51 protein-coding genes and 1 pseudogene (2 of these 52 only partly in view) are annotated in these 55,886 nt (G+C 66.1%); 28 read left to right on the top strand and 24 right to left on the bottom strand.

The window, feature by feature from the left end:
* Nucleotides 1–584 carry the 5' portion of an IclR family transcriptional regulator gene (locus tag B047_RS16865; protein WP_018467504.1) on the bottom strand. The gene continues 202 nt to the left of window position 1, outside the view, so 584 of the gene's 786 nt are visible here — the first part of the coding sequence; it begins with the start codon at nt 582–584; the stop codon falls past the left edge of the window.
* Nucleotides 585–982: 398 nt separating this feature from the next.
* Between B047_RS16865 and B047_RS17285 the strand changes: the two genes are divergently transcribed.
* From B047_RS17285 to B047_RS16840, 10 genes and pseudogenes are all read left to right on the top strand, one after another.
* Nucleotides 983–1,732, top strand: a complete 750-nt coding sequence (locus tag B047_RS17285; protein ID WP_245533748.1) for a c-type cytochrome — start codon at nt 983–985, stop codon at nt 1,730–1,732.
* 81 nt (nt 1,733–1,813) lie between these two features.
* The gene (locus tag B047_RS0113495) at nt 1,814–2,602 is read left to right on the top strand and encodes a c-type cytochrome (protein WP_245533747.1); all 789 of its coding nucleotides are present in this window, start codon (nt 1,814–1,816) and stop codon (nt 2,600–2,602) included.
* A 63-nt stretch (nt 2,603–2,665) separates the two neighbouring features.
* Nucleotides 2,666–4,447, top strand: a complete 1,782-nt coding sequence (locus B047_RS16855) for a PQQ-dependent dehydrogenase, methanol/ethanol family (RefSeq protein ID WP_211209158.1) — start codon at nt 2,666–2,668, stop codon at nt 4,445–4,447.
* 149 nt (nt 4,448–4,596) lie between these two features.
* Nucleotides 4,597–6,576, top strand: a complete 1,980-nt coding sequence (locus B047_RS17280) for a quinoprotein dehydrogenase-associated putative ABC transporter substrate-binding protein (protein ID WP_018467500.1) — start codon at nt 4,597–4,599, stop codon at nt 6,574–6,576.
* Nucleotides 6,576–7,604: a beta-propeller fold lactonase family protein gene (locus tag B047_RS0113480; protein WP_018467499.1), complete on the top strand. Its 1,029-nt coding sequence runs from the start codon at nt 6,576–6,578 to the stop codon at nt 7,602–7,604. The genes B047_RS17280 and B047_RS0113480 overlap by 1 nt, the downstream gene beginning before the upstream one ends.
* Nucleotides 7,604–8,593 (top strand): hypothetical protein, encoded by a 990-nt coding sequence (locus tag B047_RS0113475; RefSeq protein WP_157205933.1) that lies wholly within the window; start codon nt 7,604–7,606, stop codon nt 8,591–8,593. Before B047_RS0113480 ends, B047_RS0113475 begins: the two co-directional genes overlap by 1 nt.
* A gap of 2 nt (nt 8,594–8,595) precedes the next feature.
* Complete coding sequence (locus B047_RS0113470) at nt 8,596–9,399, top strand: ABC transporter ATP-binding protein (RefSeq protein ID WP_018467497.1); 804 nt, start codon at nt 8,596–8,598, stop codon at nt 9,397–9,399.
* Entirely contained in the window at nt 9,396–10,283 is an 888-nt protein-coding gene (locus tag B047_RS16845) for an ABC transporter permease (RefSeq protein WP_018467496.1), read from the top strand. The genes B047_RS0113470 and B047_RS16845 overlap by 4 nt, the downstream gene beginning before the upstream one ends.
* A 138-nt stretch (nt 10,284–10,421) precedes the next feature.
* Nucleotides 10,422–11,231 (top strand): [LysW]-aminoadipate kinase, encoded by an 810-nt coding sequence (locus B047_RS0113460; RefSeq protein ID WP_018467495.1) that lies wholly within the window; start codon nt 10,422–10,424, stop codon nt 11,229–11,231.
* Between the two features lie 88 nt (nt 11,232–11,319).
* A pseudogene (locus B047_RS16840) lies at nt 11,320–12,906 on the top strand (1,4-alpha-glucan branching protein); the annotation flags it as partial.
* 617 nt (nt 12,907–13,523) lie between these two features.
* Here B047_RS16840 and B047_RS0113450 read toward each other — a convergent pair.
* The 12 genes from B047_RS0113450 to B047_RS0113395 form a co-directional block, all read right to left on the bottom strand.
* Nucleotides 13,524–14,069 (bottom strand): inorganic diphosphatase, encoded by a 546-nt coding sequence (locus B047_RS0113450; protein WP_018467493.1) that lies wholly within the window; start codon nt 14,067–14,069, stop codon nt 13,524–13,526.
* A 109-nt stretch (nt 14,070–14,178) separates the two neighbouring features.
* Nucleotides 14,179–15,624, bottom strand: a complete 1,446-nt coding sequence (locus B047_RS0113445) for an NAD-dependent succinate-semialdehyde dehydrogenase (protein WP_026234886.1) — start codon at nt 15,622–15,624, stop codon at nt 14,179–14,181.
* Nucleotides 15,625–15,714: 90 nt separating this feature from the next.
* Complete coding sequence (locus B047_RS0113440) at nt 15,715–17,283, bottom strand: amidohydrolase (protein ID WP_018467491.1); 1,569 nt, start codon at nt 17,281–17,283, stop codon at nt 15,715–15,717.
* A gap of 16 nt (nt 17,284–17,299) precedes the next feature.
* Nucleotides 17,300–17,959, bottom strand: a complete 660-nt coding sequence (locus tag B047_RS0113435; RefSeq protein ID WP_018467490.1) for a GNAT family N-acetyltransferase — start codon at nt 17,957–17,959, stop codon at nt 17,300–17,302.
* A 6-nt stretch (nt 17,960–17,965) separates the two neighbouring features.
* A complete protein-coding gene (locus B047_RS0113430) occupies nt 17,966–18,994 on the bottom strand; it encodes an ABC transporter substrate-binding protein (protein ID WP_018467489.1) in 1,029 nt (342 codons plus the stop codon).
* Between the two features lie 112 nt (nt 18,995–19,106).
* Entirely contained in the window at nt 19,107–20,459 is a 1,353-nt protein-coding gene (locus B047_RS0113425) for an aspartate aminotransferase family protein (protein WP_026234885.1), read from the bottom strand.
* A 137-nt stretch (nt 20,460–20,596) separates the two neighbouring features.
* Nucleotides 20,597–21,622 (bottom strand): ABC transporter substrate-binding protein, encoded by a 1,026-nt coding sequence (locus B047_RS0113420; protein ID WP_018467487.1) that lies wholly within the window; start codon nt 21,620–21,622, stop codon nt 20,597–20,599.
* Complete coding sequence (locus B047_RS0113415) at nt 21,619–22,443, bottom strand: ABC transporter permease (protein ID WP_018467486.1); 825 nt, start codon at nt 22,441–22,443, stop codon at nt 21,619–21,621. The genes B047_RS0113420 and B047_RS0113415 overlap by 4 nt, the downstream gene beginning before the upstream one ends.
* Before the next feature lie 127 nt (nt 22,444–22,570).
* A complete protein-coding gene (locus B047_RS0113410; RefSeq protein ID WP_018467485.1) occupies nt 22,571–23,476 on the bottom strand; it encodes an ABC transporter permease in 906 nt (301 codons plus the stop codon).
* Between the two features lie 63 nt (nt 23,477–23,539).
* Complete coding sequence (locus B047_RS0113405; protein WP_040779893.1) at nt 23,540–24,610, bottom strand: ABC transporter ATP-binding protein; 1,071 nt, start codon at nt 24,608–24,610, stop codon at nt 23,540–23,542.
* Nucleotides 24,611–24,621: 11 nt separating this feature from the next.
* Entirely contained in the window at nt 24,622–25,920 is a 1,299-nt protein-coding gene (gene gabT, locus B047_RS0113400) for a 4-aminobutyrate--2-oxoglutarate transaminase (protein ID WP_018467483.1), read from the bottom strand.
* 76 nt (nt 25,921–25,996) lie between these two features.
* Nucleotides 25,997–27,595 (bottom strand): PucR family transcriptional regulator, encoded by a 1,599-nt coding sequence (locus tag B047_RS0113395; RefSeq protein ID WP_018467482.1) that lies wholly within the window; start codon nt 27,593–27,595, stop codon nt 25,997–25,999.
* Nucleotides 27,596–28,116: 521 nt separating this feature from the next.
* Between B047_RS0113395 and B047_RS0113390 the strand changes: the two genes are divergently transcribed.
* Nucleotides 28,117–29,358, top strand: a complete 1,242-nt coding sequence (locus tag B047_RS0113390; RefSeq protein WP_018467481.1) for a LeuA family protein — start codon at nt 28,117–28,119, stop codon at nt 29,356–29,358.
* A 9-nt stretch (nt 29,359–29,367) separates the two neighbouring features.
* Here the strand turns inward: B047_RS0113390 and B047_RS16835 are convergent, their stop codons facing one another.
* On the bottom strand, nt 29,368–29,535 hold the full coding sequence (locus tag B047_RS16835; RefSeq protein ID WP_018467480.1) for a type II toxin-antitoxin system HicA family toxin: 168 nt from the start codon (nt 29,533–29,535) through the stop codon (nt 29,368–29,370).
* A 122-nt stretch (nt 29,536–29,657) separates the two neighbouring features.
* On the opposite strand from B047_RS16835, the gene B047_RS0113375 reads away from it, so the two are divergent.
* The 5 genes from B047_RS0113375 to lysX all read left to right on the top strand — a co-directional run bounded on the left by B047_RS0113375 (nt 29,658) and on the right by lysX (nt 32,897).
* Complete coding sequence (locus B047_RS0113375) at nt 29,658–30,914, top strand: 3-isopropylmalate dehydratase large subunit (protein ID WP_018467478.1); 1,257 nt, start codon at nt 29,658–29,660, stop codon at nt 30,912–30,914.
* A complete protein-coding gene (locus B047_RS0113370; protein ID WP_018467477.1) occupies nt 30,907–31,407 on the top strand; it encodes a LeuD/DmdB family oxidoreductase small subunit in 501 nt (166 codons plus the stop codon). Before B047_RS0113375 ends, B047_RS0113370 begins: the two co-directional genes overlap by 8 nt.
* Nucleotides 31,408–31,430: 23 nt before the next feature.
* The gene (locus B047_RS0113365) at nt 31,431–31,739 is read left to right on the top strand and encodes a hypothetical protein (RefSeq protein WP_018467476.1); all 309 of its coding nucleotides are present in this window, start codon (nt 31,431–31,433) and stop codon (nt 31,737–31,739) included.
* Nucleotides 31,740–31,809: 70 nt separating this feature from the next.
* Entirely contained in the window at nt 31,810–31,974 is a 165-nt protein-coding gene (gene lysW / locus B047_RS0113360) for a lysine biosynthesis protein LysW (RefSeq protein WP_018467475.1), read from the top strand.
* A 77-nt stretch (nt 31,975–32,051) separates the two neighbouring features.
* A complete protein-coding gene (gene lysX / locus B047_RS0113355) occupies nt 32,052–32,897 on the top strand; it encodes a lysine biosynthesis protein LysX (RefSeq protein ID WP_018467474.1) in 846 nt (281 codons plus the stop codon).
* A 1-nt stretch (nt 32,898) separates the two neighbouring features.
* Here lysX and B047_RS0113350 read toward each other — a convergent pair whose 3' ends face one another.
* The gene (locus B047_RS0113350; RefSeq protein ID WP_018467473.1) at nt 32,899–33,468 is read right to left on the bottom strand and encodes an endonuclease dU; all 570 of its coding nucleotides are present in this window, start codon (nt 33,466–33,468) and stop codon (nt 32,899–32,901) included.
* 109 nt (nt 33,469–33,577) lie between these two features.
* Between B047_RS0113350 and argC the strand changes: the two genes are divergently transcribed.
* From argC to coaBC, 5 genes are all read left to right on the top strand, one after another.
* On the top strand, nt 33,578–34,618 hold the full coding sequence (argC, locus tag B047_RS0113345) for an N-acetyl-gamma-glutamyl-phosphate reductase (protein ID WP_018467472.1): 1,041 nt from the start codon (nt 33,578–33,580) through the stop codon (nt 34,616–34,618).
* A gap of 113 nt (nt 34,619–34,731) precedes the next feature.
* Nucleotides 34,732–35,571, top strand: coding sequence for a 3-methyl-2-oxobutanoate hydroxymethyltransferase (gene panB, locus B047_RS0113340; protein ID WP_018467471.1), 840 nt, complete (start codon nt 34,732–34,734; stop codon nt 35,569–35,571).
* Nucleotides 35,572–36,417 carry a pantoate--beta-alanine ligase gene (gene panC / locus B047_RS0113335; RefSeq protein ID WP_018467470.1) on the top strand — a complete coding sequence of 282 codons (846 nt, stop codon included), beginning with the start codon at nt 35,572–35,574 and terminating at the stop codon, nt 36,415–36,417. It begins immediately after the preceding gene.
* Between the two features lie 9 nt (nt 36,418–36,426).
* Nucleotides 36,427–37,191 (top strand): type III pantothenate kinase, encoded by a 765-nt coding sequence (locus B047_RS0113330; protein WP_018467469.1) that lies wholly within the window; start codon nt 36,427–36,429, stop codon nt 37,189–37,191.
* Nucleotides 37,188–38,411 (top strand): bifunctional phosphopantothenoylcysteine decarboxylase/phosphopantothenate--cysteine ligase CoaBC, encoded by a 1,224-nt coding sequence (gene coaBC, locus B047_RS0113325; protein ID WP_026234884.1) that lies wholly within the window; start codon nt 37,188–37,190, stop codon nt 38,409–38,411. Before B047_RS0113330 ends, coaBC begins: the two co-directional genes overlap by 4 nt.
* 361 nt (nt 38,412–38,772) lie before the next feature.
* On the opposite strand, the gene B047_RS0113320 is transcribed toward coaBC, so the two are convergent.
* From B047_RS0113320 to B047_RS0113305, 4 genes are all read right to left on the bottom strand, one after another.
* On the bottom strand, nt 38,773–39,681 hold the full coding sequence (locus tag B047_RS0113320) for a hypothetical protein (protein WP_018467466.1): 909 nt from the start codon (nt 39,679–39,681) through the stop codon (nt 38,773–38,775).
* 193 nt (nt 39,682–39,874) lie between these two features.
* Entirely contained in the window at nt 39,875–40,825 is a 951-nt protein-coding gene (locus tag B047_RS0113315) for an L-threonylcarbamoyladenylate synthase (protein WP_018467465.1), read from the bottom strand.
* A gap of 381 nt (nt 40,826–41,206) precedes the next feature.
* Nucleotides 41,207–42,166: a branched-chain amino acid transaminase gene (locus B047_RS0113310; RefSeq protein ID WP_018467464.1), complete on the bottom strand. Its 960-nt coding sequence runs from the start codon at nt 42,164–42,166 to the stop codon at nt 41,207–41,209.
* A gap of 105 nt (nt 42,167–42,271) precedes the next feature.
* Nucleotides 42,272–43,075, bottom strand: a complete 804-nt coding sequence (locus B047_RS0113305) for a DciA family protein (protein WP_018467463.1) — start codon at nt 43,073–43,075, stop codon at nt 42,272–42,274.
* Nucleotides 43,076–43,160: 85 nt separating this feature from the next.
* Between B047_RS0113305 and B047_RS0113300 the strand changes: the two genes are divergently transcribed.
* Entirely contained in the window at nt 43,161–43,910 is a 750-nt protein-coding gene (locus B047_RS0113300) for a sulfite exporter TauE/SafE family protein (protein WP_018467462.1), read from the top strand.
* Nucleotides 43,911–43,912: 2 nt separating this feature from the next.
* Here the strand turns inward: B047_RS0113300 and recF are convergent, their stop codons facing one another.
* The gene (gene recF / locus B047_RS0113295) at nt 43,913–44,935 is read right to left on the bottom strand and encodes a DNA replication/repair protein RecF (protein ID WP_026234883.1); all 1,023 of its coding nucleotides are present in this window, start codon (nt 44,933–44,935) and stop codon (nt 43,913–43,915) included.
* Between the two features lie 67 nt (nt 44,936–45,002).
* Nucleotides 45,003–47,420 (bottom strand): DNA gyrase subunit A, encoded by a 2,418-nt coding sequence (gene gyrA / locus B047_RS0113290; RefSeq protein ID WP_018467460.1) that lies wholly within the window; start codon nt 47,418–47,420, stop codon nt 45,003–45,005.
* A 283-nt stretch (nt 47,421–47,703) separates the two neighbouring features.
* On the opposite strand from gyrA, the gene fabF reads away from it, so the two are divergent.
* Complete coding sequence (gene fabF, locus B047_RS0113285; protein ID WP_018467459.1) at nt 47,704–48,933, top strand: beta-ketoacyl-ACP synthase II; 1,230 nt, start codon at nt 47,704–47,706, stop codon at nt 48,931–48,933.
* A gap of 34 nt (nt 48,934–48,967) precedes the next feature.
* Here fabF and B047_RS0113280 read toward each other — a convergent pair whose 3' ends face one another.
* Nucleotides 48,968–49,405 (bottom strand): DUF420 domain-containing protein, encoded by a 438-nt coding sequence (locus B047_RS0113280; protein ID WP_018467458.1) that lies wholly within the window; start codon nt 49,403–49,405, stop codon nt 48,968–48,970.
* Nucleotides 49,402–49,719 carry a hypothetical protein gene (locus B047_RS0113275; protein ID WP_018467457.1) on the bottom strand — a complete coding sequence of 106 codons (318 nt, stop codon included), beginning with the start codon at nt 49,717–49,719 and terminating at the stop codon, nt 49,402–49,404. The genes B047_RS0113280 and B047_RS0113275 overlap by 4 nt, the downstream gene beginning before the upstream one ends.
* A gap of 88 nt (nt 49,720–49,807) precedes the next feature.
* On the opposite strand from B047_RS0113275, the gene B047_RS0113270 reads away from it, so the two are divergent.
* Nucleotides 49,808–50,137: a tRNA-binding protein gene (locus B047_RS0113270; protein ID WP_018467456.1), complete on the top strand. Its 330-nt coding sequence runs from the start codon at nt 49,808–49,810 to the stop codon at nt 50,135–50,137.
* Here B047_RS0113270 and B047_RS0113265 read toward each other — a convergent pair.
* Nucleotides 50,134–51,135, bottom strand: coding sequence for a polyprenyl synthetase family protein (locus B047_RS0113265; RefSeq protein WP_018467455.1), 1,002 nt, complete (start codon nt 51,133–51,135; stop codon nt 50,134–50,136). The two genes, B047_RS0113270 and B047_RS0113265, sit on opposite strands and share 4 nt — an antisense overlap.
* Before the next feature lie 308 nt (nt 51,136–51,443).
* Here B047_RS0113265 and B047_RS0113260 point away from each other — a divergent pair, with 308 nt between their 5' ends.
* The 4 genes from B047_RS0113260 to B047_RS0113245 all read left to right on the top strand — a co-directional run.
* Nucleotides 51,444–53,312, top strand: coding sequence for a peptide ABC transporter substrate-binding protein (locus tag B047_RS0113260; RefSeq protein WP_018467454.1), 1,869 nt, complete (start codon nt 51,444–51,446; stop codon nt 53,310–53,312).
* A 103-nt stretch (nt 53,313–53,415) separates the two neighbouring features.
* Nucleotides 53,416–54,426 carry an ABC transporter permease gene (locus tag B047_RS0113255; protein WP_018467453.1) on the top strand — a complete coding sequence of 337 codons (1,011 nt, stop codon included), beginning with the start codon at nt 53,416–53,418 and terminating at the stop codon, nt 54,424–54,426.
* 8 nt (nt 54,427–54,434) lie between these two features.
* On the top strand, nt 54,435–55,640 hold the full coding sequence (locus tag B047_RS0113250) for an ABC transporter permease (protein ID WP_018467452.1): 1,206 nt from the start codon (nt 54,435–54,437) through the stop codon (nt 55,638–55,640).
* A gap of 16 nt (nt 55,641–55,656) precedes the next feature.
* Nucleotides 55,657–55,886 carry the start of a DUF6812 domain-containing protein gene (locus B047_RS0113245; RefSeq protein WP_018467451.1) on the top strand. The gene runs 340 nt beyond the window's last position, so only the first 230 of its 570 coding nucleotides appear in the window; the start codon lies at nt 55,657–55,659; its stop codon lies beyond the right edge, outside the window.

The raw sequence follows: 55,886 nt of genomic DNA, 5'->3' as shown, positions 1-55,886 counted from the left end.
TCGCTGATGGCGTAGCCGCGCTCGCGGGTGCGCTCGATCTCACGGCGCATCTGCTCGGGATCGGTGATGGTGCGCGGGGTGTGCTTGGGAAGGGTGGGCAGTTTTCCTAAGAAGGCCTGCTGGGACTTGGAATCCAGGTAGGCCAGTATGACCTTGGCCCCCGCCCCCGCGTGCAGCTCGAAGTGCTTGCCGACAATCGAGGACCAGCGAATGGCCTTCGTGCTCTCGATAAGGTCGATGCACACCGCCCGCTCCCCATCGTAGGCATAAAGCCCCACGGTCTCCCCGGTCTGCTCGAACAATCGGTACATGTAGCTTGCGGCGGCTCGAGGCAAGGAGAGCGCCGCCGTGCGATGGTTGCTCGCGGCCAGTGCGTTGACCAAGGAGGTCAGGGCCAGTTTGCCGTCGGGTTCGCTGCTCAAGAACCCGGCGTACTCGAGGGTTTTGACGACCCGGAAGACCTGGTTCTTGTCCATCTGGGTCAGCACGCTCAGTTCGTGCAGCGAGAAACGATGAGGGGCATGGGCAAAAGCCAGCAGGACCTGCAGCGTCTTATAGGCCGCTTGAATCACGTAGCGCTCCACGATGATTTGATTAGACCAAATCAACTTGATTCCGTCAAATGCGCCTCGCTGGGATGACGGCTTGATGGAATCAAATATATTTGATTCCATCAAATACTGGTCGCGCCCTGTCGTTTGGAGGGGAGGGCTCGAGGACGAAGGCCCCAGCTGAGCCGCAGGCGGAGGAATTTTCGCGGCACAGAGGCATTTGAGGCCAGCCTGACCGCGTGGGTTTCCGGGTGGCCCTCCCTCGGTTGAGGGTTGTGGCTCTTGCCCGCGAGTGGTGATGTGGCTTATCTTAATGGAAGCCAAAGTATAGGGTTGGGTATCAAGGGTACTGTTGCCAGCAGGTTTGGCAACGCGTTCCAAACTGCGAGGAGGCCAAGATGCGGATAGTGCTGTGGAGAAGGTGGCTTGCCGTGCTCGGTGTCGTCTGTATGGGTTTTCTTCCCGGCGCTGTGGCCTATGACCCGGAAGAACCCGATGTGCTGGTGGCGCAGAGCCCGGTTTACGGACAGTACCTCACCGATCTCAAGGGGCGTTCGCTGTACCTCTTCACCAGAGACAGCAAAGACACCGTTACCTGTTACGACGCGTGCGCCCAGAACTGGCCGCCCCTTCTCCTGGAGAAAAACAACAAACCCCTGGGCGACAAGGGGGTAGATGCAAAGCTGCTGGGCACGGCCAAACGCAATGATCGCAGCTCCTTGCAGATCACCTACAACGGCTGGCCGCTGTACTATTTCGCCCGCGATCAGAAGCCGGGAGACACCAACGGTCAGGGGGTGGGCGGGGTGTGGTTTTTGGTCTCGCCTAAAGGTGAAGCCATCAAGACCACGGCGACTCAACAACCGGGGGGAGCGGCGACCCAAACCGACGCGTTGCTGGCCCAGCTCAAGGCCGAGGGGCAGGCCATCTATGCCCGTATCTGCGTCGCCTGTCACGGCGCCGAAGGCCAGGGAGGAGTCGGTGTGCGGCTAGCGGGCAACTCCCAGCTGCGAAATGCACGTTATATAGCCGGTCTGATCATTGGCGGGGGCCAGCAGATGCCCGCCTTCGGCAGGCTGCTCTCCGACCGGGAGATCGCAGCGGTGGCCACGTATGTTCGGAATTCCTGGGGTAATCAGTTCGGCTTGATCACCGAGGAGGAAGTAAAGGCCACCAGGTAGCAGGCCCCGAGCACAGGCCTCAAAGGCAGGGAGCAGCGATTAAGGAATTACGGTTGCGCCTTTACGGCAATGGGGGTTGATGTGAGGAAAACCTCTGCGTGGATTAGCCTGAGTGGGTTTCTGCTGCTGCTTCTCCAAGCCATTGCCCAACAACCGGCAGCTCAGGCTGAGGACGTGGTCGTAAAGGTCGTTCACCATAAGATTGGCGACTACCTGGCCGATGCTAAGGGGCGCAGCCTCTACCTCTTCACCAGGGACACCAAAAACACCCCCACCTGTTACGGCGCATGCGCCCAGAACTGGCCGCCTTTGCTGGTCAAGGGCAAACCCGTAGCCGGCGAAGGCTTTGGTGTGATGGACGACTTCTACGATGGCCGTCTTCTGGGTACCGCACAGCGCACGGATGGCAGCACCCAGGTCACCTTTAACGGCTGGCCGCTGTACTACTTCTCAGGCGATAAAGACCCCGGAGACATGAAGGGCCAGGGAGTGAGCGGGGTGTGGTTCCTGATAACCCCTAGAGGCGAGCCCATCAAAGAAGGTGTGGCGGCCCAGCAACCCACAGGGGCCCAAACCGACGCGTTGCTGGCCCAGCTCAAGGCCGAGGGGCAGGCCATCTATGCCCGTATCTGCGTCGCCTGTCACGGCGCCGAAGGCCAGGGAGGAGTCGGTGTGCGGCTAGCGGGCAACTCCCAGCTAGGAAACGTTCGCAACGTGGTCGGCCAGATTGTCGGTGGAGGGCAGGAGATGCCCGCTTTTGGCAGGTTGCTCTCCGACCGGGAGATCGCAGCAGTGGCGACCTACATCCGAAATTCCTGGGGTAACCAATTTGGCGTGATCACTGAGGAGGAGGTGAAAGCAGCGAGGTAAAAAAACGAGCATGCTCGCATACTTTGGCCTCGGCACACACAAACACTAAGGGAGGTAAGTTGAATGCTTAAAAGTCGGCTTTTGATGAAGTTGGCCGTAATCCTGGCAGTAGTCCCGATCGGTGGAGTTCTGGCCAACCAGGAGCTGCAGTTCCTTCAGCAGGATGCCGCCCAGTGGGCCATGAGCAGCAAGACCTACAACGGTTGGCGCTACAGCCCCTTGAACCAGATCAACACCAACAACGTGCGCAACCTGCGGGTAGCCTGGAGCTTTGCCCTAGGCATCCAGGATGATGGGGTGGAGGGTGAGCCGTTGGTGGTCGGCAACACCATGTACATCGTCTCTCCCTGGCCCCACCAGGTCTACGCCCTGGATTTGACCCAGGACGGCACCATCAAGTGGATGTACGAACCCAAGGTGGACGAGAAGTACAAGGCGGTGACCTGCTGTGGGCTGATGGAGCGCGGCTGGGCCTATGCCGATGGCAAATTGATTTTCAACACCGTCGACGGCCAGACCATTGCCCTAGATGCTCAGACCGGCAAAGAGGTCTGGAAGACCCAAGTTGGCGAGCTCGCCAAGCAGGAAGCCATGACCGCCCCTCCACTGGTGGCCGGTAACAACGTAATTGTGGGCATGGCCGGGGGTGAGTTCGGCAACCGGGGCTGGGTTACGGCTTTGGACCTCAAGACCGGGCAGCGCAGGTGGCGGGCTTACAGCACCGGCCCCAACGAGGACATGCTGATCGGCTCTCGCTTCAAGCCCTTCTACGATCAGGACAAAGTGCCCAACCCTGGGGTCTCCACCTGGTTCGGTGACTCTTGGCAGCGCGGTACCGCCACCACCTGGGGCTACATGACCTACGACCCCGAGCTCAACCTGTTCTACTACGGCACCAGCAACGGCGGCCCCTGGAACCCCAAGTACCGCCGTGACCCCAACGACCCGAGCCCCACCAAGTGGCCCAACAAGTACGTGGCCTCGGTGCTGGCTCGAGACGCCACCACCGGGGAGCTGGTCTGGGCCTTCCAGTTCACCCCCCAGGAGCAGTGGGATTACGACGAAATCGCCGAGAACATCCTGGTAGACCTCAGGATTGGAGGCCAGGTGCGCAAGGCGCTGGTACACGTAGGACGCAACGGCTTCTTCTACGTTCTGGATCGGACCACCGGCGAACTCCTCTCGGCTACCCCCTACACCCTCGTCAACTGGGCCACCGGTTACGACCTCAAGACCGGTTTCCCCATCTACAACCCTGACAAGCTCCACAAGGAAGGACAGATCACCCGGGATATCTGCCCCAACCTGATCGGTGGCAAGAACTTCCAGCCAGCCTCCTACTCCCCTCGCACGGGCCTCTTCTACTTCACCGCCACGAACCTGTGCATGGATCAGGAGCTCCTGGACGTGGAGTACAAGCCTGGCGAGCGCTACGTAGGCATCCGCAGCACCCATAAGCCCAGCCCAGCGGGGAGCCACCGCTCTGAGCTGATCGCCTGGGATCCCATCAATGGGCGTCGGGCCTTCACCATCAAAGAGCCCTTCAACAACCGTTCGGGTACCATGGTCACCGCCGGCGACCTGGTCTTCTACGGTACCGTGGATGGCTGGTTCAAGGCGCTCAACGCCCGCACAGGCGAAGTGCTCTGGCAGTTCCGCACCGGGGCGGGCACCTTTGCCAACCCCATGACCTACCTGGGGCCCGATGGCAAGCAGTACGTGGCTCTGTTGGTGGGCGCCAAAGGCCAAGGGAACCGCCCGGTAGATCAGGACGACGTCTTCAACGGCCTGATTGGCAAGTACTCGAGGCGCGGCAACGTGCTGTTTGTCTTCAGCCTGCCGTGAGGGCCAGGAAGCAAGGGTGGGGTAGTACCTCACCCTTGCCTTTACCTACAAGGCGTAGAGGTGACCCTTTGAGAAGAAGGTGTGGGAGAGGCCACCACCGTGCGACATACTGGCTTCTGTCGTGGATTATCGGCCTGGCCTGCTTCTCGATGGGGAAAGCTCAGGACTGGGAGTTACGGGCGTGTGCCGATTCCAATGGCCTCCCCTATTCCAACCAGCAGCAGCAGGGCTTTGATAATCGCATTGCCGAGGTGCTGGCCCAGGACCTGGGGGCCAGGCTGAGCTATGAGTGGTGGCCCCAGGGGGCTAGCACGGTCCAGCTCAAGCTGCGTGAGGGAAGCTGTGATGTGGTGATGAGCGTGGGAGAGGGCTACCAGGGAGTGCTCTCCACAATCCCCTACTACCAAAGCAGCTTTGTGCTCGTATACCGGGAAGATAGCCCTTATCAAATCGAGACCCTCGACGACGAAGTGTTGCGCCAGCTCCGCATCGCCATCGAGACCGCCGGTATTCCACCGTTCCAGGCGCTGGCCAACCGGGGCCTGTCGGAGAAAGCAGCGATCCTCGAGGCCGTAGACCCCGACGACCGCACCCGCTCTCCCATCGTCGAAGCCGTGGCCAGGGGAGAGGTAGACGTGGCCATCCTGTGGGGACCAGTAGCCGGTTACTTCGCCCGGCGACAACCGGTGAAGCTCAGGGTAGTGCCCATCTCCCCGGAGTTTGAACCCCCGGCGCTTTCGATGGTCTACCCCGTGACCATCGGCGTCAGAGCGGGGGACGAAGCCTTGCGGGATCGCCTCAACCTCACCATAGCCCGCCGATGGGAGCAAATTCAAGGCATCCTGGAAGAATATGGCGTACCGCAGATTCCCCTGCCAAAGCCGCTGGCCCAGACCGAGGAGCCGGCCCAGGCTTCCAAAACCCTCCGTATTGGCCTGGTGGTCCCTACCCAAACCGGGAGCACTCCAGTCAGCTCCTCGATCTACGAGGACACTGGTGAGGCTGCGCGCCGGGGGGCCGTCCTGGCGGGGGATGAGCTGAATCAGCAAGCAGAGGGCGTGGGCATGCAGCTAAAGGTGCTCGTGGCAAGTGCCCCCAACGCCGAGGCCGCTTTTCGCGCCGCCGCGCGGCTGGTGGCAACTGAGGGCATCTCTGCCCTCATCGGCGGGGTAGGTCAGGGCCAAGCCGAGGCCCTGAGCCGGCTGGCCGAGCAGCGCCGGGTGCTCTTCTTCAACATCGGCTCGCCCGACGACCGGCTGCGCCAGGAGGCTTGCAGCCGCTACACCTTCCACATCGAAGCCAGCGCGGCCATGTACCTCGACGCCCTGGCCGCCTGGTTCATTCAGGCAGGTTTTAGAAGCTGGTTTTTGATCTATGAGGAGGGCCCGGAAGGCCAGACCCTATACCAGAGGGCGCGGAAGTCCCTCCTGGAGCGGCACTTTGGCGCCAGGGAGGCGGGGCGGGCTTCGGTTTCGCCAAGCCGGCCCGACTTCCGCCCGGCCCTCGAGGCCATCCGGCGCGCCCAGCCCCAGGTGCTCCTCCTGCTGCTGGGTGCCGAGACGCAGCTAAGCTTCCTGGGCCAGTACGAGGCTGCGAGGCTTGGCGCCGCCGTGACCGGCTTCCCCCATCCCGAGACCCAGACCCGCGCCTTTTTCGCCGCCTCGCGCAGCAGGGCCAAAGCAGGCGCCGGGCACCGGGCGGTACTGTGGGAGGCTAAGCTGGACGCTTATGGAGCCCGCGAGCTCAACGCCCGCTTCCGGGAGCGCTTCAAGAAGCCCATGGATCCCTCGGCTTGGGCCAGCTACCAGTCGGTCAAGCTGCTCTTCGAGGCGGCGTCCTTCGGGGGAAGCCTCGAAGGCCCCAAGCTGGTGAGCTACCTGGAGAATCCCAGAACCGTCTTCGACGTGCACAAGGGCATTGGGGTCTCCTTCCGCCCCTGGGACCACCAGCTCAGGCAAAGCCTCTACCTCGTCAAGATCAGCCCCGAGGCCAAGGACGACTGGAACCTGGCCGGCCTGGTAGGTGAGTTGCCGGCCATCTACCGTCCCGGCACCGACCCCATCGAGCGGCTGGACCAGTTGGGCGACCTGCGGCGCGACTCGCGCTGCCGTTTTGAAGGAGGACGCTGATGCGACTACCCTTGCGCTTTCTGATCTTCGCCGGCTGCCTTGGCTGCGTGGCCCTCCTGCCGACTTCCCTCGTGCAGCAGCAGGCAGTCACCTACCGTGCCTACGTCTCCAACGAGTACGGGGCCAACGTCACCGTCATCGACGTGGCCACCGACGCCGTCATCGGCACCATCACCGTGGCGGGCCGACCCGGCGAGGTGCGCCCCCGCGGCATGGCGGTGAGTCCGGATGGGCGCACCATCTACGTGGCCCTGAGTGACTTCCAGCCTATCCTCGAGGTCCCCGAGGACAAGATCGTGGCCATCGACGTGGCCACCAACCGCATCAAGGCCGAGTACCGGGTTGGCTCCAACCCCGAGCGGCTGGCGCTCAACCCGGAGGGTAGCCAGCTTTGGGCCGCAAACGAGAACGCCGCGCGGGCCACGGGCTTCGACCTGGAGACCGGCAAGATCTTGGGTGAGTTCCAGACTGGAGTGGAGCCCGAGGGGGTGGCGGTGAGTCCGGATGGGCGCTTCGTCTACGTCACCGGCGAGACCAGCCACACCATCACGGTCATCGATGCCAAGGAGCTCAAGCTGGTCAGGCACTTCCTGGTGGGCAACCGCCCGCGCTTTGTGCTCTTCTCGCCGGACGGCTCTAAAGCCTACGTCTCCGCCGAGATCGCCGGCACAGTCTCGGTCATCGACGCCAGGGCGCATCGAGTCATCCAAACCATCTCACTGGGGCTCGACTCTCGTTTGGTGGAGATGGCCCTCTCCCCCGACGGCAAGCGTCTCTACGTGGCCGGGGGCGGGACCAGCGCAGTCTACGTCATCGACACCGAGAACAACCGGGTGGTGCGCACCATCCGCGAGCGCATGGGTCGCCGTCCCTGGGGGATCACCATCACCCCGGACGGAAAGAAGATCTACACCGCCAACGGCCTCTCCGACAGCGTCTCGGTCATCGACCCCGTCAGCCTGAGCGTGGTGAAGAGCATCCCTGCCGGGCGCGGGCCGCACTCGGTGGTCATCGGGGTGGTGCGGTGATGTGGGGTAGGGTTGTAGCGGGGGTCGTGGTGGGCCTGGCCTATGCCGCGCCGGTCTTCCTCGAGCGCGCGGAGGAGTTGCGCTTCTTGTGGGCCAGCGAAGTCCTGGGCATTCGGCTGCAAGCCCTGGCCCTGGAGCCAAACGAGGAGCAGGCCGAGAAGGCACTCCGCGGCGACCTTCCCCTCTTCGCCGGCAGCCTCGAGGCCCAGGATTCCGCCTTGCTGAGGGAACTGGAAGAGGCCCTGGAGGAACTCGAGGCGCAGGTAGAGGCCAAAGACAGCGCCAGGCTCGAGGCGACCTCCCGGCGAACCCAGGGGCTTCTGGAGCGGGCCCGGCAGCGGCTGGTGCCCGAGAGCGACCCCACCCTCCAGGCCGCTCTGATCGCCCAGCTGGTGCTGCTGGACGACGGGGTGGCCGAGAGCTACGAGGACGCGGCTCGAGGGGAGGAAGGGGCTTACCAGGTGGGCCGGGTTGCCCTGCAGCGGGTCAGGATGCTGTGGCAGGGCTTGAGGCCTGCGCTGGCTGGGCGAGCCGCGGAGGCAGCAGCCAGGGTGGAAGAGGGCCTCAATACCCTCGGACGGCTCTTCTCCTCCCCTACCCCTCCAGCCCGCTTCCAGGACCCAGAGGACGCCGAGCAAGCCGCGCTGGACATCACCTTCGCCCTGGCCGCGGCCACCGGGGCCGAGCTGCTGCCCCAGGAACTCCCGCCAGCGCTGGCCCTGGTCGAGCGCCAGGCCGATCAGGCCTGCCGGGCCTACCCGGAGGGCAAGCGGCGGCTGGCCCTGGAGGGTATCGCCGCGGCCCGCCTGTACTACCGGACCTACCTCGGCGATACCCTCCAGACCCTGTCCCCCGGGCTCAACGAGCGGCTAAACCCTCTCCTGGAGGGGCTTTCCGAGGCAATCCAGGCAAGGGAGAGCGCCAAGGTAGGCGCGGACTGTAAAACGCTCGCAGACGTCCTGACCCAGGCCAGGGATACACTAAGGTAAGCATGCTCGCTGTCGAATGCCATGAGCTGGGACGCCGCTTTGGCGCAGTGGTGGCGGTGGGGGGGCTGAGCTTCGGCGTGGCCGAGGGGGAGCTCTTCGCCTTCTTGGGCCCCAACGGGGCGGGCAAGACCACCACGCTCCACATGCTCATCACCATGCTCGAGCCCACCTCGGGCTGGGCCAAGGTGGTGGGGTTTGACGTGGTGCGCCAGGCCCCCGCGGTGCGGGAGAGCATCGGGGTGGTCTTCCAGGAGCCCGCACTCGACGAGCGCCTTAGCGCACGGGAGAACCTCGAGGTCCATGGGGTGCTCTACGGCCTCCGGGGCCCCGGGCTGAAGGAGGCCATCGCCCAGGCGTTGGAGTGGGCCAGCCTGGCCGAGGTGGCTCGCCGCCCGGTGCGCACCTTCTCCGGAGGGATGAAGCGGCGCCTCGAGTTGGCCCGGGCCCTCATGCACACACCGAAGGTCCTCTTCCTCGACGAACCCACCCTCGGGCTCGACCCCCAGGGCCGCCGGCACCTGTGGGAGCGCATCGCCACCCTGCGGGGGCAGGGCCTGACGGTGTTCATGACCACCCACTACCTGCAAGAAGCCGAGGCCTGCGACCGGGTGGGGATCATCGACCAGGGCCACCTGATCGCCCTGGACACCCCCGCCGCGCTCAAGCTGAAGGTGCTGGGCAAGGCCGAGGGCAGCCTCGAGGACGTGTTCCTCGAGCTCACCGGCCGCAAGCTGCGCGACGAAGAGGCGAGGCCCAGAGATCGCCTGCTGGGCTTCGCCCGCAGGGGAGGGGAGCACACCCGATGAAGGCCCTCACCTCCCCCACCCGTACCTTCCCCCTCGAGCCGGCCGTGGTATGGGTGATGTGGCGGCGCGAGTTGCTGCGCTACGCCCGCGACCGCTCGCAGGTCTTCGGCGGCTTCTCCCGCACGGTGTTGTGGCTAATCATCCTGGGCTTCGGCCTGGGGGCCTCTTTCCGCGACATCGAGGGCTACACCTACGCCCAGTACATCTTCCCCGGCGTCATCACCCTCAATATCCTCTTCGCCGCGCTGCAATCGGCGGTGGCGCTGGTATGGGACCGCGAGGTAGGGCTCCTACGCGAGGTACTGGTCTCCCCCGCCCCCATGCTCTCGGTGGCGCTGGGCAAGCTGTTGGGGGGGGCCAGCGTCGCGGTGGTCCAGGGCTCCATCCCCCTGCTCTTCGCTCCCCTCATCGGGGTCAGCTTCAGCCTTGGCAGCCTGCTGCTGGCCTGGGGGGTGATGGCCCTGCTGGGCCTCAGTGTCACCGGCTTCGGGGTGGTCCTGGCCTCGCGCATGGCAACCTTCGAGGGCTTCGGCAGCATCTCCAACGGCGTGATCCAACCGCTGTACTTCCTGTCGGGCTCGATCTTCCCTCTCAAGGGCATCATCGGGGGGGTGGGCTTCTTGGACCTCCCCGACACCCTGCGCCAGGAGCTGGAGCGGCTGGGCATCCACACCATCGGCGGGGGCTGGGTGGTGCAGCTTCCGGTGTGGTTGCAGGTGCTGGTCTATGCCAACCCGGTGACCTACTTCCTGGACCTGCTGCGCGCGGTGAGCCTGCGCTACCAGCAGTTGCCCATGGCCGCCGACCTGGCCGTGGTGGTCGTCGTCCCCCTGCTGACTACCCTGCTGGCCACGCTGGCCATGAGCCGGATGCACCGGCGGTAACGCTCAGCTCAGGAGCCTGAATGGTGGAGCCGCCACTTTGGCTATATGCGCTGCGCTTTCGAGCGATCCCTCCCCGGCATGGCTCGCCTCGAGCCGAAGGCGCGTGAAATCGGTATGATGGGCGGCTAGGGGTTGTGCATGATCGTCGTCAAGGTGGGAGGTTCAGAAGGCATCGACTACGCAGCGGTCGCCAAGGACGCGGCGGCGCTGTGGAAATCGGGTCAGAAGCTCATCCTCGTGCACGGAGGTAGCAGCGAGACCAACAAGATCGCCGAGGCTTTGGGCCACCCGCCGCAGTTCCTGACCCACCCCGGCGGTATGACCAGCCGCCTCACCGACCGGCGCACGCTCGAGATCTTCGAGATGGTCTACTGTGGCCTGGTGAACAAGCGCATCGTCGAGCTGTTGCAGCGCGAAGGGGTCAATGCGGTGGGCCTCTCCGGGCTGGACGGACGCATCTTCGAGGGCAGGCGCAAGGAGGCGGTGAAGTACGTGGAGAACGGCAAGATCAAGATTCACCGCGGGGACTTCACCGGTTCGGTCGAACGGGTCAACACCGCCTTGCTCACGCTGCTGCTCGAGGCGGGCTACCTACCCGTGCTCACCCCTCCCGCCGTGAGCTACGAGGGCGAGGCCATCAACACCGACGGCGACACCGCGGCCTCGATGCTGGCGACGAGCCTCAAGGCCGAGGCGCTGCTGCTTTTGTCCAACGTCCCCGGCCTGCTCGCCAACTTCCCCGACGAGTCCAGCCTGATCCGCGAGATCCCGGCGGCAAAGGTCGATGATCCGGCGTATATGGCCGTGGCGCAGGGGCGCATGAAGAAGAAGGTGCTGGGCGCGGTGGAGGCGGTGCAGGGCGGGGTGGGCCGGGTGATCTTCGGGGATGCGAGGGTCGAGCAGCCCATCCAAAAGGCCCTAGCGGGGGCAGGTACAGTAGTGCGCTGAGCTTCTTCCCGTCCGTGCGGGTCCGCGTTCTGTGCGACAGTTGTAGAAAGGTTTCCATGAGAAGTCTTAGGGGTAGAATGCAGGGGCTATGACGCGGTTCGTGTTGGTCCTGCACTCCCACCTCCCGTATGTGCGCGCCCACGGGATGTGGCCTTTTGGCGAGGAGACCCTTTACGAAGCCATCGCCGAGGTGTACCTGCCGCTGGCCCGCTTGTTGGAGCGCCTCGAGGCCGACCGCGTTCCGGCCCCCATGACCATCGGCATCACCCCCATCCTCACCGAGCAACTCACCGACGCCAGGGTCAAGGAGGGCTTCCTCAAATACTGCGAAGACCGGCTGATACGGGCCGAGGACGACCTGGCGCGCTACCAGGCCACCGAGCTCGCGGCCTCGGCGGCCCATCAGCTAAGCCACTGGCAGGAGACCGCTAGCCACTACCAGCGCCTCGGCGGCGACGTGGTGGGCTTCTTCGCCAGGGCCCAGGAGAAGGGGCAGATCGAGGTCATCACCTCCTCGGCCACCCACGGCTACTCACCGCTGCTGGGCTCGGATACCGCGCTGTGGGGCCAGATCAAGACCGGCACCGATGCCTACCGCCGTCATTACCGCCGCGAAGCCACCGGCTATTGGATGCCCGAGATGGCCTACCGCCCCAGAGGCTACTGGGAACCCCCGGTGGATGGGGCCACGCCGGGAATGCGGGCCGGGGTGGACGAATTGCTGTATAAAGCCGGCATTCGCTACACCTTTGTAGACGCGCATCTGGTGCAGGGCGGCCAGAGCCTTCCGCCCCAGCTTGGCCCTTATGGCCAGGTGGAATCTCTCCAGCTCGCCGAGTCGGGCGAGGCGGTCTACCAGGTGCACGAACTCGAGTCGGGCCTGCGGGTGATGGCCCGCAACCAGGAGACCGCGCTGCAGGTTTGGAGCGCCGACTACGGCTACCCCGGCGACGGGGCCTACCGCGAATTCCACCGCAAGGACCCCGTCTCGGGCCTGCGCCACCACCGCGTCACCCACCGCAAGGCTGGTTTGGGGGACAAGCAGCCTTACTATCCCGAAGAAGCCTTCAACCGCGCCAAGGAGCATGCCCGCCACTTCGTGGGCGTGGTGGAAGGGTTGGCCCAGAAGCACCCCGACGGGGTGATCTGCGCGGCCTACGACACCGAGCTGTTTGGGCACTGGTGGTACGAGGGTCCGGCCTGGCTCGAGGCGGTGTTCCGCGAGCTGGCCCAGTCCAAATCCGTCAAGGCCATGACCGCCCGCGAGGCCGTGCGCGGCAAGACGGTGCGCACGGCGCTGCCCGAGGGAAGCTGGGGGCGAGGCGGCCACCACGACGTGTGGCTCAACCGCGAGACCCTCGACTTCTGGCGGCTGGTCTACCGCGCCGAGGGCCAGATGATCGCCGCCGCGCAGCGCTTTGGCCGCGACCACAACGGCAAGCGTCGCGCCCTGCGCCAGCTCATGCGCGAGCTGCTGCTGCTGGAGTCCTCCGACTGGCCCTTCCTCATCGACACCGGCCAGGCGGTGGAATACGCCCGCGAGCGCTACGAGGACCACGCCGCCCGCTTCGCCGAGATCTACCAGATGCTCAGCGACGACCGCATCGACCTGGGCCGCCTGAGCGAGCTCGAGGCCCTCGACAACCCCTTCCCCGAGGCTGACCCCAGCCTCTACGCCACCGGCGAGCCGCAGGTGAGCGCGAAGAACCTGGTGGCTGAGCTGCTCGAGGCCACCCGCCCTGCCCGCATGGCCCGCCGCGACGCCCACAAGGCCGCCTACGGCAAGCTGCCCGACTACCAGAGCCTGCGCGCGAGCACCAAGGAGGAAGAGCCCCCGCCCGTGGTCTATGAAGCCGAGGGACCCGAGGGCGGCTCGGATGAAAAAAAAATGACCCAGCCGGCTGAGGCCGCTTCACCCTCCCCGAGCAGCGGGGCCAAGCCCGTTACCACGGCGGCCAGCAAGCCCAAGGCCAAGGCCCCGGCGAACAGGACCAAAACGGCCGGCCCCGAAGCCAGAGCGCGTGACCCCCTCGTCGAGATCAAGGGCATCGGCCCGACTTACCAGAAGCGCCTTTATGAAGCGGGCGTGTACACCTTTGCCCAGCTCGCCAAGCTCAAGCCCGCCAGGCTGCTGGAAATCGTGCGGGCTCGAGTCAGGGTGGATGTGGAGAGCTGGATCGCCGAAGCCAAGGTGTTGGCCAGGAAAAAGAAATAGGACAACCCGACGCTCGTGCAGGGGCGAACACAGGGTTCGCCCCTTTCTATGCCTGGCGTTTGAGGCTTGGCTACGAACTACCCACCTTCGACCGCCGACGCCGCCTTATAGCGCTCGATGCAGGCCCTGACCTCGGCGATGGCCCGCTCGCGACCCTCCCAGCCCGTCACCTTGACCCACTTGCCCTTGTGGGCCTCGAGGGCCTTGTAGGTCTCGAAGAAGTTCTGGATTTCGGCCTTGGTGGCCTCGGGCACGTCGGAGAGGTCTTTGATGTGGTCCCAGCGGGGGTCCTCGGCGACCACGCCCAGGATTTTAGCGTCCCCGCCCTTTTCGTCTTGCATGTCCACCATGCCGATGATGCGCACGTCCACCACCACGCCAGGGAGCAGCGGGTGGGTGGCGAGGATGACGCCATCGAGGGGATCGCCGTCTTCGGCCAGGGTGGAGGGGATGAAGCCGTAGTCGCCGGGGTAGAACTGCGCGGTGGGCAGCACACGGTCGAGTTTGATTGCTCCGAGTTCGGGATCGTACTCGTACTTGTTGGTCGAGCCGCGGGGGATCTCGATGACCATGTGCACGATTTCAGGGGCCTTCTTGCCAACGGGCAATTCCTTGAGGTTCATAGCGAGGCCATTCTATCAGCCGCCTCGGGAAGTTTCCCGTGAGGGCCCCAGATGAAGGGCGCTTCGCAGTGGGGATATCCGCGAACCACCAGCCCTCGAGCTTCCCGGTTCATCGGCCGTCGGCTATCGACATCGAGATGAACTTGGCCTCGAGGTACTCCTCCAGCCCCCACCAGCCCCCCTCGCGGCCCAGGCCGGAGTTCTTCATACCGCCGAAGGGAGCCTGGGGAGCCATGGCGGTGGGGATGGGGTCATTGATGCCGACGATGCCGTAGTGCAGGCCCTCGGCGACGCGCCAGGCGCGGGAGAGGTCGTTGGTCCAGGCGTAGGCGGCAAGGCCGTAGGGGGTGTCGTTGGCCAGGCGCAGGGCTTCCTCCTCGGTGGTGAAGGGGATGACGGGGGCCACGGGGCCGAAGGTCTCCTCGGTCATGATCTTCATGCCGGGGCGCACGCCGCTGAGGACGGTGGGCTCGAAGTAGAGGCCTTCGCGCACCTTGCCCCCCACCACGGCCTTCGCGCCCTTGGCGAGCGCGTCCTCGATGTGTTCCTTCACCTTGGCGAGGCCCTGGGCGTCCACCACCGGCCCCACCTGGGTCTCGGGGAGCAGGGGGTCGCCCAGGCGCAAGGCAGCGGTGGCGGCGGCGAAAGCCTGGGTGAAGGGCTCCAGGACGCTCTGCTGCACGAAGACCCGGTTGGTGCAGATGCAGGTCTGGCCGGCGTTGCGGAACTTGGAGAGCACCACGTCGCGGGCGGCTTTGTCGAGGTCGGCGTCCTCGAAGACCAGGAAGGGGGCGTGGCCGCCGAGCTCGAGCGAGACGCGCTTGAGGGTCTTGGCGGCCTGGGCGTAGAGGAGGCGCCCGACCTCGGTGGAGCCGGTGAAGGTGAGCTTGCGCACGCGCTCGTCTTCGAAGAAGGGCTGGCTGAAGGCCACGGGGTCGGAGGTGGGCAGCACCTGCAGCGTGCCCTTGGGGCCGCCGGCCTCCTCCCACAGCCGCGCCAGGTACAGAGCGCTCATGGGGCTCTGCTCGGCGGGCTTGATGACGATGGCGCAGCCCGCCGCCAGCGCGGGGGCGGCCTTGCGGGTGATCATGCCGGTGGGGAAGTTCCAGGGGGTCACGGCGTAGACCACGCCCACCGGTTCGTAGGACACCAGCCCCCGCTTGTGGTCGAAGCGCGAGAGCACCCGCTCGCCGTGCAGCCGCACGGCCTCCTGGGCGTACCACTTGACGAAGCTCGCCGAGTACCTCACCTCCCCGCGCGATTCGGTGATGGGCTTGCCCATCTCGAGGCTCATCAGGCGGCCCAGCTCGGCCTCGTGGGCTAAGAGCAGCTCGTTCCAGCGCTCGAGGATCTCGGCGCGGGTATAGGGGTTGGTGCGCTTCCAACCCTCGAAGGCCTCGAGCGCGGCCTCGATGGCCCGCCGGGCCTCGGCGGGGCCGCAGTCGGCCACCTCGCCCACTATGTGCCCGTCGCCGGGGTGGGTGACGCTGAAGGTCTTGCCGGTGCTCTGCCAGCCGTCTGCGAAGTAGGCCTGGTTGGGGAGTTCCTTGATCATAGAAGGTCCTTTCTGGGGGAAGTCGATGGTCAATAGCCGATAGCCTCGTGGCCTGTGGTGAAGGGGGTGTCTTGCGTACGCCCCACGACCTCACCTGACGCCAAACTCCGGGCTGAAATCCTTGCTGGTCCAGGTGGAGCGCAGCTCGAGGCTGCCCAGCGCCTCGGGCGGCGCGGTGCGGGGGTCGCGGCCCAGCACCACGAAGTCGGCCCAGTGGCCGGGCTCGAGGCGGCCCCGGTTGCCCTCGTCGCCCTGGGCGAGGGCGCCGCCCACGGTGTAGGCCCATAGTGCGGTCTCCAGGCTCACGCCGTTGCCTTCGCACATCGGCTCGGCCACGGCGGCCTGCAGGCCAGCGAGGGGGGAAACCCGGCTCACCACCGGCCCGTCGGAGGAAAAAGCCACGGTGAGGCCGGCGGCGAACATGGCCCGCAGGTTGTAGCAGCGGCAGAGCATGGCCTCGGGGAGGTACTTGAGAAAGTTGCCGCGCAGCTCGTGGAGGAACACCGGCTGGGGCACGGCGATCACGCCGAGCCGCCGGGCGCGCTCGAGGTGTTCCTCCCCCGCCAGCCCAAAGTGCTCAATGCGGTGGCGGGTGGCAGCGCCGGGGGCCGCCTGGTACAGCCGCTCGTACACGCCCAGCACTTGGTTCAAGGCCCGGTCCCCGATGGCGTGGGTGCCGATGCGGAAGCCATGGCGGTGGGCCTCGAGCGCCAGCGCGTAGAGTTCTTCGCTTTCGAAGCGGAGTACGCCTTGGCTCGGTCCGTCAGTGTTGCGATAGGGAAGGCTCAGCGCGGCGGTGGCCCCGGAGAGCCCCCCATCGGCGAAGAACTTCACCGAGTCGCAGCGCAGGAAGTCGGAGCGGTGCTTTTCGGGCAGGGGGAAGGTCTCGCTGCCCCCATCCGGGCGGCGGATGTAGAGCAGGTTGACCCGGATGGGCAGCTTTCCGGCGGCGTCCAGGGCACAGTAGGCCGCGTAGAGCGGCGGGTCCACGGCGGGGTCGGTGGCGCTGGTGATGCCCAGCGACTTCAGGTACTCCAGCCCCGCCAGCACCCAGCGCTCGTAGTCGGCCTGGGTGGGCGCGGGCATGGCGCCGAAGACCAGCCCGTAGGCCGTCTCGTAGAGGATGCCGCGCCCAAAATCGATCTGCCCGCCCGGCACGCGGGTCTCGGGCGTGACCCCCGCCGCCTGCAGGGCCGGGGTGTTCACCGCGTGGATGTGGGCGCAGGTGCGCGTCAGCAGCACCGGGTTGCGCGGGGCGATGGCGTCGAGGGCCGAGCGCTCGGGCCAGCCGCCCATGCGGGCCTCGTTCCAGCCGCGCCCCCAAAGCCACTGGCCGGGTTGCAGGGTCTGGGCACGTTCCCTCACCGCGGCGTAAAAGGCGTCGAGGCTCTCCACGCCGCGCAGGTCGAGCAGCGTGGTGCGCAGTTGCCCCACCTTCCACACGTGCACGTGCGCGTCGTTGAAGCCGGGCAGCAGCGTCTGGCCCTCGAGGTCCACGCGCCGCGTGGCCGGGGAGAGAAGGGGCTCGAGCTCGCTCATCCGCCCGGCCGCCAGGACGCGCCCCCCGCGCAGCGCGACGGCCTCGAGCGCCTCGAGCCCGCCGGGCGCGGGAGCGGGGTTGAGAATGGTGCCCCTGTAGATCAGGGTGTCGGCTTTCATGGGTGGCCTCCCGGCGTCAAAACCCCACCTCCGGGTTCCGCCACACGATGAACACCCCGTAGTTCGCGCAGCTGGCGTCCTCGAGGTAATCCGGGATGATGCCCCACACCGCGTAGCCCCGCCGGAGCTGGATCGAGAGCACCGGGTCGAAGAGTTCGCCCCGCACCACGCGCTGCACGTACTGCTCGATGGGCATTTGGTCGCGGTGGGCCCCGTAGCCCTTGGGCATGGCCCCAGCCACGTGGCCCTTGAGCCCCAGGCGGCGGATGAGTTGGTGGCGGGCGGTGTAGAGCAGCGTGGAGAGGCCGTGGCCCCGGAACTCAGGGTGAACGCCGATGTCGGCGCCGTAGAGCCAGTCGCCGTCCGGGTCGTGGGTGGTGAGGTAGTTGCCGCCCACGGCCTCGAGGTACTTGTGCGCGAAGTGGGCGAAGTCCACCTTGGCACGCAGGTCGGTGGAGCAGGCCACCACCCGCCCCGTGGCCACCTCGAGCACCGCGTGCTGCCCCTGGGGGAAGACGCGCATCTGCGAGAGGTAGTGCTCGGCCCGCATGCGCTCGTGGGGGGCGAGGTCGGGGAAGGAGGCGGCCTGGATGGCCTCGAGGTGGGGGGCCATCCAGGGCTCGCTGTGCACCACGGCGAAGCGGCCGTCGGGGCTGGTGAGGATGGGGTTCGTCATCGGGGTTCAGCGCGACTTGACCTGGGTCCAGGCCTCGTCGAAGAGGCGGGAGTTCTTCTCGGCGTCGAGGATGTACTCCAGCACCTTGAGCTGGGCCTCGCTGGGCCAGATGGCGGGGTTCTTGAGGGTGCTCGGCTTGAGGAGCTTCTTGGCCGGGGCGTTGGGCGTGGCGGATTGTTGATATTCGGCCAGCCGCGCCCCGATCTTGGGCTCGAGGATGAAGTTGATGAAGCGGTGCGCGGCGTCGGGGTTGGGGGCCTTGGCGGGGATGGCCATGCTGTCGATGAACAGCGTGCTGCCCTCCTTAGGGATGGTGAAGCCGTACTTGGGGTTGCCCGCCGCCGTGCGCAAAGCGTCTTGGTTGTAGACCACCGCCGCCACCGCCTGCCCGGCCAAGAGCGCCTTGGTGGCCGAGACCCCGCCCTGGAAGCCCAGGCTGTTCTTCGACTTCTTGGCCTGCAAGAGCACGTCGATGGCCTTCTTCATGGCCGCGGGGTCGGCGGAGTTGACCGATTGCCCCACGTAGCGCAGGGCGATGCCCAGCATCTCGCGCTGCGAGTCCATAAGCACGAAGCGCCCCTTCTGCTGGGCGGGGTCGAAGATCACACTCCAGGAGGTGGGCGGGGTTTTGAACACGTCGGTGCGGTACATCAGGCCCACGGTGCCCCACAAGTAGCCCACGGTGTACCGGTTGCCGGGGTCGAAGGGCGGGTTGGCGAACTTGGGGTCGAGGTTCTTGAGGTTGGGCAGCTTGCCCTTGTCCAGCGGTTGCAGCAACTGGAGCTGGATCATGCTGGGGATGATGAAGTCGCTGGGGATCACCAGGTCGTACTGCCCTAGCCCGCCCGCTTGCAGCTTGGCGACCATCTCTTCGTTGGACTCGTAGTAGCTGAGGTTGACCTTGATCCCGCTCTGCTGCTCGAAGTCGCTGACGATGGTGGGGTCGATGTACTCGGTCCAGGTGTAGATGCGCAGCTCTTTGGATTGAGCCAGCGCGAGCCCGAGCGCACTGATAAGGGCCAGAAGGTGCTTCATGGGGGTCCTCCTTCGGTGAGCGTCGTACGCAATACGCCAGAAACCACGACCCACCGGTGTCTTGCCTACGGCAGTTTTTGGCTACCGACCATCGACCATTTCATCGGCTTCCTCACGCCGTCGCCGCCATGGCCTGGTGCGTGGCGCGGATGGCCTCCTTCACCACGCCCAGGGCTTCTTCCAGCATGTCCTGGGGGATCTCGAGCGCCGGCAAGAAGCGGATGCAGTTGGTGTAGAGCCCGGCCCGGATCAGCACCACGCCGCGCTGGCTGGCCTCCTTGATGGCGCTCATGGCGAAGTCGGACCACGGCTCTTTGCTCAAGGGGTCGCGCACGAACTCCAGTGCCATCATCGCGCCGATGCCGCGCACGTCGCCCAGCACCGGGAGTTCGGCCTTCATGGGCTCGAAGGTGCGGCGCACGGTCTGCTCGACGCGGGCGGCCTGGGCCAGGGTCTCGGGCTTGGAGAGGTGCTCGAGCGCGGCCAGCGCGGCCACGCAGGCCAGGGGGTTGCCCCCGTAGGTACTGCCCACCCCGCCCACGTGGGGCGAGTCCATGATCTCGGCACGGCCCGTGACCGCGCTGATGGGCATGCCCGCGCCCAGGCTCTTGGCCGAGATGATCAGGTCGGGGATGACGCCGGAGTGCTCGATGGCCCACAGTTTGCCGGTGCGGCCCGAGCCCGACTGGATCTCGTCGGCGATCATCACCGCGCCGGTGGCGTCGCAGAGCTCGCGGATCTTGCGCAGGAACTCGTGGGGCACCGGGATAAAGCCCCCCTCCCCCAGCACCGGCTCGATGACGATGGCGGCCAGGGCGCTGGGGTCGATGTGGGCGGTGAGGGCGTTCTCGAGGTTCCAGCAGCACCACTCCACGTACTCCTCGGGGGTCATGCCCTTGGGCGTGCGGTAGAGGTTGGGCAGGGGCAGCCGGTAGACCTCGGGGGCGAAGGGACCGAAGCCCTTCTTGAACAATCCCCACTTGCTGGTCATGGCCATGGTCAGGTTGCTGCGCCCGTGATAGGCTCCCTCGAACACGAGGATCCCGGGGCGCCCGGTGTAGCGCCGCGCGAACTTGACCGCGTTCTCCACCGCCTCGGCCCCTCCGCTGCTGAGCAGGGTCTTCTTGGGGAAGTCGCCGGGGGTGAGGCGGTTTAGGGCCTCGCAGAGCGCCACGTAGGCCTCGTAGTTGCTCACGATGGAGCAGGCGTGGATGAACTCCCCTACCTGAGCCTTGATGGCCTCCACCACCGCCTGCGGGGTGTGGCCTACCGCCATCATGCCGATGCCGCCCGCCAGGTCGATGAGGGTGTTGCCGTCGACGTCCTCGATCAGCGAGCCGTGGGCCCGCTTCACCGCGATGGGGTTGGCCTGCGCGAGGGCGCTCGTCACCGACGCGGCGCGCCTGGCATTGAGTTCTTGGCTCCTGGGGCCAGGGATGGGGGTCTTGAGCTGGATGTATGCCATGGGTTCCTCGGTCGAGATCATGCGTCGCGGAGGCTTCGGACAGCCCGCGACGGGGGTTTTGTCTTTGGCTATCAAGCTATCCGCTATCGACCCTCTCGGGCGGCGGGATGCTGGCCTTCTGGATGTCCATACGCCCCCTAGCGCGACTTGACCTGGGTCCAGACCTCGTCGTAAAGCCGCGCGTCCTTGCCCAGGTCGAGGACGAACTCGAGCTTGGCCTTCACGCTCTGGGTGGGGTAGATGGCCGGGTTCTTGAGGTCTTCCTGGTTGATGAAGGGCAGCGCGGCCTGGTTGGGGGTGGCGTAGCGGTTGTAGTTCGAGAGCTGCGCCCCGATCTTGGGGTCGAGGATGAAGTTGATGAACTTGTGTGCGGCGTCGGGGTTGGGGGCCTTGGCGGGGATGGCCATGTTGTCCAAGAACAGCGCGGCACCCTCCTTGGGCACCACGAAGGCCACGTTGGGGTTCTCGGAGGCGGCCTTGATGGCGTCGCCGTTGTAGACCACCGCGTAGGTCGCGCTCCCGGCCACCAGGCGGTTCTTCGCGCCCACGCCGCCCTCGAAGCCCACGGCGCGCTTGGACTTCTTGGCCTCGAGCAAGAGCTTCCCCGCCGCCTGCACCTGCTTGGGGTCGCGGGTGTTGATGCTGTAGCCCAGGTAGCGCAGCGCCGCGCCCATCATCTCGCGGATGGAGTCCATGAGCACGTAGCTGCCGCTTTGTTTGGGGTCGAAGATCACCGCCCAGCTATCCGGGGGGGTCTTGACCTTGTCCTTGCGGTACATGATCCCCGACATGCCCCACTGGTAGGCCGCCGAGTAGCGGTTGCCGGGGTCGAAGGGCGGGTTGGCGAACTTGGGGTCGAGGTTCTTGAGGTTGGGGATCTTGCTCTTGTCCAAAGGCTGGACCAGCTTGAGCGCGACGAGGGTGGGGATGATGTAGTCGCCGGGCACGATCACGTCGTACTGGCTCACCCCGCCCGCCTGCAGCTTGGCCAGCATGTCCTCGTTGGACTCGTAGAGCTCGATGCGCACCTTGAGGCCGTACTGCTTCTCGAAGGCCGCGATGATGGCCGGGTCGATGTACTCCGACCAGATGAACAGCCGCATCTCCTTGTTCTGGGCCAAGGCCAATGAAACGAACGCCATCAGGGCCAGCAGTTTTTTCATGTGCTCCTCCTCCGGGTGAGCCGCTCGCTGAGCAACACCAGAATGACCGTAGCCAGGAAGATCAGGGTGGAGAGGGCGTGGATCTGCGGGGTGACCCCGCGCCGCACCGAGCCGTAGATGATGAGCGGGAGGGTCTGGGAGTCGGGGCCGGCGGTGAAGAAGCTGATGACGAAGTCGTCGAGCGAGAGGGTGAAGGCCAGCATGGCCCCGGCCACAATCCCCGGCCCCAGCAAAGGCAGCAGCACCCGCCGCACGAAGTAGCCGTACGAGGCGTAGAGGTCGCGCGCGGCCTCGTCGAGGTCTGCGCCTAAGCTCTTGAGGCGGCTCTGCACCACCAGCGCCACGAAGGCGATCTGGAAGGTCACGTGCCCGATGATCATGGCCGGCAAGCCCAGCTCGAAGAGGCTCGAGACCTGCCGCAGCACGCTGAAGGCCACCACCAAGGCCGCCGCCAGGATGATGTCGGGCGTGACCACCGGCAGGTAGAGCAGGTTGTCGAGGAAGGCCCGCGCCCGCCGGGTCCAGGGGTAGCGCTCGAGGGCGATCGCCAGCAGCGTCCCCAGCACCGTCGCGATCAGCGTGGACACCACCGCCAACACCACCGTCGTCACGAAGGCGGCCTGGATGGTCTCGGTGAGCTTGGGGTCGGGCGAGAGCGCCGGGTTGAAGAGGCTCTGGTACCACTTCCAGGTGAAGCCGCCCCACGACATCCCGTAGCGGGTCTGGTTGACCGAGAAGACCGCCACCGCCAGCATGGGCAGGTAGAGGAAGCCCAGCGTCAGGATGGCGGTGACGCCCACGGCGGGGTGCAGGCGGCTCATAAGCAGCCTCCGGCGGTGTCGAACGCCAGAATACGTCGAGTCGGTAGTCGGTAGCCAAGAGCGAAAGGCTTGTGGCTCGTGGCCTGTGGCACGGGGGCAAAGGGCGTTCGACGTTCAGCGTTCAGCGTCATACCAGATCTACGTCCTTTCCGCTGCGCCGATAGACCCGCAGGGCCACCAGCGTCAGGGCCATCAGTCCTAGGCTGATGGCGGCGGCGAAGGGCCAGTCGCGGCTGGCACCGAACTGCTGCTGGATGAGGTTGCCCACCAGCAGGTACTTGGCCCCGCCCAGCAGGTCGGGGATGACGAACATGCCCATGGCTGGGATGAAGGTGAGGATGATCCCCACCGCGAGGCCCGGTAGGGTCTGGGGCAGAATGGCCTGGAAGAAGACGCGGCCAGGGGTGGCGTAGAGGTCTTTGGCCGCTTCGATGAGGCTGGAGTCGAGGCGCTCGACCGAGGAGTACAGCGGCAGCACCATGAAGGGCAAGAAGGCCGAGACCATACCGAGGTAGACCGCGAAGGAGCCAGGATAGAGCGCCGCGCCCGGCTCCGCGAGCCCCAGCGCCGCCGCGAAGCGCGCAAAGGGCAGCTCGGGGGAGAGCAACAGCTGCCAGGCGTAGGTGCGGATGACCAGGTTGGTCCAGAAGGGGATGATGACCAGCGTCAGCCACAGGTAGCGGGTGCGCGGGGGCCGGCTGGCGATGAAGAAGGCCAGGGGGTAGGCCAGCAGCGCCGCGATGAGCGAGGTCACGAAGGCCACCCACACCGAGCGCCCCAGGATCAGCAGGTTGTCGGGGCTCCAGCCGAAGAGCCCGTAGCCCAGCAGGCGCTTGAGGTTCTCGAGGCTGAAGGTCCAGACGACCTCGCCGTACGTGCCCCGTTCGGCGAAAGCCACCGCCACGAGCGCCAGGCTGGGCAGAACCAGAAAGGCCATCAGCCAAAGCGCCGCGGGCAGCAAGAACAACAGACCGCGCCTCGAGAGCGTCCCCGCCGTGGTGAGCTCGCCGTACCAGATCAGAACGCGGCTCACGGGCGGCCTCCGAAGGCGCAATACACAAGTAGGACGTGCGACGCCGGCGTCTCGTGTCCGAGGCTAATCATCCAGCACCACCAGCGCGTCCTTAGGTAGATGGGCCACGACCTCCTCGCCCGGACGCAGGGGAGGGTAGGGGGCGGCGCGCAGGCGCAGGCCGCCGGGCTCGAGCCAGGCCTCCTGGTGGCTGCCCCGATAGACCACCTCACGCACCTGGGCACGCAGGCAGTTGGAGCCCCTGGGCTCGGGCACGATCTCCACCCGCTCGGGGCGGATGGCCAGGTTGCCCTCTTCCCACTGGGGCAGGGTGGGGAGCTCGAGGTAACCCAGCGCGGTCCTCACGCCGCTGCCGTTGCGGCTTGCGGGGATCAGGTTGGCCGCGCCCAAAAACTCGGCCACGAAGCAGGTTCGGGGGCGGGCATAGACCTCCTCGGGGGTGCCCACCTGGATCACCTGGCCCTCGCGCATCACCGCGATGCGGTCGGAGACGGTCATAGCCTCGTCCTGGTCGTGGGTGACGAGGATGAAGGTGGTGCCCAGGCTGCGCTGCAGGCGGCGCAGGCCCACCTGCACCTCGGCGCGCAGCTTGGCGTCGAGGGCGCTCATGGGTTCATCCAGGAGCAGCACCTGCGGCTCGTTGACCAGCGCCCGCGCCATCGCCACCCGCTGCTTTTGCCCGCCCGAGAGCTGATGGGGGTAGCGGGCCATGAAGCGCTCGATCTGCAGCATGCCCATGACCGTCTCCACCCGCTTGTGCACCTCGGCTTGGGGAAAACCCCGGCTCCTAAGCCCGAAGGCCACGTTCTCAAAGACACTGAGGTGGGGAAAGAGCGCGTAGCTCTGAAAGACGGTGTTGACCGGGCGCCGGTTGGCGGGCATGGCGGTGATGTCCTCGCCGCCCAGCCGCACGCAGCCGGAGCTGGGCAGCTCGAAGCCAGCGATGATGCGCAGCAGGGTGGTCTTGCCGCAGCCCGAAGGCCCCAGCAGCGTGAAGAACTCCCCGGCCTTGATCTCCAGGCTCACCCCGCCCAGCGCCGTCACCTCGCCGAAGCGCTTGACGAGGTTCTCGACGGCGAGGGTGCCGGTGGGGGCTCGAGCCTGAACCTTCGCTGAGGGTCGGATCACTGCCATCGAATTTCCCTCTATGCCTCGGCGGTGGCGGCCTCGAAGCTGTGCTCCAGGATCTCCAGGCCCTTGCGCACCTCGTCCTCGCTCGCCACCAGCGGCACCAGGCAGCGGATGACGTTGTAGTGCATCCCGGCCTTCATCAAGAGCAAGCCGCGCTCGCGGGCCGCGTCGAAGACCCGGGTGGTGAGGGCGGGGTCGGGGGCCTTGCTCTGGCGGTCGCGCACGAGCTCCATGGCGACCATGGGCCCCAAGCCGCGCACGTCGCCAATCTGGGGGAAGCGCTCTTGGAGCTTGCGGAAGCCCTCGTGCAGCAGCTCGCCCAGCCGCTGGCCCTTCTCCAAGAGCCTCTCCTCCTCGAAGACCTCGAGCACCGCCAGCCCCGCCGCGCAGGCCAAGGGGTTGCCGGCGAAGGTGCCGCCCAGCCCACCGGGCAGGGGCGCGTCCATGATCTCGGCCTTGCCCAGCACCCCGGCGATGGGCAGCCCGCCGCCGATGCTCTTGGCAAACGTGATCAGGTCGGGCTCGACGCCCGCGTGCTCGATGGCCCAGAATTTGCCGGTGCGCCCGATGCCGCTCTGGATCTCGTCGTCGATGAGCACGATGCCGTGCTTGGCGCTGAGGCTGCGCAGGGCCTTGAGGAAGGGGACGGGAGCGGGCACGAAGCCGCCCTCGCCGAGTTGGGGCTCGATGATGATGGCCGCCACGCGGTCGGGGGGAATGGCGGTGTCGAAGAGCTCGTGCAGGCCGTCCATGGCCCGGCGGGTGTCGATGCCCTGGTACTCATAGGGGTAGGGGGCGTGGTAGACCTCGGGGGCGAAGGGGCCGAAGTTCTGGCGGTAGGGTGTGGCCTTGCCGGTGAGGCTCAGGCCCAGCAGGGTGCGTCCGTGGAAGGCGTTTTTGAAGGCGATCACGCCGGGCCGCCCGGTGTAAGCACGGGCGATCTTGATGGCGTTTTCGGTGGCCTCGGCCCCGGTGGTGACGAAGAAGGCCTTCTTGTCGAAGGCACCGGGTGCGCTGTCACACAGCTTCTGGGCCAGCTTGATGTAGGGCTCGTAGGCCGTGACCTGGAAGCAGGTGTGGGTGAAGCGCTCGAGCTGCGCCTGTACCGCCGCCACCACGCGGGGGTGGTTGTGCCCGACGTTGAGCACCCCAATCCCACCGATCCAGTCGAGGTATTCCTTGCCGTCGACGTCCCAGAGCCTGGCCCCCTGGGCCTTGGCCACCACCACCGGATGAACCTGGGAGACGCCGCGCGGGACCACCCTGTGCCGCAACTCCAGCAACGCCTGGTTGCGGGACTCCGTCGTAGGCATGTGCTCCTCCTTTGGCTCAACAGCCTAATGGGGTTCCAGCGGATCAGGCTATAGAGTCAAACTACAAATTCCATCCCTATTTGCTGTGATTTAACTCCAAAATCTGCAAGCCGAGTTGGAGGCGGAACTGGGCCTGGGGCTCGCGCAGGTCGAGACCGGTGAGCTGCTGGAGGCGCTCGAGCCGGTACCTCAGGGTGTTCTCGTGGACGCCCAGCGCGTGGGCGGTGCGCTTGAGCTGGAAGCCGTGCTGGGCCAGCGCCTTCAGCGTCTCCAGCAGCGCTTCGCGCCCGCGCTCGGCCTCCAGTGGTCCGAACAGCTCGCGCAGCAGGTCCTGCTGGGCCTGGGCATCCCCGGCCAACACCCGCGGCAGCAGGAGCTGGGCGTAGGTGCTGAGTTCTCCGGGGCGCAGGTGGGGCAGCAGGGCCTGCGATTCGCGGTAGCTCTCGGCCACCCCGGCCCAGCCCTGGCGTGCGCGGGAGAGGCCCAGGCTCAGGCCCTTCTGCGGCAGTCGCTCCCACAGGCGATTGGCGTCGAAGCCCTCGGGCAGCAGGAAGAGGATCTGGTTGAGGAAGACCGAGATCAAGGGGGTCAGCCCCTGCTCGCGCAGCAGCTTACGCAGGTCCTCGGCCAGGCGCTCGCGGCGATTGAAGCCCTCCGGGCTCAGCGGGACCGGTTCCTCGAGCACCAGCAAAGCCAGGTAGTAGCAGCCCTCGGGGTGGAAGCCCTGCAAGCGGGCGCGCTCGAGGTTGTGCGGGGTGGGCTCGAAGCGGCCCTCCAGCAGCGCGTCGAGGAAGGCGTAGCCCAGCCGGGCCTCGCGCTGGGCGATGTCGCGCTGGTGCATCAGGTGCAGCCCCGCTACCGTCGCGGCGTGCTCGGCGGCGCGCATGTCGAGTTCGGAGAGGGGCTCCTCCCCCTCGATCAACCACACGCTGCCCACCAGCTCACCCCCCAGCCGAATGGGGCAGACCACCCGTCCCACCATGCCGATCTCGGGCCGCGCTGGCAGCCGCAGCGGCCCCAGGCTCTGCCGCAACTGCCGCTCGAAGCCGATCTCCTGCAAGTAGTGGCTGAGCTCGGGGGTGGTCCCACCGGAAGCGATGGAGCGCAGGCGCAACTCGTCCTCGCCGCCGGTGAGGGCGTAGGCCAGCAGGTTGCCCTCGAGGTCCTCGAAGACTACCGAGCGCCCGGTGAGCTGGCTGAGCACGTCGGCCAGGGGCTGCAGGCCGCCGGCCTCGAGCGCCGAGCGGGTCAAGGCGCGGTGGATGGCCTCCGAGCGCTCGATGACGCTGTACTGCTGGGCCAGAAGCTGCTGGTTGAGCTCCCCGATGACCTGCGAGAAGGGCACCTCCCAGGGCAGCTCGATGGCCGGGATGCCCGCGCGCTCGGCTTCCTGGCGGGCGGCCTCAGGGAAGCGCTCGAAGAACTGCGGCACCGCCAGCACGACGGCCGCGGGCTCGGCCCGGGCGATCTGGCGCATGAAGGCGCGCAGGGCCTGCGCCTCGCGGGGCCAGGCGTAGCCGGTGGTGAGGAAGAGGAAGCCGGGCCGGATCCACTCCTGGGGGTCGGGGATGTCCACGGCGTGAGCGCCCAGCACGCGGTTGCCCAGCTTCGAAGCCGCCGCGACCACGCGGGCGCGGCTGAGGGCGGGCAGGCGGAGGGCTTCTTGCAGGTTCATCGTCGTTACGACGATTCTACCGGCCTTCACGCCTCTCGCCTGGCCCGCTGGGTAAGCACTCCACGCCCCGATGGGGACGTCGTTGAGGGTGAAGATGCCCACCAGTCTGTCTTCAGCCTGGCGGCCTCCGCCACCGAGGTCTGGGAGCTGACCCGCACCACTTCCTGCCGGACGATACTGCGCAAACCCATAGCACACACCTCCTTCTCGGGGCTCTGCGGCCCTGGTGGCTGGCTGTGGCAGGATAATGCCGAGACGGGTATCGCGGGACGAGGCCAGAACTCCGGATACCCCCTTTTTTGAGCAAGCTCTTCTACCGCCAGGGCAAGACGTCGTGTTCGTCTTTGGCCGAGTACACCATCTTGACAAGCCGGTATACCTTGTATAACCTTGCTTCCGGGATGATCTTAAGTGCAAAAAAACCAGTCGCCGGGGGGCTAGCCTGAGCTAGTCCGCGCGACTGCGTATCCCGGCCCGCCTCACCGCGCGGGCCGAGTTTTTTTGCAGACTTCGAGGGAACCATGCGCAATGGCCAAGCACAAAACCGACGCATCGAGATCGTGGACACCACCTTCCGCGACGGTCAGCAGTCGCCGCTGCTGTTCGATACGGAAAAGTATCGCTTCACCCTCGAGGAGAAAAAGCTGCTGCTGGCGGGACTCATCGAGTTGGGGGTCACGCACATCGAGTTCTTCTCGCCCGTGGTGGGTATGGCCGAAGAGCAGGACGTGCGTGAGCTCATCGCCTACGCCAGGAGCCTCACCGAGCAGGAATTGCGCTTTCTGGCCCACTGCCGCTGCCACCCCGACGACATCGAGCGCTCGCTCGAGGTCGGCTGCAACGGGCTCAACCTCTACCTGGGCGTCTCGCCACTGGCTCAGCAACACAACGCCCAGAAGGGCTTGGAGGAGGCCATCGCCCTGGCGAGGGAGGTGATCCGCAGCACCCGTGAACGTCACCCCAGCCTCTACCTGCGCTTCAGCGCCGAGGACGCCTTCCGCACGCCCAAAGAGGACCTCTTCCGGCTCTACGACGCGGTCGTTCCCTATGTCGACACCCTGGGCATGCCCGACACGGTGGGCATGGCCGAGCCAGAGGATGTGACGGCGCTGGTGTGCGCGCTGCGCGAGCGCTACCCGGGCGTGGACCTCGAGTGCCACTTCCACAACGACCGGGGCCTGGCCCTGGCCAACGTGCTCGCCGCCGTGCGGGCGGGGGTGCGCTACGTGGACGCCTCCATCTGGGGGCTGGCCGAGCGCTCGGGGATCCCCTCGGTGACGGGGGTGCTCTTCAACCTCTCCAAGCACCACCCCGAGCTTGCCGAGCAGTACCAGCTCAGCCAGTGCTACCCCCTCAACGTGCTCATGGCCTCGATCCTGGGCACCCTGGTGCCCTACACCGAGCCGGTCTCGCTCACCAACCGCACCCACACCGCCGGGGTCCACCAGAAGGCCGTACTCAACGAGAAGAAGGTCTATGAGGCCCACAACCTCCACGACTTCGGCGTGGACAAGAACCAGCTTTTGCTGGGGCCGCTATCGGGCTGGAACCTGATCTACTACTACCTCAAGGAGGTCGAGGCGCTCGAGATCACCAAGGAGCAGGCCAAGGAGATCACCCAAGAGTTCAAGAGCCGCACCCACGAGATCGGGCGCAGCAAGAAGCCCGAGGAACTGCTGCTCGAGATCGCCCAATCCCACGGCATCCGCAAGCACGCGCTGCCGGAGGAAGTGCCCACCGCCCGCTTGGAGAACCTAGACTGAGGGGTTATGTCAGAGATTGCCGTATTCTTCCTCGCCGATCCCGGCGTCGGTGCCTTTGGGCAATTCGCCACTGTGAAAGGGGATTACGGTGCTTCGCCCATCGGGGTGCTGGTAAAAGTGGTGCCCGCCCTTGGCACTGCGCTCGATGAGCCCGGCTTGTTTGAGCTTGCGGGTCACCTCATCCGGCCTAGGCGGCTTTCGCCTCCATGCGCACGGCGGGGAACTCCGCGAGCCACTTCCCGGGGTCTTCATAGACCAAGACCGTGTACTGACGCATACGCTGATTATAGGAGGTCAAGATGGGCCTAACCCTAGCCGAAAAAATCCTTTCCCAGCGGGCCGGGCGCGAGGTGCGGGCCGGTGAGCTGGTGGTGGTGGAGGTCGACCAGGTGATGGTGGTGGACTCCATCGCCGGAAGCTTCTTCAAGCGGCTCGAGCAGCTCGGGGCCACGCCCCGCTACCCGGAGAAAGTGGCCATCGTCATCGATCACGTGGCCCCGGCGGCCAACGTGGAGGTGGCCAAGGCGCAGAAGGAGATCCGGGAGTGGGGCAAGCGCCACGGCTGCCGGGTCTTCGACGTGGGGCGTGGCATCTGCCACCAGGTGCTCGTCGAGGAGCGGCTGGCATTGCCTGGCGGGATCGTGCTGGGCTCGGACTCCCACTCCACCACCTACGGCGGGGTGGCCTGCTTCGGCAGCGGGATGGGGGCCACCGACATCGCGCTGGCGGCAGCCTCGGGCCGCACCTGGCTGCGGGTGCCCGAGAGCGTGAAGGTGACCTTCCGGGGCCGGCTGAACCCCGCGGTGAGCGCGAAGGACGCGGCGCTGGAGATGGTCCGGGTCCTCACCGCCGACGGGGCGACGTACATGAGCGTGGAGATCCATCTCGAGGACGGCGCCGAATCCCTCACCCGCAGCCAGCGCCTGACCCTGGCCAACCTCAGCGTGGAGGCCGGGGCCAAGTGTGGGCTGGTGGTACCCAGCGGCGAGATCCTGGAGCTCTACGACGTGCCCGGCTGGCTCTACCCCGACCCGGACGCGGCCTACGTGCGCGAGGTGGAGATCGACCTCTCGGCCCTGACCCCCCGCGTCTCGGTGCCCTTCTACGTCGACAACGTGCAGACGGTGGACTCGGTGATGGGCAAGAAGGTGGACCAGGTCTTCGTGGGCACCTGCACCAACGGACGCCTCGACGACCTGCACGAGGTGGCCGAGGTGCTGCGTGGGCGCAGGGTCGCGCCCGGCGTGCGGATGCTGGTGATCCCGGCCAGTTCGCAGGTGCTCGAGGAGGCCACCGCTGACGGCACGCTCCTCACCATCCTGCAGGCCGGGGCCACGCTGGGAACGCCGGGTTGTGGGCCTTGCATGGGCCGCCACCAGGGGGTACTGGCGCCAGGGGAGGTCTGCGTCAGCACGTCCAACCGCAACTTCAAGGGGCGCATGGGCGCCGCCGACGCCGAGATCTACCTGGCTTCTCCGCGGGTGGCGGCGGCGAGCGCGGTGGCCGGGTTCATCACCACGCCGGAGGCGCTCGAGAGGGAGGAGACTCATGCCTAGGGTTTGGAAATTCGGCGACTCCATCAACACCGACGACATCCTGCCGGGCAAGTACGCCCCCTTCATGGTGGGCGAGGATCGCTTTCACACCTACGCCTTCGCCCACCTCCGCCCCGAGTTTGCCCAGGGGTTCAGGCCGGGCGACATCTTGGTAGCGGGGCGAAACACGGGCCTGGGCAGCAGCCGCGAGTACGCTCCCGAAGCCCTGCGCAAGCTGGGCCTGCGGGCCATCATCGCCAAGAGCTACGCCCGCATCTTCTACCGCAACCTGGTCAACCTCGGCATCATGCCCTTCGAGGCCCCCGAGGTGGTGGAGGTCCTGAACGATGGCGACGAGGTCGAGCTGGAGTTTGAGCAGGGGGTGCTGCGCCGGGGGAGTGAGACCTTCCGGCTCACCCCGCCCCCCGCCTTCTTGCTCGAGGCCCTCCAGGAGGGCAGCATCCTCGAGTACTACCGCAAGTACGGTAAATTTCCGGGGGAAGGCACGCCTTAAACTGGGAGAGCTTGGAGGCTTGTATGGACGAGGTCGAGGTGATTTGTCCCGCTTGTCATGATCCGATTTACATCCCCGCCGAGGAGTACGACGAGCTCGTGGAAGGCGACGTGATGGAGTGTGAAAACTGTGGTGCCGAGCTCGAGTTCTTGTCGCTCGACCCCGTGGAAGTGGTGGTGGTGGAAGGTGGGGAGGAGGCCTTCTTCGTGGACTGCCCCCGCTGCGAGACCCCCATCGAAGTCGAGGAGGAAGGCGAGGCTGTTACCTGTCCGGAGTGCGGCTATACCTTTAGCCCCGACTGGTCGGAGATCGGCGAGGAAGAGGAAGTGTGAAGCTCATGGCTCATGGCCGATAGCAAAGCCTCGCCATGAGCTGTTGGCAATACGATGGAGGAGGAAAATCATGTCAGCCGAATGCATCGAATGTGGAAGCCCTATCGAACTGGACAACCCCGAGCTGGGTGAGCTGGTGGTATGCGACACCTGTGGAGCCGAGCTGGAAGTCACGGGCCTGAACCCCCTCAAGCTAGAAGCCGCCCCCGAAGAGGCCGAGGACTGGGGGGAGTAAAGTAGGCTGAGGGGTGTCGGGTGCAGGGCTGACGCAAAGCCCCTGCCCGACACCCTAAACCCATCCCCCTGAACCCTATGCTAGCCATCCTTTACGACCGTATCCGCCCCGACGAGGAGATGCTCTTCAAGGCGGCTGAGGCTTTGGGCATCCCCTTCAAGAAGATCTATGCCAAGCAGCTTCCCATGCGCCTGGGCGAGCGCCCTGCCGAGCTCGAGGGCGTGAGCGCTGCCGTCGAGCGCTTGGTGAGCCAGAGCAAGGGCCTGGCGGTGAGCCGCTACCTGAGCTCCTTGGGCATCCCGGTGGTCAACCGGCCTGAGGTGATCGAGGTCTGTGGCGACAAGTGGGCCACGAGCTGTGCCCTGGAGGCCCACGGCGTGCCCCAGCCCAGGACCGCCCTGGCCACCGAGGCTGAGGAAGCCCTGAAGCTCATCGAGGAGATGGGCTACCCGGTGGTGATGAAGCCGGTGGTGGGGAGTTGGGGCCGCCTGCTTTCCAAGATCAACGACCGCGATGCTGCCGAGACCGTCTTGGAGCACAAGGAAGTCCTGGGCGGCTACCAGCACCAGCTCTACTACATCCAAGAACTCGTGGACAAGCCGGGCCGTGACATCCGAGCCTTCGTGGTGGGCGACACCTGCATCGGTGCGATCTACCGCGCTAGCGAGCACTGGATCACCAATACCGCCCGCGGCGGTAAGGCCTCGAATTGCCCCGTCACACCCGAACTGGCCGACGTCGCCGTGCGGGCGGCTAAGGCGGTGGGTGGGGGCGTGGTCGCCATCGACCTCTTCGAGAGCGAGCGGGGGCTGTTGGTCAACGAGGTCAACCACACCATGGAGTTCAAGAACTCGGTGAGCACGACGGGTGTGGACATCCCGGGGAAGATCCTCGAGTACGCCTGGAGCATCCGCCGCTCGTGACTCAGGGCCGCGCCCGGCTCTGCCCGGTGGCGATTCCCCCCGCGATGAGGTGGGCCGTGCGCAGGGGCTCGGGGATGTTGGAGTGCAGGGCAAAGCGCCGGATGGCCTGCTCGGTCTGCTCGAGGCTCAACCCGGCCCGCTGGACGTACACCCCGGCCACCCGCTCGGGGATGCCCGCCCTCTCGATGAGGGCCCACTTACGCTTCCCGCCCGGCACTTTGCTGAGCAAGGTGTTCCGAATGGCCTCGAGGTCGGGCATCCGACGTGTGACCACCAGCACGGGGCGCTCCAGCAACTCGGCCAGGTGGTGGATGTCCACGACGTTGAACCCGGCCATAGCGATGCCCTGCAGGAAGACGAGCTGGAGGTTGGCGCCAAACTTCGACTGCTGCACCAGCCTTGCGATGGTCGCGGTACTGTTGAGGCCATCGCGGCGGATTTCCCCCCGCAGGACGCCCTCGAGGCGCGCCCCCGCATACACCGCCCCCACCACGCCCACGTCGCCCCGGTGGTCACGGGGGAAGGGGAAGTCGTCGAAGCCGACGGCGTGGGAGAGCTTGGAGGGCTTCATGGCCGTGCCTTCCTCACGATACCGGGTTTAGCGTACGACTTAAGGCCTACGACCCCAAAGCAAAGCGCGATAGGATGAAGCCTGGCTGGGCATACCATCTGGAGCTGTGATGAACGAGAAGAAGACCGTTTCCATCGTCGGGGGTTCCGGCTATGCCGGGGGTGAGTTCTTGCGGCTGGCCCTGGGACACCCCTACCTCGAGGTCAAGCAGGTGACCTCGAGGCGCTACCTGGGCGACCCGGTGAGCCTGGTCCACCCCAACCTGCGGGGCCGCACCAACCTCAAGTTCGTCGATCCCGCGGCCCTCGAGCCCTGCGACGTGCTGGTGCTCTCCATGCCCCACGGCGTCGCAGCCAGAGAGTTCGAGAAGTACCGGGGCCTCGCCCCCGTCATCCTCGACCTCTCCGCCGACTTTCGGCTGAAGGACCTCGAGCTCTATCGGAAGTACTACGGCGAGGAGCACCCCCGCCCCGACCTGGTCGGGCAGTGGGTTTACGGCAACCCCGAACTGCACCGCGAGGCCCTGCGGGAGGCCAACTACATCGCCTGCTGCGGCTGCAACGCCACCGCCGTCTTGCTGGGGCTCTACCCCCTGATCAAGGAGGGGGTGCTGGCCCCCAAGCCCATCTTCGCCACCGTCATGATCTCCACCAGCGCCGCCGGGGCCGAGCCCAGCCTGGCCTCGCACCACCCCGAGCGCGCGGGTTCCATCCGGGCCTACAAACCCACCGGGCACCGCCACACCGCCGAAATCCTGGAGAACCTGCCCGGCAAGCCCGAGCTCTACCTCAGCGCCGTCGCCACCGACCGGGTGCGCGGCATCCTGATGATCGCCCAGACCTTCCTGCAGGACGGCTGGAGCGAGCGCGACGTGTGGCAGGCTTATCGCAGCGTCTACGGCTCCGAACCCTTCATCCGCATGGTCAAGCTCAGGAAGGGCATCCACCGCTACCCCGACCCGGGCGTGGTGGAGGGCACCAACTACTGCGACATCGGCTTCGAGCTCGAGGAGGACACGGGCCGCCTGGTGGTCATCAGCGCCATCGACAACCTGGTCAAGGGCACCGCCGGCCATGCCATCCAGTCGCTCAACGTGCGCATGGGCTGGCCGGAGACGACGGGACTGGAGTTCACCGGGCTGCACCCCTAATTAGCTTGCCAGCACGGCCGGTCTTACCGCGAGCCCAATTGTTCCCCCGTGGGGGCCTCGGGGTGTGGGCGAATCGCCGAAAGGGGCGCTGGGGTAACATCTAGGCGGAGTTTATGGAACCGGTCAAGATTACCGACTTTGTCGAGGCCAAGCGGCGCGGGTGCAAGCTGAAAATGCTCACCGCCTACGACCACCCTACCGCCCAGATCCTCGACGCGGCGGGTGTCGACGCGATTTTGGTGGGGGACTCGCTGGGGATGGTAGTGCTGGGCTACGAGGACACCACGCGGGTTACCCTCGAGGACATGCTGCACCACACCAAGGCCGTGGCGCGGGGTGCTAAGCGGGCGCTGGTGATCGCCGACATGCCCTTTCTGAGCTACCACCTGGGGGTGTACGAGAGCGTGCGCGCGGCGGGCCGATTGGTGCAGGAGGGTGGCTGCAAGGCGGTGAAGCTCGAGGGGGGGCTGGAGGTGCTGGAGAGTGTGCGGGCCATCCGGGCGGCGGGGATTCCGGTGATGGGGCACCTGGGCTACACCCCTCAGTCGGTCCACGTCTTCGGCGGGCATCGCGCACAGGGCCGGACCCTCGAGACCGCCCGCCGGATCGTGCAGGACGCGCTGGCGCTGCAAGAGGCCGGGGTGTTCGCGCTGGTGCTCGAACTCGTGCCCCACAAGCTCGCCGCCTGGCTCAGCCGGCGGCTCGAGGTCCCCACCATCGGGATCGGCTCGGGGCCGGGGTGCGACGGCCAGGTGCTGGTGACGCAGGACATGCTGGGGCTGTTCCCCGGCTTCAACCCCCGGCACGTGCGTAAATACCAGGATCTGCACGGGCTGTGCTCCGAAGCGGTGCAGCAGTACCTCCACGACGTCGACGTAGGGGCTTTTCCCACCGAGCAGCACTCCTTCAGCCTGGACGAGGCCGTGCTCGAGGCCCTGGAAAAGGAGGTCTGAATGCGCCTGGTCCGAACCATCCCCGAGCTGCGCGAGGTCCTGGCGAAGGAGCGTCAGGTCGGGAGCATCGGCCTGGTGCCCACGATGGGCTATCTGCACCAGGGTCACCTATCGCTGGTGGAGGCTTCGCGCGCGCAGAACCGCTTCACGGTCATGAGCATCTTCGTCAACCCCACGCAGTTTAGCCCCAGCGAGGACTTCGCCCGCTACCCGCGCGACCTCGAGCGCGACCGTGCCATGGCCGAAGCCGCCGGGGTAGACCTCCTGTTCCACCCCGAGGCCGCCGAGATGTACCCTGCGGGCTACCAGACCTACGTCACGGTGGAGGGGCTCTCCGAGCGGCTGTGTGGCCGCTTCCGTCCGGGGCACTTCCGGGGCGTGGCCACGGTGGTGAGCAAGCTGTTCCACCTGGTGCAGCCTCAGCGGGCCTACTTCGGCCAGAAGGACGCCCAGCAGGTCGCCGTGCTGCGCAAGATGGTGCGCGACCTCAACTTCGACCTCGAGATCGTCGTCTGCCCCACCGTGCGCGAGCCCGACGGGCTGGCCCTGAGCTCGCGCAACGTGTACCTCAGCCCCGCCGAGCGCCAGGCCGCCACGGTGCTCTCGCGGGCTTTGTTCTGGGCCCAAGACCGGGTGCGGGAGGGCGAGCGCGAGGCCGCGGTGCTGCTGGAGGGGATGCGGCGGATGCTCGAGGCCGAGCCCTTGTGCCGGCTCGAATACCTCGAGATCGTCGACGCCGAGAACCTCGAACCCCTCACCCACCTCGGCGGCGACGTGCTCATCGCCCTGGCGGCCCACTTCGGCAAGACCCGGCTGATCGATAACGTGCTGCTCGAGGGAGTCTGAGGAGGTTTTATGCTGCTGGCCATCGACATCGGCAACACCAGCATCACGCTGGGCCTGTACCGGGGCGACGAGCTGGGGCCGCGCTGGCGCATCGCCACCGACCCCCAGCGCATGCCCGACGAGTACGGCATCAGCCTGGTCAACCTGCTCGCCTTCAGCGGCCACTCGCCCGCCCAGGTGGACGCGGTGGTCCTGGCCTCGGTGGTGCCACCGCTGACGGGGACGCTGGTCCAGGCCGTGCAGGCATACCTGGGGAAGAAGCCCCTGGTGGTGGACTCGAGCGTAAAGACCGGGGTGCGGGTGCGCTACGACGACCCCTCCCAGGTGGGCGCCGACCGCATCGTGGACGCCGCCGCGGTGCAGAAGCTCTACGGCGGCCCGGCCTGCGTGGTGGACTTCGGCACCGCCACCACCTTCGACGCCATCACCGCCGAAGGGGATTACCTCGGCGGGGCCATCGCGCCGGGGATCGGGATCGCCGCCGAAGCCTTATTCCAGCGGGCCGCCAAGCTGCCCAAGGTCGAGCTACAGCGGCCCCCCGCGGCCATCGGGCGCAACACCGTCCACTCGATGCAGTCGGGGCTCTTGTTCGGCTACGTGGGCCTGGTCGAGGGCATGGTGGCCCGCTTCCGCGCCGAGCTCGGCCCCGAGATGAAGGTCATCGCCACCGGCGGCCTGGCGGAGCTCATCGCGCGGGAGACACCGGTCATCGAGATCATCGCGCCCTGGCTGACCCTCGACGGCCTGCGCATCATCTGGGAGCTCAACCGGTGAATCCATTGCAGGGCAAGCGCATTGTGCTGGGCGTCAGCGGCTCGGTGGCCGCCTACAAAGCCGCCGACCTGGCCAGCAAGCTCACCCAGGCCGGGGCCCTGGTGGACGTGGTCCTGAGCGAGGGGGCCGAGCGCTTCGTCACGCCGCTGACCTTCGCCTCCCTCACCGGGCGCAAGGCCCACGCCAGCCTGTGGGACAGCGACGCCCACGTGGTCCACGTCGGATTGGGCGAGGGCGCCGACTTGCTGGTGATCGCCCCCTGCACCGCCAACACCCTGGCCAAGCTGGCCGCGGGCCAGGCCGACAACCTGCTCATCCTGAGTGCGCTGGCCGCGCGCTGCCCCGTGCTGGTGGCCCCCGCCATGGACGGCGGCATGTTCGAGCACCCCGCCACCCAGGCCAACCTCCAGACCCTGCGCCAGCGGGGGGTGCAGGTCTTAGGCCCGGCCAAAGGCCGCATGGCCTCGGGCCTGGTGGGGCTGGGGCGGATGCTCGAGCCCGCCGAAATCCTGGGGCATATCCGCCTGGCCCTGAGCCGGAACGGCCCCCTGGCTGGACGGCGCGTGGTGGTGAGCGCGGGCGGCACCCAGGAGCCCCTCGACCCGGTGCGCTACCTCAGCAACCGCTCCTCGGGCAAGCAGGGCTTCGCCCTGGCCCAAGCCGCGCTGGACCTGGGGGCCAGGGTCAGCTTGGTGGTGGGGGCCACCGCCGCCCCTCTGCCCACCCCCACCGGGGCCGAGCGCACCGACGTAGAGACCGCCGCCCAGATGGCCGAGGCCGTGCTGGCGCTCTCGCGCGAGGCCGACGCGCTGATCATGGCCGCCGCGGTGGCCGACTTCCGCCCCCGCCAGGTCCAGGCCCACAAGATCAAGAAGGGCGCTCTGCCCCGCCTCGAGCTCGAGCACACCCAGGACATCCTGCTGGCCGTGGCCGAGCAGCGCCAGCGGGTGGGCCGACCGAGGGTGGTGGTGGGTTTCGCCGCCGAGAGCGAGAATCTGCTGAAAAACGCGCAGGAAAAGCTGGAGCGCAAGGGGCTTTCCATGATCGTGGCCAACGACATCAGCGCCCCCGACGCCGGTTTTGCCGTGGACACCAATCGCGTTAGCCTGCTCCTGCCGGGCGGAGCGGTCGAGCACCTGCCCCTTATGACCAAGGGCGAGGTCGCGGAAGCGGTCCTGGCACGGGTGGTCGGGCTCCTCGCAGAAGCTGTCGGCGGCTGAGAGGGCGTCAAGTCCTTTGTGTCAAAGCCTGTGCGTGGCCACCTTCCTGAGTCTCCACCTGGCCGGACGCCCTGATCTTCGAACGCCTCACCGCGGGCCGGGTCCTGACGTCCAACAAGGCGATCTTCATCACGCTGGCTTTCGCCGAAACGGGACTCCGCTGCTGAAGCTGATACCGGATTCAAAAAGATACTCTTCAAAACCAAAAACCCAAGGGCTATCTTTTTGAATCCTAGAGCACTCCCTTCGGTCGGGTTAGTTCGTCACCGAATGGTGACGAACTAACCGAATCTGGTATGATACTACAGCTCCCGATCACCGTTCCCACAAATAGCCCCTACAGCGGTTTTGGGTGTGGGGGCTATCCACGAGAATCGCTCTGAGTACCGGCGCTGGGCGTTGAGTCTTCGGCTAAGGTTGCCATTTCACGGAAGCGCTCGGCGTAGTAGCTGCCCAGGACGTTCTCGATCTGGGCCGAGAGGCTTTGCAGCAATTGGGCGGACTCGAGGCCGCCGTAATCGCGGCGGAAGCGCTCCATGACCCCCGCCGCTCGGCTGCCGAAGCGGCTGCCGATCACTTCCTGAGCGGCCTGCCAGATGCGCTCGGGGTTGAGCAGGGCCTCTGCAGCCGCCTCGAGTTCGCCGGGACTGGCTAGAGCTAGCGCTTCGGGTGAGGCTTCTGCGGCCCTGGCGGCGGTGGCAGGCTCCACAGCGCCGAGTTCGGGGTTGGGTGTCCCCGACCAGCGCAGCTCACTCAGGCGGCCTCGCTGCTCCCCCTCGGGCACTTCGCTGCCCTCGAGTAGCTCACCCTCCCTCAAAACCCAGGCCCTGAGGTTGAGGCCTAGCTCGAGCGCCACCACCCCGCTGAACCCTTCCTGGCCTAAGCGCTCGAGCAGGACGGGGACGTTGACGACGGTGCTGTACCCCAACAAGCGCGCTTCGCCGAACACCGCCGCCAGGGCCAACACCAGCGCCGGACCCTCCAGGGGGTGCAGCGCAATGGCGTTGAAGCCCGGTTCGGCGCGAAGCTGCTCCAGGGCCTTGGCGCCTTCGACCTCGCCGCGCAGGGCATAGACCAAGCGGCCTTGTTGAAAGAGGACACGGGCCAGCAGCCCGGTGCGGGTCTCGAGGGTCATCAGGCCGCTGAACTCCGAGCCCTGCAAGATGGCCACAGACTGTTCGAAAGCGGCTCCCGAGAGCTTTTGGGCAGGGTAGGCGCGGGCCAACAGGCGAAAAACGTAGGGAACGCTGCTTCGGGTCGTGGTTTCCATAGCGCTGAATCCACACCAGGATAGAGGCTTTGCCGCGCGAGGCTGGTGATTTTCAACCCCGGCTCGCTCCACTCCCGCAAGGCGTGTCCTCGCGCTTTAAGTACCCCCCTCGCGTTCCCCTCGGCGTGCAGACAAACGCTGGGGAAAATCAAGCGAAGGGCGCTTATCACATTTCCCAGGTGCGGAGCAGGGCTCACTTCGCCGCTGCTCGCCTCAGGCGATCCATGATGGCTCGCCCCAGCCCCTCCTCGGGGACGGGCTCGGCGTAGATGGCCTCGAGGCCCAGCATGTCCAATTGGTGCAGCGCCTCGAAGAGGTGAGCCGCCGCTTCGCGCAGGTCGCCGGTGGGCGAGAGCACCTTGACCACCCCAAAGCCCCTGGGCACGTCCTTGAAGGCCAGGTAACCCAGCTTCTTGCGGCCCCTGGTGGGCACTTCCTCGGGCCGGGCGATGTGGATGGGGGTGCGTGGGGCGTAGTGCTGGGGCAATTGGCCCGGCACCAGTGGCTTGAAGCTCTCCTCAACGCTCAGCGCCAGGGGGCCTATTAGCGGCTCGAGTTCCTCCAGGGGAACGGCCCCGTAGCGCAGCACGGCAGGCCTCTCGCCCAGCAGCACGATGGTGGACTCGACGCCGTGGGTGGTGAGCCCCCCGTCGAGGATGAGGTCTACGCGTTCCCCCAGCATACGCGCCACGTGCTCGGCGCGGGTGGAGCTCAGGTAGCCGAAGGGGTTGGCGCTGGGGGCGGCGACGGGCACCCCGGCGCAGCGCAGCAGCTCGAGGGCTACCGGGTGATCGGGCATTCGCACCGCCACGGTGGGTAGGCCCGCCGTCACGATGCCCGGTACGGCTGGGGCCTTGGGCAGCACAAGCGTCAGCGGACCCGGCCAGAAGCGCTCGATGAGGGCTTCGGCCTGGGAGGGGACCTCCGCCGCCACCTGCTGCAGCATCTCCTGGCTCGCCACGTGCACGATCAGCGGGTCGAAGGCGGGCCGCTGCTTGGCCTCGAAGATGCGGGCCACAGCTTCGGCGTCGAGGGCGTTGGCTCCCAGTCCGTAGACGGTTTCGGTGGGAAAGGCCACCAGGCCACCCGAGCACAGGATCCCAGCGGCTTTCTCGAGGTTTTCGGGCGTAGGCGGCACGATCATAGCAACCCTTCGATTATGCCCGAAGCGGGGCCATTTGGCACCCCTTCTATCCCCTCAAGCCTGTAACGTCGCCGTAACGCCCCTGCGGCTACCCTGGATTTCAGGGTCGAGATTCGGGGGGTGCATTTTCTATGGATACCTGGATTGCGATTGCATTCATGCTGGCGCTGCTGGCTCTGACCTTCGCTCGAGAGCCCCGCCGCTGAGGGGAGCGAGAAAAGCGCTTTAGACCACACCCGCAGTCGCCTCTGACGCGGAGCGGTCACAGCGGCCTATGGCGCGGGCTTTACAGGCTGGTTCATGTGCCCCCTGCCAGAGCAGCTCCCGTGATTACCGCCTACAGCCACACGCGGCTATAGGCGGTTTACGGGACTATCCCCCTCAAGCCACGTACGTCAACCAGCTATCGTATTTGGGATTCTGGCCCTGGACGACCTCGAGGTAGGCCTTGCGCAAGCGCATGGTGTGCTCGCCGGCGGCTCCGCTGCCGATGGGCCTTCGGTCGAGGTAAGAGACCGGGGTTACCTCGGCGGCGGTGCCTACCATGAACACCTCGTCGGCCATGTAGAGTTGGTCGCGCGTAGCCCGCACCTCGCGCACCTCGTAGCCCAGGTCGCGGGCGATGGCGATCACCGAGTCGCGGGTGATGCCCATCAGGTTGACGCCGTGCTCGATGGCGTAGAGGGTGTCGCCCTTGAAGAAGAAGATATTCTCCCCCGAGCCCTCGGCCACGTAGCCCTCCTTGTCCAATAGCAGGGCCTCGTCGGCTCCGGCGTGCTGGGCCTCGATGCGAGCCAGGGCGCTGTTGACGTAGTTCCCCCCGATCTTGGCCTTGCCGGGGAAGACGTTGGCGGGGAAGCGAGCCCAGCTCGAGGTCACCAGCCTGGCCCCCTTGCGCACGGCCTCCTCGCCCAGGTAGGTGCCCCACTCCCAAGCGGCTACCATCACCTCGGCGGGGTTGTTGGGCAGGGGGTTGACGCCCAGGCTGCCGGCGCCCATCCAGGCCAGAGGCCGGATATAGCAGCTCTTGTAGCCGTTCTCGCGTACCACCTGCACGATCGCATCGCTGATCTGCTGAGGGCTGAAGGGGAGCTCCATCATCATCACCTTCGCCGAGTGGAACAGCCGCTCGACGTGCTCGCTCAGCCGGAACACCGCCGGTCCCTTGGGGGTCTCGTAGGCCCGGATGCCCTCGAAGACGCTGGTGCCGTAGTGCAGGGCGTGGGTCAGCACGCTGACCTTGGCCTCCTCCTGGGGAAGCATATGGCCGTTGAACCAGATCAGACCGGCCTTCATCTTGGTCTCGCCGCCGTAGCTTTTGGGTTTGATCTCGGTAGACATCACTCCTCCGTGCGCGGGCCCTTGGGGCCACCCTCCTTCGTGGGGAGGGCTCGAGGGACGACGCTCCTGGGCAGGGGGCCAGGAGCGGCCCAGCAGATGCCTAGATCATACTTCTTTGAGCAGCGATTGTAGCGTTTCAGGTAACAGGTGACGGTAAGCCGTTACATCCTTCTGCCCCGTTTGGAGCTGCAAGAAGCGCCGCGCGGTGTCCTGGAGCATGGGGAGAAGCTGGGGCTCACGCACCACCTGGGGCAGCAGCTCGCGCAGCTGGGCCTCGAGGTCGCGCGAGGCCAGGTAGCGGGCTGCCAGCAGCAACTCCCCGTCCAGGCGGGGGCTCAGGGGACGGCGGACCAGGCGACGGGCCTCCTTCTCGATCAGGGGGTCCTTCAGTAGCCGCTGGCAGCCCTTGCAGGGATTTTCGGCGCTGGGCGAACCACAGACCACACAAGGGGGGTGTGGGCTGGCCTTTTGCCGTCGCACGACAGCTCTGGCCGCTTTGTAAACGGCCCCCTGCAAGGCCTCGGGCATCTGCTGGGCCAGCGAGCGCAGCCGCTGCTCTTCTTCACCGGACAGGGGTGGCAGGGGCTCATTGGGGGCCTGAGCCTTCTTCTTCTTGCCCGGCTGGCCCACGCTGAAGCGCAACTCGAGCACCACCCCCGGCAATTTCTCCCGGTAGCGCCGCAGGAAGTCCTCGCGCATGTAGGTGAGCTGGTGCCCCACCACCGAGTCACAGACCCGCACGTAGAGCACCCCGTCCTCCAGCCGCTCGGCTTCGGTGAGCTGACTCAGGCTTTCCCCGGCGATCTCGGGCCACAGCGCCAAAGCTGCTCCACGCTTGAAGCCGGACTCGAGGCCGTGCTGCTTGAGGGCCTGCCCCAGGAGGTCGCCGATGTGTCTTGGCTTGCCCACGGTTTCATAGTCTACCGGTGGAACCCGGCCCATCCAGGGAGGTGGCTTGTGGATTAAGGCTGAACCCAATCCCATACAATCAGGCGTGCCGGCGCTGAGCCCTTTCGACTGGTTCCTGGCTGCCCTGGCTGCGCTGATCGTGGGCGCCTCCAAAACCGGCCTTCCCGGCGGGGTGACCCTGGCCGTCGCCCTCTTTGCCCAGCTTTTCCCCGCCCGTGAATCCACCGGTGCCCTGTTGCCCGTGCTGATCTGCGCCGACGTGCTGGCGGTGAGCCTGCTGCGCAAGCCCCCGAACTGGCGACTCTTGCTGCACATCTTCCCCTGGACCGCCCTGGGCGTACTGCTGGGTTGGGGGTTGCTGAGCCGCATCGACAACGCCCAGCTTCGGCTGATCATCGGCGGGCTGATCGTGAGCATGACCCTCTACCAGCTCGCTCGGCGCTTCCAGGGCTCGAGCAGTCCGCCACCCTCCGGCAGCTCGAGGGTTTTCACCGCCAGCATGGGCACGGCAGCGGGCATCACCACCATGATCGCCAACGCGGCGGGGCCCTTTATGACCTTCTATCTGCTGGCGATGCGGATGGGCAAGCTCGAGTTCGTGGTGGTCAACGCCTGGTTCTTCCTGGTGATCAACAGCTTCAAGGTGCCCTTCGCCGCCAATCTGGGGCTCATCACCTGGGATTCGCTGCGCTTCGACCTGCTGTTGGCGCCGCTGGTGCTGGCCGGAGCGCTGCTGGGCCGCTGGATGCTGCGACGCATCCGCCAGCGGGTCTTCGAGCTTGTGGTGCTCTTGCTGGCCTTAGTCGGAGGGCTGCGTTTGCTGATGCCCGCATGACATCAGCCCCACACCCCGGCCTCGATGGGGACCATCCTGCCGACACCGGGCGCCTCGAGGCCCGCCAGGATGGCCTGGGGCAGGCTCTGAGCGTAATTGAGCAAAGCCCGGCGGCGGCGGGCGTCGAGTTCGGTGTGCCATTCGTCCACCAGTAGCAGGGGAGCCTCGTCGTGGTGCGCCCAAAGCAGGCGGTGCTCGGCCAGGCGCAGGGCCAGGGCGATGCTGCGGGCCTCGCCGCGACTGGCGTACTTCCCGGCCTCGAGGCCGCTCAGAAGAATGGTGAGGTCGTCGCGGTGCGGCCCCACCGAGGTCGCACCGCGCTGGAGGTCGTCTTGCAGGCCATTCTCCAGGGCCTGCATGAAGTGCTCGGGGTCTACGCTCTCGAAGAGCTCGAGGCTCAGCTCACCGGGGGCCAGCTCGCTGTAGGCGTCGCGGGCCAGCGGCTTGAGCCTGCCCAGGATGCGCCGGCGCAGGCTGAGGATCTCGGTACCGTACTTGACGAGCTCCTGGTTCCACACCCCAATTCCCGCCCCGCCCATCTTCAACAGGGCATTGCGCTGCTGCAGAGCGCGGTTGTACTGCGAAAGGAGGGCGCGGTAGCGGGCCGAGAAGCGCGAGAGCAGCAGGTCAAGGAAGCGGCGGCGTTCCTCGGGAGCGCCCAACACGAGCTCGAGGTCGTCCGGCCCCAGCAGCACCGCGCCGGGAAGCTGGGCCAGTTCGCGCAGGCTGGCCGAGGACTCATTGAGGTAGACCTCGCGCCCGCCCTGCGAGAGGCGGGTCTCGAGGCGACTGTGGCCAAAGGTGCTCTCCACCTCGGCCAGCAGGCGGGCCTCGCTCTGGCCGAAGCGCACCCGCTCCATCATGCCGTTCTTGAGCTCGCCGCCCAATGCCAGAAAGATGGCCTCGAGGAGGTTGCTCTTTCCCTGGGCATTGCCCCCCACCAGCGTGGAAAGTCCCGGCCCCGGCGCAAACTCGGCAGTCACCAGATTGCGAAAGTTGCTCTGCCGCAACCGTAAAAGACGCACAAGCTACAGGCTATATGCTAAAGGCCAAACCCTCAATGACGGGGGATGCTTTTGCAGCGGCCGCGCGTCAATCCTGCGGGACGATCACGAAAGCCGAGGCCACCTCGTCGTCGGAGAGGTTCATGATCTTGACCCCGCTGGTGGCCCGACCGTACTGCGAGATATTGGCGACCGGGGTGCGGATGGCGATGCCGCGCTTGCTGAGCACCAGCAGGTCCTCGTTGCCCTGCACCCGCAGCAGAGCACCCAGCTCTCCCACCCTCTCGTTGCAGTTGAAGGTGATCACTCCCATCCCGCCCCGACCCTGCACGGGGTACTCGGAGATGCGGGTGCGCTTGCCATAACCTCGCGTTCCCACCGCCAGTACTTCCCCATCCCAGTCCTTGGGCAGGATCACCAGCGATACCACCCGGTCTTCACGACCTTCCTTGAAGCGGATGCCGGTCACACCCTGGCTGGCCCGCCCGGTAGCGCGCACCTCGGAGAGGTCGAAGCGGATGGATTGGCCACTCTGGGTCGCCAGCATGGCCTGGTCGCCCTCCTGGGCCACCGCCACGCCGATCAAAGCGTCATTCTCGAGCAGGTTGATGGCGATGAGGCCCGCCGAGGAGAGGTTTTGGTACTCGCGGATCTCGGTCTTCTTGATCAGGCCCTTGCGGGTGGCGAAGACAAAGTAACCGTCCTCGGTGAGGCTGCGTACGTTGAGCAACGCGGCCACCTCCTCACCCTCAACCAGGGGCAGCAGCGCCGCCACGTGGGTGCCCCGCGCCTGGCGGCTGGCCTCGGGCAGCTCGTGCACCTTCTCGGCGTAGACCCGGCCCCGGTTGGTGAAGATCAGCAAGGTGTCGTGCATGGAGGCCACGAACACCGAGATGGCCTCGTCCTCCTCCTTGGGCTTGCCCGCCTGAGCACCCACCCCGCCGCGCCCCTGGGCCCGGTAAGCCTCCAGGGGGGTGCGCTTTATGAAGCCCTGGGCAGTGAGGGTGATGACCATGGGCTCGTCCTCGATGAGGTCCTCGAGGCTGAAGCCCTCCTCGAACTCGGTGATCTGGGTGCGACGGGAGTCGCCGAACTTCTGCTTGATCTCCAGCAGCTCATCCTTGACCACCTGCCACAGCCGCCGCTCGTCTTCCAAGATCGAGGTCAGGTAGCCAATCTCCTCCATCAGCCCGCGGTATTCCTCCTGTAGCTTCTCGCGCTCGAGCCCCACCAGCCGCTGCAAACGCATGTCCAAGATGGCCTGGGCCTGCGCCTCGGAGAGGCCGAAGCGGCTGATCAGGCCCCCTTTGGCCTCGGCGGCGTCCTGCGAGCCGCGGATGAGGGTGATCACCTCGTCGATGTGGTCGAGGGCGATGAGGAGCCCCTCGAGGATGTGGGCGCGCTCACGGGCCTTCCTGAGGTCGTACTGGGTGCGCTTGTATACCACCTCGCGGCGGTGATCGAGGTAGTGGCGCAAGAGCTCGAGCAGGTTGAGCACCTTGGGCTCGCCGTTCACCACCGCCAACAGGTTGACGGTGAAAGTCGTCTGCAAGCGGGAGTGCTTGTAGAGCTTGTTGAGCACCACCTGGGGGTTAGCCCCGCGCTTGAGCTCGACCGCGATGCGCATGCCCTGACGGTCGGACTCGTCGCGCAAGGTGGCGATCTCGTCGATGACCTTATTGCGCACCAGCGAGGCGATCTGGGTGATGAGGTCGGCCTTGTTGACCTGATAGGGGATCTCGGTGAAGACCAACATGGCCCGCCCGTTCTTGTCCTCGTTGCGGTGGCGGGCCCGCACCTTGAGGCTGCCACGCCCGCTGGCATAGGCCTCGCGAATGCCCCGGCGCGAGAGCTTGGCCCCGGTGGGGAAATCGGGCCCCGGCATGACCTTGAGCACCTCGTCGAGGGTGATGGCGGGGTTGTCGATCATCGCCACAAGGGCATCGACGGCCTCGGAGAGGTTGTGGGGGGGCAACGAGGTGGCCATGCCCACCGCGATGCCGGTCGAACCGTTGACCAGCAGGTTAGGAAAAGCCGCGGGCAGCACCTCGGGCTGCTCGGTGGTGTTGTCGTAGTTGGGGTAGAAGGGGACGGTTTCCTTGTCGATGTCGCGCAGCAACTCGAAGCCCACGCTCGAGAGCCTGGCCTCGGTGTAGCGCTGCGCGGCGGGCGGATCACCGTCGATGGAGCCGAAGTTGCCCTGACCGTCGATGAGCGGGTAGCGCAGGTTCCAGGGCTGAGCCATGCGGGCTAAGGTGTCGTAGATGGCGGCGTCACCGTGGGGATGGTACTTACCCATCACCTCGCCCACGATCTTGGCGCTCTTGACGTGCTTGCGCGTGGGCAGTACCCCCTCCATCATGGCCCCGTAGAGGATGCGGCGCTGGACGGGCTTGAGGCCGTCGCGCACGTCGGGTAGGGCCCGGTCCACGATGGTGGACATGGCGTAGTTGATGAAACTCTGCTTGACTTCTTCAGTAATCTCGATCGGCAGAACTTGCGACATTGCTTCTCCTGTTGGTTGCGGCCCATGGCTCGAGGGTCTGGCGAGCGTGAGGGTGTGGGCACAAAAAAAGCGCTGAGCGCGCTCGATTGACTTCCTAATAGTATAGCCGATTCCGGGCTTTATGTCAAAAACATAATATACTCGACCGATGGTGAAGAGGGCGGCCACAGGAACGCGCCGAGATACTGAGCGCTGACCAAGGGAACGCCAACGATCGCAGTCACCACCCGACGTTTGCGTACGACGTAAGACCCACCGCTCTCGGGCACGTTATACTCAGGCCATGCGCCGAGTCGTCGTCACCGGCATGGGGCCGGTAACCCCCATTGGCATTGGGGTTGAGGCTTTTCACAAGGCCCAACTCGAGGGTAAGAGTGGCATTCGCCGAATCACTCGCTTCGATGCCTCCCAACTGCCCGCCCAGATCGCGGGCGAGGTGGACATCAACGTCGAAGCCTACATCGACAAGCGGGAGTTGCGCCGCCTGGATCGCTTCGTGCAACTGGCCCTCATCGCCGGGGAGTTGGCCATCAAAGACGCGGGGCTGGACCTCGAGCGCGAGGACCACACCCGCATCGGAACCCTCATCGGCAGCGGCATCGGGGGCATGGAAAGCTTCGAGGCGCAAGCGCGGGTCTTCGTCGAGCGGGGAGCCCACCGCATCTCCCCCTTCTTCATCCCCATGATGATCGCTAACATGGCCTCGGGCCAACTGGCCATGAAGTACGGGCTGATGGGGCCGAGTTCCACCTCGGTCACGGCCTGCACCACCGGGGCCGACGCCATTGGCAACGCCTACTACGTCATCCAGCGCGGCGACGCCGAGATCATGCTGGCCGGGGGCACCGAAGCCGCTGTGACCCCCATGGCAATGGGCGGCTTTGGGGTGATGAAGGCCCTCTCTACCCGCAACGACGAGCCCGAGAAGGCCAGCCGTCCCTTCACCGCCAGCCGCGACGGCTTCGTGCTCTCTGAAGGGGCCGCGGTGCTGGTGCTGGAGGACTACGAGCACGCCAGGGCGCGCGGGGCCCGCATCTACGCCGAGCTGGTGGGCTTTGGTCGTAGCGCCGACGCCCACCACATCACCGAGCCGCACCCCGAGGGATTGGGGGCCAAGCTGGCCATGGAAGCTGCCCTGCGCGATGCCAGGGTGGGACCGGAAGTCGTCGGGCACATCAACGCCCACGCCACCTCGACGCCGGTGGGCGACCGGGCGGAGACGCTGGCGATCAAGAGGGTCTTCGGGGAGCGGGCCTACCAGATCCCCATCACCGCCACCAAGAGCATGACCGGGCACCTGTTGGGGGCCGCTGGGGCAGTCGAAGCCGTGGCCAGCATCCAGGCCATCACCTCCGGCATCCTGCCCCCCACCATCAACCTAGACGACCCCGACCCCGAGCTCGACCTCGACTACATCCCCAATACCCCGCGCGAAAAGCGGGTGGATTACGTGCTCTCCAACTCCTTCGCCTTCGGGGGGATGAACGCTTCCTTGCTGTTCAAGCGGGTGTAAACCCGAAGGCTGCTACAAGCAGCGAAACCTGGTATCAAAACCGAATGCCGCCCGCACTCTCGCCATAGCGGGACAGCACTTGGTCGATAATCCAGCCCGTAGCAGCCACGTAGAGCCATATCGGAACCGTCCAGCGGGCCCAGGCGCGGTGGATGCTGAAGCGCCCCTTGAGGGCGTTGTAGATCAGCCAGATCACCAGCGGGCCGTTGAGCGCGGCCAGGAGGGTGTGACTGATCAGCAGGGCGTAGTAGGCTCCGCGCCATTCTTCAGGCCCGACGTAGCGGGTGGTGCCGTACAGACCCCACTTGAGTAGGTAAAACACCAAAAACAGCGCGGCCAGCACGGTAGCGGTGAGCATGACCCTGGGATGCCACACCCGGTTACCGCGCTTGATGAGGATCACTCCCATGATGACTGCGATGCCCGAAAGGCCAATCAAGCTCGCAGCGATGTCACCCAATAGCTGACTCATGCTTCCCCCATGCTCTTACCTTCGAGTTCTTCCCGCAGCTTCTCGGCAAAACGCCGCACCCGCTCCTCGCGCGAGGTACGAGCGTAGCTGTAGCCCAGCATGAACACCCGCTCGGCTTCGGAGTGCTTTCCCAGGCGCCTGTGCAGCTGCGCCAGCCGCAGATGAGCCAGCGCCATCAAGCCATCGCGTTCACTGCCGGGGCGGGCGGCCTCGAGCAGCGCTATGGCTTCCTTGAATTTACCCACCGCCTCCGCCGGAGCCATGTCGCGGGCATCCTGCAAGATCTCGGCGGCCTGATCCAGAAGGCGTTGCACGCAGAAAGTATAAGGCGGAATGCCGAATGTTTGTCCGCTTGAGGAAGGGTGTTTGGCATACGACCGAGCCGATATGATGTCGGGCGATATGACTCCGCTGGAAGCCTTTGAACTCCTGGATCTGCGCGTGGGACGGGTAGTCCGTGCCGAGCCCAACACCGAGGCCCGCAAACCGGCCTACAAGCTGTGGATCGACTTCGGGCCGCTGGGTCAGAAAGCCAGCTCGGCCCAGCTCACCGCGCTGTACACGCCCGAGGAATTGGTGGGTCGCTTGGTGATTGCCGCCGTCAACTTGGGGAGCCGCAAAATCGCGGGCTTTACTTCGGAGGTGCTGGTGCTGGGCCTGCCTGACGCGGAAGGGCGGGTAGTGCTGCTCGAGCCCGAGCGCGAGGTTCCCCTGGGCGGGCGCGTTTACTAGGCCTCGCGCCGCACCAGGCTCTCGAGCAGTTCCAGCGCGGACGCCGCTGCTTGAGGATGGGGCAGCTGGGCCAGGACGGGCTTCAGGGCCTCCAGGCCTTCGTCCAGCATGCCCTCGGCCACCCCTTGGGCGTAGGCCACCGCGCCGGACTCCAGCAGACGTCGGTGCAGCCATTCCACCTCCGGAACGGGCTTTCCCTCGCGGGGGAGGCGCAGCAAAGCTTCGGCCCTGGCGCGCTCCTGGGGTTCGGCCTGGCGCAGGAAGTGCAGCAGGATCAGGGTGCGCTTGCCCTCCCAGAGGTCTCCGGCGATCTCCTTGCCGTACTTCTGATGCTCTCCCACCAGGTTGAGCACGTCGTCGATGATCTGAAAACCCAACCCCAGCTTTATCCCGGCCTGCTCGAAGACGGCTGGCGGCTGCTCCCCCGCCGCCAGCGCCCCCAGTCGCAGGGGAGCCACCGCTGTATAGTAGGCGGCTTTCTGGCGGCACATCTCGAGGTAATCGGCTTCCGTCAAATCGAAGCGCTGGCGCTCGACCCAGGTCATCTCGAGATGCTGCCCTTGAGCGGTGAGCTCGACCAGGCGCACGAACTCACGCAACACCTCCTTGGGCGCTTCAGCCTCGATGAGCATGGCCCACATCCGCGCGTGCAGGGCGTCCCCGGCGTTGAGCGCGAGGGGCAGGCCATAGAGCTTGTGTAACGCGGGCTTTCCCCGGCGCTCGTCGGAGGCGTCTTCGATGTCGTCGTGGATCAGCGCCCAGTTCTGAAACAGCTCGAGGGCCGCCGCCACCGGCAGCAGGCGCTCGAGCCCCACCCCGTAGGCCAAGCCGGCGTAGCACAGCAACGCGCCCCGCAGCATCTTGCCCCCACGCTCAGGGTAATCGCGCAGCAGACGGGCATACTCGGCGAGTTCAGGACGGTAGGCCGCCTCGGGGCGGGGCAACGCCCCCAACACGTGCTGCCGGATGGCCTCGCGCAGGTCGTGGAGGGTGAGCATAGCTGCAACAATACCGCCTTCGCGGACGATGGGGTAGGCCGGGCGGGCGCGGGGAACCCTAGGGTAAGGGAACGCCCTGCGGCTTATGGGGGAAACACTGCTTCTGCGGATGAAGAGCCTGAGGCGGGAGAACCCCAGTTGGGGGCGGTGGCCCATCTGGAGGGGATGGGAAGGGTGAAGACCCACCTTCGTCAGAGCCTTCAGACACCTTGGCCGAGTACACACGATTTACGATTTCATCCATCGTCCATATAATTTGCCTCGGCAATCTCTGCCAAGAATGCCTAAACGCACCAAGAGGAGGTTTCATGAGACACCTCAGTAAGCTAGCAGCTTTATGGCTCATCGGAGCGGGTCTGGCCCTTGCGGGGCCACAGGATAACAGCCTGGTGGTGGGGGCTTCGCAGGAGCCCAGGGTATTGATGGGCGACTTCCTCGACGTGATCTCCAACCAGGCCATCAAGTCGGAGATCCAGCAGTACCTCTTCACCCCGCTGGTGGGCTTCGACGCCAACAGCCAAAACACCGCCAACCTGGTCACCGAAGTGCCGACCCTGGCCAACAGGAGGCTGCGGGCCGTCGACATCGGGGGCGGCAAGAAGCGCCTGGAGATGGACCTGACCCTCAAGCCCGGCCTCAAGTGGTCTGACGGCAACGACTTCACCACCGAGGACATCGCCTTCTACTACGAGGTGGGCAAGGCCAAGGGCATGCCGGTGCTCAACCCCGACTACTGGCAACGGATCAAGCTCACCGTCAAGGACAAGCAGAACTTCACCGTGACCTTCGAGCCGGCCTACTACTACGACACCTACGGCAGCCCCATCGGCTACGCCCCGGCCCACCTGCTCAGAGAGGAGTGGAACAAGACCAAGGCCGCGGCGGCCCCCCTGGACCCTGACAAAGACGCTCAGAGGCTCAACGAGCTCTACAGGGGCTTCTTCAACAAGTTCAGCACCCCGCAGTTCCTCAACTCGGGCAAGTACCCCTCCATGGGCCCCTTCAAGGTCTCCCGCTGGGTGCCCAACTCCACCTTGGAGATGGTGCGCAACCCCAACTTCCCCCTCATCCCGGCGGGCGGGGCCGATAAGTACGTGCAGAAGGTGGTCTACCGCTTCATCCAGAACACCAACTCCCTGCTGGTGGCCATCCTGGGGGGCGGCATCGACGCCACCTCCTCGGTTGCCCTGACCTTTGACCAAGGGCGCAGCAAGCAGCTCACCAGCCGCGCTCCAGGCCGCTTCGATATCTGGTTCGTACCGGGGGCCATCTGGGAGCACATCGACATCAACAAGTTCACCAACTGCCAACAGGTAGCCGACTTGCAGCTCAACGACGTACGCACCCGCCAGGCGCTGCTGTACGCCATGAACCGCGAGGGCCTGGTCAAGGCCTTCTTCGATGGGCTCCAACCGGTGGCCCACACCTGGATCGCCCCGGTGAATCCCCTCTCCAACCAGAAGGTGCAGACCTACCCCTACGACCCCAACAGGGCCAAGCAGCTCCTGGCCGAGCTGGGCTGGAGGCCGGGGCCGGATGGCATCCTGCAGCGCACCGTGGGCAACCGCACCGTGCGCTTCGAAATCGAGTTCGTGACCACTGCCGGCAACGCCGTGCGCGAGCGCACCCAGCAGTTCTTCGCGGAGAACCTCAAGCAGGTGGGCATCGCGCTCAAGATCAACAACGCCCCCTCCTCGGTGGTCTTCGCCGACGACTTCATCCAGCGGGCCAGCGAGTGCAAGTGGACGGGGATGTTCGAGTTCGCTTGGATCTCGAGCCTCTCCGAAGACGGCAGCCTCTTCCAGTACAAGAACCTCAACACCGGGGCCATCTTCGTACCTACCAAGGACAACAACTACCAGGGTCAGAACATCGGCGGCTGGCGCAACGACCAGTTCGACAGGCTGACCAGCCAGGGCACCATCGAGTTCGACGAGGGCGAGCGCAAAGATCTCTTCGCCCAGGCCCAGGAGATCTGGGCTAGGGAAGTGCCGGCCCTGCCGCTTTACTTCCGCTCCAACCCCTACGTGGTCAAGAAGGGCCTGGTGAACTACGTAGTCTCGGCCTACTCCGGCGGTTTTGGCTACCCAGGCTGGAACGCTTGGGAGATTGGCTGGGAGAGCCGGGGAGCCCAGAAGAGGTGGGACCAGGCTAGGTACGCCCCCTCCGCCCGGTAGTTCACGGTGGCTTCAGAACAACTTAGACTGAGGCCCGCCCCAGGGCGGGCCTCGCTTTCGGGCATAGGTCGAAAAGGTAATATAGGGACAAACTGAGGAGATAATGTTTGCTTACACGGTACGCCGGCTGCTTCAGATGGTGCCGCTTTTGTTCGCGGCCTCGGTGGTGATCTACGCGCTTCTGGCCTTGCAGCCGGGGGATCCATTGGACCAGTTGCGTCAGGCCAACCCCCGCATCACCGCCGAGCAGCTCGAGGCCCTCAAGCGCGCCTACGGTCTGGACCAGCCCATCTACGTGCGTTACTTCAAGTGGCTGGGCCGGGCGTTGCAAGGCGACCTGGGCCTCAGCCGCGACTACGGCATCTCGGCAGCGCAGTTCATCTTTCAGCAGCGCCTGCCCTACACCCTTCTGCTCTCCGGGCTGGCTCTGCTGATCTCCCTGGCGGTGGCCATCCCGGTGGGGATCTTCTCGGCGGTGCGGCAGTACTCCACCGCCGATTACGCCATCACCACCCTGGCTTTCATGGGGTACTCCATGCCGGTCTTCTTCTTGGGCATCCTGCTTTTGTTCTTGTTCACGGTCTGGATTCCCGACCACCTCGCCTTCTTCCCCCGCTTCCCCATCGGGGGGGTGCCCAACCTGCTGTGGTCGGACGTGCGCTCGGGCAACGTGGGGTTTTTGGCTTTCCTCGGGCAGTGGGCCTGGCACCTGGTTCTGCCGGTTCTGGCCCTCTCGGTGATCCAGATGGCCACCTATACCCGCTTCATGCGAGCCAGCCTGCTCGAGGTGCTGAACCAAGACTTCGTGCGCACTGCTCGAGCCAAGGGGTTGGCCGAGCGCAAGGTGCTCTATAAACACGCCCTGCGAAACGCCCTGATCCCTATCGTGACCGTGGTGGGTCTGGCCATACCCGGGGTTCTGAGCGGGGCGGTAATCACCGAGACCATCTTCTCCTGGCCGGGCATGGGACGGGCCATCTTCGACTCGCTGGTGGCTAAGGACTACAACGTGGCCATGGCCGCCCTGGCTTTCCTGGCCTTTCTCACCGCCCTCTTCAACCTGATCACCGACCTCATGTATGCGGTGGTAGACCCCCGCATCCGCTACAGCTAGGAGGTGCCATGCTAAGCGTCGCTCATCCTGCCAAACCTCAAAGCGCCTGGGCCCTAGCCTGGCGCCGCTTCCGCAAGCACCGCCTGGCCATGGGCGCCCTGGTGGTGGTGCTCCTTCTGGTGCTGATGGCCCTCCTAGCCCCCCTGCTGGCCCCCTACGACCCCACCGCCCAACCCACCGGAGGCGATCTGGCTTCCTTTTACTTTCAAGGCCCCAGCCGCGAGCACTGGCTGGGCACCGACGACCTAGGCCGCGACGTGCTCTCACGCATCATCTACGGCTCGCGCATCTCGCTGCTGGTGGGCTTCACCGTGGCCATTTCGGCGGTGATTTTGGGGACCATCTTGGGCACGCTGGCCGGCTATTTCTCGGGCCGCCCCCTGCGCTTTTACGTAGGCCCCCTGGCCCCTCAGGGTTGGCACCCTCCCCTCTTCGCCTTGTGGCGGGTGATCTCCTGGGTGCTTTTCTACGCTTTCCTCTACTTCGTGGCCCGTCTGAGCTGGATGCTGGCCTCCGACGCGGTGCGGGCCGTGCTGGGGGGAAGCTGGACTCCGGGCAACGCCCTCTCGAGCCTGGCCCTCCTACTGGTGTGGGCCCTGGTGGCCCTGGCCGCGGTCTGGGGCTTGTGGGGCCGGTTGCAGTTGGACCTAGACATCGTCATCAGCCGCCTGATCGACTTCATGCTGACCATCCCTACCCTGCCGCTGCTGCTGGTGCTCTCGGCGCTGCTGCGCGACCCTGGGGTGGCGGTGGGCCGTTGGGCCGAGGCCCTCTTCGGCAGCGCGGCCAGCGTGTTCATCATCATCAGCATCCTGGTGATCTTCGGCTGGATCACCATCGCCCGGCTGGTGCGCGGGGCCGTCCTCTCCCTGCGCGAGCAGGAGTTCGCCGCCGCGGCTCAGGCCCTGGGGGCTTCCGAGGCTCGGGTGATGTTCCGCCACCTGGTACCCAACGCCATCGCCCCCATCATCGTGCAAGCCACCCTCGAGGTGGGCAATGCCATCCTGGTCGAGGCTGCGCTCTCCTTCTTGGGCTTCGGCATCCAGCCCCCCGTCGCCACCTGGGGCAACATGCTCACCAACGCCCAGGAGTACATCTTCAGCGCCCCCTGGCTGGCCCTGGCACCGGGTTTCATGATCTTCCTCACGGTGCTGGCGTTCAACTACCTGGGCGACGGCCTGCGGGACGCGCTCGACCCCAGAAGCCGCTTGTAGCTGTTACAGTTAAGCCGTGTACCGACAGCCGCGAGAAGCTTTCGAAGCCCGCGTGCATACCGCCGAACACCGCATCTACGGGCAGATCTACCTGATCCCCGGCAGCGGCACGGCGGACCTTCTGAACGCCGAGGGCAAGGCGTACCTTCCGGTAACCGGCGCCCTGCTGTATCAAGCGGGCCATAAGCACCCTCCCGAGGCCGGTGAACTCAAGGCCAGCAGTGCCTTCGTGGCCCTGCAGAAAAC

The organism is Calidithermus timidus DSM 17022, assembly GCF_000373205.1.
Classification (GTDB): domain Bacteria; phylum Deinococcota; class Deinococci; order Deinococcales; family Thermaceae; genus Calidithermus; species Calidithermus timidus.
Note: the sequence above shows the minus strand (reverse complement) of the source record. Positions and strands in the feature narration are given on the sequence as shown.

What these genes read in the sequence shown, in the direction of transcription:
- B047_RS16855 (WP_211209158.1), top strand. Translation starts at nt 2,666, where the DNA reads ATGCTTAAAAGTCGGCTTTTGATGAAGTTGGCCGTAATCCTGGCAGTA.
- B047_RS17280 (WP_018467500.1), top strand. Translation starts at nt 4,597, where the DNA reads ATGGGGAAAGCTCAGGACTGGGAGTTACGGGCGTGTGCCGATTCCAAT.
- B047_RS0113480 (WP_018467499.1), top strand. Translation starts at nt 6,576, where the DNA reads ATGCGACTACCCTTGCGCTTTCTGATCTTCGCCGGCTGCCTTGGCTGC.
- B047_RS0113475 (WP_157205933.1), top strand. Translation starts at nt 7,604, where the DNA reads ATGTGGGGTAGGGTTGTAGCGGGGGTCGTGGTGGGCCTGGCCTATGCC.
- B047_RS0113470 (WP_018467497.1), top strand. Translation starts at nt 8,596, where the DNA reads ATGCTCGCTGTCGAATGCCATGAGCTGGGACGCCGCTTTGGCGCAGTG.
- B047_RS16845 (WP_018467496.1), top strand. Translation starts at nt 9,396, where the DNA reads ATGAAGGCCCTCACCTCCCCCACCCGTACCTTCCCCCTCGAGCCGGCC.
- B047_RS0113460 (WP_018467495.1), top strand. Translation starts at nt 10,422, where the DNA reads ATGATCGTCGTCAAGGTGGGAGGTTCAGAAGGCATCGACTACGCAGCG.
- B047_RS0113450 (WP_018467493.1), bottom strand. Translation starts at nt 14,069, where the DNA reads ATGAACCTCAAGGAATTGCCCGTTGGCAAGAAGGCCCCTGAAATCGTG.
- B047_RS0113445 (WP_026234886.1), bottom strand. Translation starts at nt 15,624, where the DNA reads ATGATCAAGGAACTCCCCAACCAGGCCTACTTCGCAGACGGCTGGCAG.
- B047_RS0113440 (WP_018467491.1), bottom strand. Translation starts at nt 17,283, where the DNA reads ATGAAAGCCGACACCCTGATCTACAGGGGCACCATTCTCAACCCCGCT.
- B047_RS0113435 (WP_018467490.1), bottom strand. Translation starts at nt 17,959, where the DNA reads ATGACGAACCCCATCCTCACCAGCCCCGACGGCCGCTTCGCCGTGGTG.
- B047_RS0113430 (WP_018467489.1), bottom strand. Translation starts at nt 18,994, where the DNA reads ATGAAGCACCTTCTGGCCCTTATCAGTGCGCTCGGGCTCGCGCTGGCT.
- B047_RS0113425 (WP_026234885.1), bottom strand. Translation starts at nt 20,459, where the DNA reads ATGGCATACATCCAGCTCAAGACCCCCATCCCTGGCCCCAGGAGCCAA.
- B047_RS0113420 (WP_018467487.1), bottom strand. Translation starts at nt 21,622, where the DNA reads ATGAAAAAACTGCTGGCCCTGATGGCGTTCGTTTCATTGGCCTTGGCC.
- B047_RS0113415 (WP_018467486.1), bottom strand. Translation starts at nt 22,443, where the DNA reads ATGAGCCGCCTGCACCCCGCCGTGGGCGTCACCGCCATCCTGACGCTG.
- B047_RS0113405 (WP_040779893.1), bottom strand. Translation starts at nt 24,610, where the DNA reads ATGGCAGTGATCCGACCCTCAGCGAAGGTTCAGGCTCGAGCCCCCACC.
- gabT (WP_018467483.1), bottom strand. Translation starts at nt 25,920, where the DNA reads ATGCCTACGACGGAGTCCCGCAACCAGGCGTTGCTGGAGTTGCGGCAC.
- B047_RS0113395 (WP_018467482.1), bottom strand. Translation starts at nt 27,595, where the DNA reads ATGAACCTGCAAGAAGCCCTCCGCCTGCCCGCCCTCAGCCGCGCCCGC.
- B047_RS0113390 (WP_018467481.1), top strand. Translation starts at nt 28,117, where the DNA reads ATGCGCAATGGCCAAGCACAAAACCGACGCATCGAGATCGTGGACACC.
- B047_RS0113375 (WP_018467478.1), top strand. Translation starts at nt 29,658, where the DNA reads ATGGGCCTAACCCTAGCCGAAAAAATCCTTTCCCAGCGGGCCGGGCGC.
- B047_RS0113370 (WP_018467477.1), top strand. Translation starts at nt 30,907, where the DNA reads ATGCCTAGGGTTTGGAAATTCGGCGACTCCATCAACACCGACGACATC.
- B047_RS0113365 (WP_018467476.1), top strand. Translation starts at nt 31,431, where the DNA reads ATGGACGAGGTCGAGGTGATTTGTCCCGCTTGTCATGATCCGATTTAC.
- lysW (WP_018467475.1), top strand. Translation starts at nt 31,810, where the DNA reads ATGTCAGCCGAATGCATCGAATGTGGAAGCCCTATCGAACTGGACAAC.
- lysX (WP_018467474.1), top strand. Translation starts at nt 32,052, where the DNA reads ATGCTAGCCATCCTTTACGACCGTATCCGCCCCGACGAGGAGATGCTC.
- B047_RS0113350 (WP_018467473.1), bottom strand. Translation starts at nt 33,468, where the DNA reads ATGAAGCCCTCCAAGCTCTCCCACGCCGTCGGCTTCGACGACTTCCCC.
- argC (WP_018467472.1), top strand. Translation starts at nt 33,578, where the DNA reads ATGAACGAGAAGAAGACCGTTTCCATCGTCGGGGGTTCCGGCTATGCC.
- panB (WP_018467471.1), top strand. Translation starts at nt 34,732, where the DNA reads ATGGAACCGGTCAAGATTACCGACTTTGTCGAGGCCAAGCGGCGCGGG.
- panC (WP_018467470.1), top strand. Translation starts at nt 35,572, where the DNA reads ATGCGCCTGGTCCGAACCATCCCCGAGCTGCGCGAGGTCCTGGCGAAG.
- B047_RS0113330 (WP_018467469.1), top strand. Translation starts at nt 36,427, where the DNA reads ATGCTGCTGGCCATCGACATCGGCAACACCAGCATCACGCTGGGCCTG.
- B047_RS0113320 (WP_018467466.1), bottom strand. Translation starts at nt 39,681, where the DNA reads ATGGAAACCACGACCCGAAGCAGCGTTCCCTACGTTTTTCGCCTGTTG.
- B047_RS0113315 (WP_018467465.1), bottom strand. Translation starts at nt 40,825, where the DNA reads ATGATCGTGCCGCCTACGCCCGAAAACCTCGAGAAAGCCGCTGGGATC.
- B047_RS0113310 (WP_018467464.1), bottom strand. Translation starts at nt 42,166, where the DNA reads ATGTCTACCGAGATCAAACCCAAAAGCTACGGCGGCGAGACCAAGATG.
- gyrA (WP_018467460.1), bottom strand. Translation starts at nt 47,420, where the DNA reads ATGTCGCAAGTTCTGCCGATCGAGATTACTGAAGAAGTCAAGCAGAGT.
- fabF (WP_018467459.1), top strand. Translation starts at nt 47,704, where the DNA reads ATGCGCCGAGTCGTCGTCACCGGCATGGGGCCGGTAACCCCCATTGGC.
- B047_RS0113280 (WP_018467458.1), bottom strand. Translation starts at nt 49,405, where the DNA reads ATGAGTCAGCTATTGGGTGACATCGCTGCGAGCTTGATTGGCCTTTCG.
- B047_RS0113270 (WP_018467456.1), top strand. Translation starts at nt 49,808, where the DNA reads ATGACTCCGCTGGAAGCCTTTGAACTCCTGGATCTGCGCGTGGGACGG.
- B047_RS0113265 (WP_018467455.1), bottom strand. Translation starts at nt 51,135, where the DNA reads ATGCTCACCCTCCACGACCTGCGCGAGGCCATCCGGCAGCACGTGTTG.
- B047_RS0113260 (WP_018467454.1), top strand. Translation starts at nt 51,444, where the DNA reads ATGAGACACCTCAGTAAGCTAGCAGCTTTATGGCTCATCGGAGCGGGT.
- B047_RS0113255 (WP_018467453.1), top strand. Translation starts at nt 53,416, where the DNA reads ATGTTTGCTTACACGGTACGCCGGCTGCTTCAGATGGTGCCGCTTTTG.
- B047_RS0113250 (WP_018467452.1), top strand. Translation starts at nt 54,435, where the DNA reads ATGCTAAGCGTCGCTCATCCTGCCAAACCTCAAAGCGCCTGGGCCCTA.